Here is a 56,469-nt window from a genome sequence, read left to right on the forward strand (position 1 = left end):
AACTATCTAATCCCAAATAGCTTAGCTTTCCTTGGAGCGTTTTCATCGCATCGCAGACTTCCCCCATGGAGTCGCAACGGCTAAAGATGCCGAACAACATGGTTACCAATTGATCCCACGACGAGTAAGTCTTGTAATACCGATCCGATTTATGTTTTGAAACCAATAAGTCGAACTTATTACGTGGTAAAAAATCCATCATCTGCTTGAAAATCGGCTGACCGACTAAACTCTTTTCAATATCTTTGCCCATAGTTGTATTTTGTTTCGCAACATAAATCTACAACTATAGGGTGAAACCTTCGGGCGGTAACCCTTATTTTATTTTTTGTCGGTCAGTAGTGTTTTATTTCTTTTAAAATAATCCAATACTCCTAAGAAAAATCCGCCAGTACCACATGAAGGATCGGAAACCTTTTCGGTTTCTTTTGGATTAACACATTCTACCATAGCTGCAATTACTGGTCTAGGTGTAAAGTATTGACCGGCTCCGCTACTTTCAGCATTTTTTTGAAGTAGAGATTCATAAATTTCCCCTTTAATATCATATTCGGTGGAAGTCCAGTCTTCTTCCGAGATTAGATTGATTAACTTCTTTAGTTTAAAAGAATCATGTATTTTGTTTTGAGAACTGGCAAATATTTTTTCAAGCATTCCTCCTGATTTAGCCAAAGTTTTCAAAATTGACTCATATTGTGTCATCAATTCCCCTTTTTGCAATTTTTGCAATTCATCCCAATTACAAATTTCAGGCAAATCGAATTTATGTTGATTCTCATCCGCCATTTTTAGAAATAGCAGGTAGGTTAACTGTTCCAGATAATCTGTATATCCTAAACCATCGTCTCTAAGTGTATCACAGAATTTCCAAATTTTATCTACTAATGTATTTGTTGCCATTTTTATACTATTGCTGTTAGTGCGCCCTGAAGCCATTCAAAACCCTCTTCTCCTGATTTATCTTTTATGTAGTTAAAAACTACGATTGAATGAGGCATTTTTATGTTGGCCAAATTCGCTAATTCATTAAAACATTCTTCAATTATTTCTTCCACCTTTTCTTCATCATCTTTGTAAACAAATAGGTCATTTTGGGCATCCTCAACAAGTTCATTACATGTGTTCCAAACTCGAAATCTCCCTCTTACGAGAGGCTGATGTTCTAAACCATAACATTTTATTGAAATAGAGGCTCTAAGATGATTTAAAGCATTATCATCAACATTATAAGTTTCATAAGGCATTCCATCTTTATCAAAAGAGAGTAATTCTATATCCCTTGCATTTATTGGGTCTAAAAGTAGAGGCTTTTCTCCTCTGCATTTTTTATCCTTTTCCTTCGAAACTTTTGTTTTATCCTTTAAAGGAAAATAATTTCCTTTTCCCATAGTCTCACATCCTTCACCAAAACGACCTTTTCTTAATAAATTAGTTAAAGAACCAGATAATCTAAAATTCTGCCAGTCATATGATAGCCACCAATACCCTTCTTTTAAAATTTCTTTTCCATTTTCATCTAAGGATTTGCCTTTAGGTCTAAAGTGGTCAACTTGCCATTCTCCAGAATTTTCTTTGGATTCGGTATACCAGCATTTATCCCCAGATAACTCCGAAAGAGCCGAGTATAAATCTGTCCAGATGTTATGCTTTTGCCAATAATTAGCTCGTTCTTTCTTATCTTTCCCCTCAATATTTAGCAAATGAGCTTTTGCACTTTCTTCCCATTTTGAGAAAGCACCTGTTCCCTTTATTCTATCGAAGGTTTCCTTTAAGTGGTTTATATCAATTCGTCTCATCGTTTTTGGTCATTTTTCGTTGAGCGATTTTTTTTGCAATCTCTTGGCTTTTTCTACTAAGCTCTAGTTTTTCAGCATCTGTAAAATTAACTTTCTGAAATGAATCAATTTTTGACATCTCTTTTAGATATTCTTTGAACCAATAATCCTCAGATTCCTCGTAGAAGCCTAATTTTTCCATTTCCGACTTTAACTTTTTATACTCATCATTTTCAGATTGAGTTAATTCCCCTCTCATCGCTTTACCTTGCAAATATCGCTTCTTATTAAGCTTTATTTGTGTGGTTTTATCCAGAATGCTTGGTAATCCAAACATTTCACTCGTTAAAATTCCAGCAACACCTAAACCCTGAGGGTCAATGTCAGGTTCAATAGCAAAATTCAAAGCTTGCCTTCTTAATTCTTCATATCTATCCTTTGGTTCTTCTGAATTGTTGTATTGATTTTCAATTACTTTTCCAAATAAACGGACTTGTGACCTAACCATACTCCCAATAACCAATGGGTCATGAGTGTTTATAATTACATGCGTTGTTTTATCTTCTTCTAATTCATCAGAATTTCCACCAGTTTCCAGTTTATTTTTCGACTTAACCAGAGATTTCAAATAATAGAGGTAATCATATTTCCAAATAGGATTTAGATGTGTATCAGGTTCATCTAAAAGCACCAACGATTCATCTTCTCGTGTAAAAATTAATAGTCCTATAACTGTTAATAGTTGTTGCTCTCCTTCGCTAAGCTCTTTAAAAGTAACCTTGCCATCTTTTCTCTTTTTTACTTTTACTTTAACTTCTTCAAGCATATCTGAAATATATGTGCTTTCTAAAGCCTTAAATAGGAATGTATTACTCGGTTTTTCATTATTTAAGTTAAAATACTTTTCAGCAAATTCTTTTAATCTCTTTTTATCCTTAATGAATAAATACAACCTTTTTTGAGTTTCCTGCCTCCTAAAATCAATATCAACTGATTTGTCTTCATATATTGGAGCTAAAGAATAATCCCAAAGTGTACTTAGGAATTCTTTTACTAAGCCTTCTGCACCCCAAAACTTCTCATCATCCTTTTTTGCCCAAAATGCTTTTTTAATTACAAATAGAACTGATTCTAAGTCTTCAATCCCTAACACATTAAATAAAAACTGCTTTGACTTTGTTTCTATTTTTGAAAGAGAAAAGAATGCAAGTAATACGAAAAAGCTATGAATGGGCTTTACATAAAACAGCTTCCTTAAATCATCAAGCTCTTCAATATTAAAATCGGCTCTTATTATCTTTTTGTAAAAATTATTCTGATGTTCCCAAAAAACTTCATCAAGTCTATTACTTATTCCTGAATAATAGGTAAATACATATTTTGGGAAATAAAGTTTTTTACCCTCAGAACTGAAAAACTCTTTGAAAGATGGTGCTTTATCTCGACCTTCAATTTCAATAATGTATGAATTGGTAGTATAATCAATAATGATGTTTTTTTCGTAACAGTTATATTTAATCCAGTATTTGAACTCAGGATATTTTCTTGACGACTCACTGCTTAAATCAAGATATTTAAAGATTTTAACCAAAGCTTCAATAAAATTTGACTTGCCTGTAGCATTTTGTCCAAGAAGAACAGTATTCATCTGACTTGCATCCAAATCAATACAGAACTTCTTAAGGTTCTTGAAGTCTTCAATATATACTTTATCAATTCTCATTGTTTTAGGCTTAATAATGACTCTAGTCCTTTTTTCACCTCGTTCACTTTATCCCCTAATTCTTTTAATTCTGCATAAAAATCTTCAATATTATCCTTATGCTTACTTTTTTGCCAAACTTCCTTTGCTGACATTGGTTCAGTTGAATTTTTAAGAACTTCTTCAATACCTAATGCTTTACTCATTTTCTTTATTTTTTTGGGAGCATTCTGTTTAGAGACTATCTGTTTATTTAAAAATGTTTCCTTTTCTGCTTTGATTTGTTTTAATAATTCACTTGCTGGTTTATCTAAAGAATCTTGAGGGACAAGTTTTCCTGCGAATGCATTTTTTAAGATACTTTGACGAAGTGAATTTGACGTTTGAATACATGAGTCAATAGTTTTTTCAAGGTTTTCTTTTAATGACAATTTAGTCTCTAATATTCCGATAATTTTTTCTTGTTCTTCGACAGGACAAAGTGGGATTGGAATTTCTCTGCATGTTGAAACTTTAACATTTCGTTGTCCCGCAGTACCGATTGCTGTATCTGTTAACCATTGAATTGTTGATGAATTCTGCATGTAAAATGATATATACTTCGATAAAACATATTCATTAGGTCGGAATAGTACAATTGCCTGATTAATATTCCATTCACGGTAAGTTTCTGGCACAATAGATACCTTACCTAAAGGTGGCCCCACAATATTAATTAACACATCACCAGGTTGACAAATTGACCTTTTTAATTCTAATTGATGGTTTTCTTTTGGGATAAATGTTGGATTAATAGTAAAATCTAATACACCATTAAAGGTCAAATTATAAACTTTTATAAAGGGAATTTCACCTTGTCCTTCACCTAAAAATTCAGATTTTGGTGTATAGCCATTATTGATTATAGAGATTATTTGACTTGTCTTAACCCATTTCCATTTATTTGGAATATCAGCCAAGTCTTTCAATTCTTTGTTTGATATAAATGGAGCAGAGTAAGGTTCTTTAGGTTTAATTGGTTTCTTATCCTTTTTTCCGTTTTTATTCCAATTATCTATTTCCAATTTCCAAAGGGCAAGCTCATCTTCAAATTGCTGTTTACGCATTTTATAAATGCTGTTCTGTAATTTCTCAATCGATTCCGAGTTGTTTTCTTTACGCCATTGTTCGGTAAGTTTTCCTTCAAAAGCACTTTTGAGTAAAGTCAATCTGAGGATTTTCAATTGCATTTTTGCCTTTTGTAATCCTTTTTCAGCTTGGTCAAGCTCACTAAAAAGGGATTCTATTTTAGAAACAATTCTTTCTTGTTCATTAAGTGGTGGAATCTTAAAAATAGAATGTTCCAATATTGACTTTGAAATGGACTTAAAAGTAGTCCCAGTACCTTTTTCTTGTAGTTCTTCTACTTTTACACGCAATTGATAAAGAAGAAACTTTCCTGACATTCCACCAAATGCCTTTATTCCAGCCAAACCTCTTCCAATGCATGATTTATCTTTGACCAGATTTGTCGGGCCAATAGGAGCTCGAACTGATATTAAAACATCATCAGAATCAACAATCTTGATCGGTTCTGAACAATACTTTTCAACTATTGGGTATATATCACCAAATTCAGATTTTCCCTGATAAAAAGGCAACCCAATTCGATCATAATTATACGAACTTGAAGGAGGCGATTGTCCCATATTTATAAAAGCAATATTGCCTAAATCTTCTAAAATCCACCCTTCAGGTAATTTATATATTTGTTTACCTCTCTCCATTATTCAATATCTGCAATATTTTGAATGAGTTCCATAATAATTTCAGTAGCTTCCTCTTCTGAACCATAAGGCAACGCACTTTCTATACCTTCGGTTAATCCTTCATTTTTTAACAGGTTGGAACATTCTTCTTTTAAATATGCCTTTATACTGTCATTTGCATTTGATATTCTTTCGAGTAGTTCTGAGCAATTATCTAATATATAGATTATGTCTTCAAAATCATGGCTTTGCCTTAAATCGTTACCGCCTCGACTTTTATGGGCTTCAAATTTTGCAGCTAAGTAGTATTCAGGCGAAAATATAAATATCTCACTCCCGTCAGGAAGTGTTTTTACTATTTTATTTTGAATTCCTTCGTCATACCATTTATTGCTAAATCCTAGTACATTCGAATCTGAAGGCATTACATCAACCTTTACATCTTTGTAAATCCATCTGCAAATAGGAGCACCTTGGGTTGTGTCATGTGCAAAGCCTTTTGCCCTTAAATCCTCTTCCAATTTCGCATGAGCAATTTTTGAACGTAATTCAACAACACAATCAACATCAAGAGTTGGCCTGATATCCGATAACTCTGGATTGCTTGCATATAATTCAGCAACAGCCCCACCTACAAATACCATTTCATTTTTCAAATCCCCTAAACCATTTGCTACTGTTTGCAGCATTTTAATATTTGTACTAGACATGCTTTAATCGCTTTTCAAGTTCTTCTTTAGCAATGTTAATTTCTCTGGCTTTTCCAACGCGAATAGTATCAATGATAGCCAACAACTCATAGAATGGTTTGTCTTCATGTACTACCAGAGGTATTGATTTATATAATGGCTCAATAGCTTGTCCTCGATGTGTTCCTTTTGCGCTAGCCCACACATATACATCAGAGCCACTCGAAATATGTTCGTTGATTGGGGCCGCAGAATGAGCCGTTGGAAATCCTTTCACGACAGCACCCGGTTGTGTTGGAAATACGTATCTCAATCCATAAACAAGAAATTCCATGAATGAATTTACGTTAACCTTTCGCTTTTTCGAATCAATCAAACCCGCAATTTTACACCTGTTTAACACCTCAGATATTTCAGATGGGCTGATTTTTAAGGATTGAGCTAAATCGGAATTATACCAATCATCACGCCTCAATGCAATGATTTTCAACAATACGACTATGTCTTGGGGGCGCATCCCATTGTGTTTTTTCATACCTCAATTTTCTATTCGCGATTCGCGAATTGCGAATGATCAAATTTATAAAATTAAATTGAAAATAGTTTCCTAGAATACAACTCTATTGCGGTCAACCTACCATAACCCTCTTTTCCTTTATAAACACAGCCGGTGTCAATGTTTATTACTGATATGTTGTCCTCAAACTGCTTATTACAGAAATCGACTGAGATTGGTCTGTGACCATGAATAATTGTCTTACCCTCAAGTAATGGATGACAATATACACTCTTGCTCTTCCAAACCATTGAATATGAATCTTTAAATGGATTTAGGATACTATCATTAAATCCTGCATGAACAAATAGATGATTTTCAAATAAATAATAGAATGGGAGTGTTGAAAAGAAATCGATATAACATGAAGGAACATCTTTAACCGATTCAATCCCAAAGCTTTTTAATGTGTCTAACCCTCCGTTTTGAATCCATATTGAATAATTGCTCTCAATATTATAGGCGTCAAGAAGTAGCACTTCATGATTTCCAATCAATGGTGTAATATCGAATCCATTTTTTCGCAAGAGGATGATATAGTCAACAACATCTTTACTTCTACCTCCACGATCTATGTAGTCCCCCAGTAATACAATTTTATCTTCTTTCGAAAGCATAATGTGATTCTCAACTAATTCTTTGAATGAATCAAAACAACCATGAATATCTCCAATAGCAAAGAGCCTTTTCATATCTAAAGTATATTGAGCGTTGGGAGTAATTGCAATTTTTTGAAAATTTTGATTTGTTTTTCAGCTTGCGCATTTTTATAATATGTGCAATATATATATAAGCTTCACACTCTGTACTAAAGAGCAGCATAAAGCCATTGAGTTAGTCTGATGTTATAAACAAATCATAATGTAGGGATCACTAGTATGTGAAAAATACAATAAAAGAATCAACTCATAAATGAAAATGAAAACTCAAATCGGAATTAGTGGAATTTAGCAACCTTGTAATCCATTGTAAACCGACTGTAAACCTTTAATGATTTATAATACAAATATATAATCACATTAGTTTACAGATTTACAGGTTTACAATCAAATATCACCAATATCGTTTTAAGTTTCCTTTATCGTTAGGTAATGGCATTGCCATACATGATGGTGTTTATAGTGTTTATGGCAACGCTGGCAAATTTTTTAGGGCTTAAACCCTTTGCTTACATGGCTTTCTGTTGCCACTTTGGCAATCGGACTTGTTGTTATATAAGCTTTAAGGGCTTCGTTTATCACTTCGCCTATCGGCTGGCGATTGTACCATGCGATTGACTTAATGGTCGACAAGGTTTCAGAATTGAAATAATAGGTGGCCTTTTGAAACTCGGGTTTGCTTTTTTCTTTATCAGCCTTTTTTTCTGTTTCGATATTGGTTTTCGACGTTTGGATGAGCATGTCGATGCCTGTTTTAAAGTTCTTTTTTGCCATAAGGGTAGTTTTTAAATGTTAGTGATTTCTTGTGCAAGGCTTAAATAATCCTCGGCTCCATTGCTTTTGGGAGCGTATCTGAACACATCGGTTCCAGAACTTGTGGCTTCGGCCAACGATATGTTCTCGCGGATAAATGTCGAAAACAGTTTTTCCCCAAAGTGCGATTTGATGACCTCCGCAATATCCTTGTGAAGCACCTTGTGGTTGTTATACTGGGTGATGACAATACCACCAAGCTCTAATTTGGAATTGATCCTTCGCTTGACTTTATCTGTCACCTCCATCAACTTTGTCAACCCTTGAATGCTCAAATGGTGAGGCAACAATGGTATGATGTAGAAATCGGCAGCCGACAATGCATTCACAGAGATAAGGCCTAGGTTTGGGGAACAATCCCAAAGGATATAATCGTACCTCGCCAGCACAGGTGTCAGAAGTTCTTTTAGTAAATATTCTTTACCGGGTTCTGTGGCCATTTCGAGTTCAAAGGCACTTAAATCTAACGACGAGGGCAATACATGAAGCTTTGGATAAATCTCGACAGCCTTAAAAGGTTTTTCCCCTTTCATGGTATTGTACGAATTAACCGTCATATCCTCCACTCCAAACGACGTCGTTAAATTGCACTGCCCATCAAGGTCGATGACCAATGTGCGATGCCCCATATTGGCCAAAGCTGCGGCTACCGAAGTGGTGGTTGTGGTTTTGCCAACGCCTCCTTTTTGATTGATGAATGCAATTATCTTTCCCATAAATCTAAGTTTAATTGTATTTTGCTGATATCAAATGCATAAGCACTTCCAAGGCCTTTAATAGTGACTGTATTACTTCGACCATTCATCCACGAGGGAATGTAGGCTGGATCGTTGATTAAGAGTCTGATTAAATCATTGTATGAAGTCGGTTCACCATCCCAGGTTGCCGGAGTCTGCATATAGATTTTATGAAGTAACTGGATGTTTAAACCCAGATATTCAGTTCCATCGCTTTTGCTAGCGTATTTATAATGAATGTCTTTATGGAGTTTCTTCTCAGACTTTAAGAAATCCAAAGCTCTCCAGAATCGATTAACCCTATTGATGCTTTTGATTTCTATATCTTGATCTGTGACCGTGCGTTTTATCCAATCAAAGAGGTTTTGATATGTAAACGGAAAGATCAAATGATCACTTAGAGATTGGAACACCGCTAAAAACAATGCCATGTGTTTGATTGATCTTTCCGAAAGGTGTTCCAACTTCATATTTCTTTCTTTGAGGATGGACAATTGCTCATTGAAACAAGAACTGAAGACTGCTTTAAAGTGCTTGCGGTGAATAATGATTTCAATGAATGTTTTCCCTAGTCCATCTGCTTTGTATTGTTCCAATTGCTTGAATGCAGATACCTGTTCTGACGTAAAATTGTTATTCCTGAAATCTAATACCACCATCCTGCTCAATAGTGCGGATGATGCAGATGGAAGACTGTTTCCGTCGATAATAATGGATGAATTGATAAACGTATCCATGGTTTTGAAATCATTGCTCGATTGCGCTCTCGAATAAGCAATGCCTTCATATCCGGTCTTCAATAATCCGATAATGTTCTTTTCAATCTTGTTGTCATACTCTTTAAGGTAGAGCAATCCATTTCGTATTTTATGAGCTGTTCGGGCAATGGATTTTGGGGTTGAATTGGCTTCTAATGAAATGCCTTTGTAATTGTTATAAAACAAGCTCAACAGGAATTCTGTGTAAGATGTTTTTCCAACGCCCCAATCACCAAAAAGAAACAGATAGGGGAAAAAGCCTAGTTCATCAATGATGATATCCCTGTAGATGGATGCAATCACAAATACAATACCTATAATCCCTTTTTCGTCATAGGCCTGAGCAACCATTTGAGACCATTGAGAAAATGATCCTTTACCCATTCGAAACTGAAACTTCTGATCTTGTAGAAATTCTTGTGAATGCCTATTGATGAATGAAAAGGCTGGTAAATAGTAATAGGTGCTGTGCAATTCTACAACTCCATACTTATCCACTTTATGAAATTTTCCATTCTGTATGATTCCATTGGCGAATGTGTAGTATCCTTTACCCAGATGTTGTCCCAGGGTGGTCAGTTCTTTTGCTTCTTTATCGCGTTGAAGGACTTCTTCCAAAATTCGGTCAAGCTCATCTTTGGTACCTCGAAACGAGAAATTACCTTTTGATCGAATCACTGCTTTAAAATCCTCCAGAGAAAGTGATTTTGCTGTTATAATGGCTAGTTCTGTTTTACCAAACTTATTTTGTAAATAAAATATCCGCTTTGCGTTATCTGTGCCATCAGGGAAAAAATACACGACATCCATTACAAAATTGGAGATACATCGTTCATGTCTGACCCCTTTAATATTTGATTCTATCCAATAGCAATTTTGTCTTTTGAAGTAACCATGCTTTTTTACATCATTTGCTTCATCTATCGAATCGTCAATTAATTGAGGGTAGAGTTGCTGGTAATTCTCTCCATTTGACAAGAAATCTTCTAAAGCACCAGCTCTGAGAAGGTCATTTATATCTTGATCGGATGAAAGTTTAAGCTGAAAAACTGAAATATCTAAGAAGCTATGATCGACGATTAATGACAGAATTTGTGATGCCATTTGTTCGCCTGCTTTGTCATTGTCAAAAGCCAGAATGACTCTTTTCTCTTTGATATATTTTTCAAGCTTGGGATAGTCATTGAAATTATTGCCGGCACTAAAAAAGGCTATTGATGAATGGCTTTGTAGCGATAAAGCATTGATACATCCTTCCACCAAAAACACCCATTCATCTGACGGGCGATACATCTCAACATACAGAGCATTGTTGAGTTTCCCATCATTGTAATATTGTCCTTTCTCAATGGTTAGTTTTCGCGAATTGATAAGCTGTTTTTCACTATCAATAAAAACGATGCGATTGACTGTTTTATCTTCGTTATTTGATTGATAATAGGCACCTTCTGGCAGTTCGTTCACCAAAATACCTCTTGAAACAAGATATTGAGAGGCTAACTGTTTTGAGTTGTTTTGTATTGCGAAAACCTTTTTGTCAAATGATGAATATTCATCTTGATTTCGAAACGATTTCGATTTGGTATCATTTAAAATGTTGGTTAACACAAATGATAGCGCATCAGATGCATTGCAATTCAAATGCTCCTGTACCACATTCAGCCAGTCTTTGGCTTTCTCATTGTTACCGAAATTTTTAAGCCAATATTTACCATTATCCAGCTTTAGGCAACTGGATGGTGTATTTTCCAAGTGCGTTTTAAATTTCTTTCCGGGAACAGCTTCCGGAAAGACGTGCTGGATAATTCTGAGTTGTATGGAAGGGTCGTTTTTTATTCGATCAAATCCATAATCTGGTGGATTATCAATCGTTTTTTGCATACTTTTGTATTGTGTTTTTGTCCAAATTATTGGGCTTGAAAGTGAGGTGGATGGCAGTCCACCTTTTTTTTATATTCCTCTTTCTAAATCCCGATTTCTTTTCTTTTTCTTCTTTCTATTTAAAAAAAGATTGTCATCATCTTTATCCATATTATTGATTACATCAGCAGATGAAAAGTCAAGAATATTATTGCCCCAGTCATTGATCCTGTCAGTATTGCTGTTAGTATCATTTTGATGTCGATTATAGAATTCAACTTCTTGAGAACTTCCATTTTGATGGTAAGCGCATTGATATTCTGATCCAGCAGTTGCGCTGTTTTCATTGATCTGATTTGTTGTTCCTGAATCAATAAGGTTTCCTGTTTTAAATCCTTCAGAAGTTCTTTCAAATTGTTTGCTATCGGGGTTATAGCCTGATTTAAGGCCTCGATATTGTTCAAATTGGTCTTTTGAATTCTCTCTATCTGACCATCGAGAATTTGTTTCCGTTCCTCGATGGATTTCCTGGCTGCTTCTTCGATTTCTTTCATAATTATCAGTTAGTTTTTTATTAATTTGAATCCAGGAGTATCCTTTTCCAAGTGTTGATCCTTTCAGGCAAATCCCTTCTAGTTCAAAACTGACCCCGAATACTTGTTCATTTTGATTCTTATGTAGTTTCATTTCAACTCCTTGTTGATTCAAATCTTGTAATAATTCTGGGATAGAACTGGATGTTGAAATTGCCTCCATCAGAATCATTTGGAGTTGTTTTTTAACAGGTATGGTGTGAGTGCGTCTGAAAAGTTCAACTTGCCCTTTTGACAATCCACTTTCTTGAACTTTAGATGAATCAGGAACCCTTATCAGTCCATGTTTCTGCTCTAACTGTCTTACTATGTTTTCGCTACGTTTGTAATCCCATTTATCACTTACTACTTGTCCATCAAAGTCAATCCTGTTTGCAATGATATGAATGTGAGCATGATCTCTGTCATAGTGTCTGTACATAGCATACTGACTATTCGCGAATCCCATTTCTTTAAGGTATTCTTTCCCAATCTCCACAAATTGTTCATTTGAAAGATGCTCTTGAGGATTTATGCTCAGTGCGGTATGATAGACCACCTTATTTAGATTAGGCTTTAAAGTTCTAATCATTCCAAATTCCTTGGCCAGATTGCGAGCATTTTGGCTTAACATGTTCGAATCTATCAATTCAGCTACTCCACCATTTACTTTTGCTTCCATATAATTCAGCACACCTCTGAAACTTGTTCCTTTAATCTGCTTCGCTATCATCTTTAAGGAATAATTGGTTAATCTTTTTGAGGAGTTCGGTTGCAGCTTGAATCTCGCTATGAATCTTTGTGTATTGCCCTGAATTTAGTTTACGACTGATCTGGTTGAGATTGGTAGACATACCTACCAATTGTCGATAATAAGCTCTGTGCATAGGAGATACTTTAGCTACCAATGCTTTTTTTGAGAAAGCCGCTTTTCGCAACCAATTAGCAACAGACAATCCAGCCAATTCAGACTGCTTTTTAGCGAACTCCATTTCTGAATTCGTCAATCGGATATTGAACTGATAAATTCTCAATTCATCACATTCTTTTTTAGGTCGAGCCACCGAGACACATTTTTATACGAAGTGAGAAAATGGCAAGCGTTTTGGTGAAGGTTTACCGTAGCAAAAACATGGCTTGCTCCTTACCGAATATTAACCTTGTGCCTGTTGCTTTTACTTATTCGTTTAGCAATCTCATGTTCGTGTTTCACAGATGTATCTACGGCACCGTCTAAAAGAAAAGCATCCAATTCTGTGCGTTTAAAGAATACTTTTCGCCCAGACGGTTTGTGATATTGGATTTTATTAAAATGAATCAGCTTATAAAGAAAGCTTATTGAAAAACCAGTATAAACAGATGCCTCGGATACTGTTAAAATACTTTTTTGATGAATCTGAAGTGCTAACATCAGATTGTCTACCTTTTGCTCGATGCGTTTAAGTTCTTCCATGTCAATAAGTTTTGAATTATTGAAAACAAAAGAAGCTCTATCGAATTTCATAAAAAATAGGGGGGTAATTATTCCCCCTTGTTTTTGATGTACTTGTCTGGTAATGTGCTAATTATTTTGAAGAATATTTTATATTTCTTGGGGCAGGGGTTGTTTAATCCTTTTTTAATGAAGCTACTAATATTAAATTCAGTTTCACCTAAATGTGTGTAGTTTTGATATATGAAGTTTTCGATATTTATATTATCCAAAAGTGTTGTATACGATCGAAGAATAGTATGAAATAAAACTAATGACGATCTTCTTTTTAACCAATTTATCTTGCCTTCTCCAAGTTCCCAACACAGAACAAAATCCCGAGATTTTGTATCTATATATCCATATTCAAATAATATTTGATGTAATTCTTTTATGCTTGAAATATCAACATCAAAGTTAAATTTGATCTGAGCGTTCTTTTCAATCTTATTATTAAGATTTTCAATTTCGTCATTAAGAAACATTCTCAGTTGAGGTGATTGAATAAAGTCAATACCACTTCGTCCTGTCTCGTATTTGCATAGTAAGTGAAATTGATTATTAAAAAGATTAAGCTTATTTCTTATTGTTAAGTGCGAATGCGATTTTCTTACAAACTTCAGAACACAAATCAACCAGTTATCATATCTTTTTTGATGATCGGAATAAAAATGTCCATCATAAATCACAGAATCAATAAATGCATCAAGAATTTGAGCGATAAAACCATCATCAACAATGCCTTTTGAAAAAGGTTGATTTAATGTTTTAAGGTATCTATCGCATATGAATAGCATGTTTTTATAAAAGAATGCCAAGTTATATAGGGTTTTATCTTTTAGAGAATCAATATCTCTGAATGGATTATTGTTTTTAAGATTTCTTTGAAAACAGTCCAGTTCAATTTTTTTTATGAGTTTATTAAAATCTACTTGAGGACGTGACATTGCAAAACGAAAGAAATTATTTGAAATCCCATTGACTTTAGGAGGAATCTGATTAAAATCATGGGTATTTACGGCTTCTGTTAAATATTCGATTGTGTTTTTGTGTGTTGAAATGAAGAATTCAGAACCCAGTTCTTCAAGATAAACTTTTTCTCTAAACGATATTTCAGAACATTCTTCAATATTAATTGACAGTGATGTAAATTGATTCAAAGTTTCGAGTCGCATAATTTCTTAAAAGATTAGGATTAAAGTAAATCATCTGTTTTGTCCAATTCATCATCTGAGAATTGGGCTAAGTAAGCATTTGTAGTTACGATATCATTATGACCAAGTCCTTGTCCAATCATACTAAAGCCAACACCTTGACGCAAAAGGGTTGTTGCATATGAATGTCTTGCAACATAGGATGTAACTTTGACTTTAATTTTAAGAATTAGAGCCATTGCTTTGAGGTCAGAATTTAGTGCTCTTAAACGTTTATGGATTCTGTGTTTTTTTTGAGTTTCGGTTTGGTGAAAAGAATTTAGGATAGGAAATACATATTCACTTGTCGGATCATCGAAATAATTGATAATAGCTCTTAATTTCTCATTGTATTTGAGTCGAAAGATTTTCCCTGTTTTTGCTCTTTTGTAAATAAGGCGATCATCATATAGATTGTCCTTTTTTAATTGAGCCATATCAACGAAATTTATTCCCCTTGCATAATAACTAAACATGAATAGATAATATGAATCAGTGAATTGGGGATATTTATTGATGTCAAAGTTCTTGAGAAGCTCGAGATCATTTGCAGAAAGAGCTCTCGGTGTTGCAATCGATTTTAATTTTGAAAGAGAATAACCTTCTTGTCCCGATCCTTTAGAAAATGGATAATAGCTTGAGTCAATATATTTTCGTTTAATTGCTTCATTATAAATAGCTCTAAGAGTTCTCATGTGGTGATGAACACCACCTCCAGTATTTTTTCTTCCGAATAAGTAAGTTTCAAATTGTTTTAAAAATTCATAATTGATATCATAGAATGTCAAATCTTTATTGTTTCGAAACTTTCGGATAATATTAAATGAGCTTTTATATATGTTGGCTGTATTTACTTTTTCGATACTTAGGAGTTCTCCTATTATTTCCTCATAAAAAGGAAAAACAGAAATTGTTTTCCCATCATTAGAAAAGCGAGATTGGAATAATTCAAAAGAAAACAGTTTGTTTTCAATTTTTATTTCATTGATTATTCGCTCTGCTTTAAGCTCTGTCGATTCTAATGCTTGATTTAATACTTTATAATTTTTTACCGACTTAGAAAAGCGTCCTAATTCTTCAATCCATTCTTCTGGAGTAGCTGTATAGCCAAGAGTGATTACCTTTCTCTTCCTATTGTGAATTAATTGTATGATGATAGGATATTTACCATCATTATACTGTTTCCACTTATATAGTATAATCTTAAATTTTGCCATAGTTTTAGTTGCAACAGAGTTGAAACAAATGTATGAATAAATGAAAATTGAAGCATGTTTATTGAAAAGTAAATGTACGTATAAACTTGATATATTGATATATGAAAGTTAGTGAAAACTAAAGAAAATAGAACCATTACGTCTGGGGGGCGTGTGGCCGCTGGTTCGAATCCAGTCATCCCGACAAAATGAATTCCAATTCATTTCATAAGCCTGCAAATCGATTGATTTGCAGGCTTTTTTAATTTTATCTCTTTTAAATTAATTCAAGCAAAGTTATTTAGCTGATGTGTCTATTTTTGTATTTCTATATTTGAAAACAAATAGACATAGTGCTTATTGCTTTTTTTGAGACTTATGATCGTGTTTGAATTATAAAAATGAAAACAGTCATGACGATCACCAAGCGATATATTGGCGCCTGATTATATGTATTGTTGTATATTTTTTTGACAATCAATTATTAATGATTTTTAATCACATGAAAAAATATATCATAGCTTTAATTGGTGCAATATGTTTGTGCTTGTTGTCGTTTCTGTTTTTTGATAAGTCCATTGGGCTTATTTTTATCGTGATTGCTATTGGCGTGGTCAGTGGTGTGCTATCAAAATTATTTACTGGTTATGTAATCCCGAATCAATTTGTTTTTCATTCCAGGTTCATTATTTACGGAATCGGTTCGGGACTTATGATTGGAATGCTGTTGTTTTTAGTTCGGTCGCTTGAATTGAACTTGTTTTCGCTGCATGCTTTGATGTTGAATTTGGTCGTATCGATTCCGATTGGGGTCATCATCACCGGATCATTCTTATATCTAGGTTTTAGAACGCTAAAAAAACGAACCATGAATATTGATGAAGATCAAGACTCTATCAGCGACCAAGCAACTTATACTGATTCGTCATGCAAAACATTTAAGGGGCGACTTGTTTTAGCAAAATGTAAATTGATGTTTTTCGAAATGCCTACTGGAGACTGTATTTTTGAGTATGGACTTGATGAATTAAATCCTGAGATTAAGCGGTCTGGTTTCTTAAATATTCCCAAAGGATTTAACATCGGTGATGAGTTGGCTAAATTGAATGTCGCATTTCCATACTACTGGATTGATTTGATTAAGAATAACAAACATTTCACATCATTGCCGTAATTTTCTCGCTCGGTTGACACGATTTTGGAATTAGTGCCTTTTCCTCCCTCGCTGTGTCGTCTCTGCACCACTTCTTTTTCCCTCCGTGTTGCCATCACCCAACTCGTAGAATACGCTGTGTGACGCATTTTGCTTTTTTTATTTGAACACAGTTTAAATCCTATCTCAAACATACATCATAACTTCAAAAACCTCCGAGCCTCTGTGTTCATTGAAATCTCTATGTGTTTTCTTGTTGATGTGTTTGGCTTGCAATAAGTGACTTGGATTATTTTATGCCGTTTTCTGCTGCAAAACACAGTACATTGTCAATTCATTCTGTTTTTCTTGCTCCTTTTTTTGTTAGTTTTATTGCTTCATTTATTTTTTTTTCAAAACGGATGAAGCACCAATGTGTTGCATTGCTGGTAGTAAAGCACGTTCCGTAAGGTTCGTTTCTCGCATCAATCATATAGTGTTTGATAGGAGATGCGCCAGCAATACGCCTCTGAGCATGTATTTAGTGTTGTGGTGTTTTTTTGATAAATCGCGCAAATGACCAAGATTCAATTTAAAAAAGAGAAAATATCAGTTCAGAATATCAATCGAATGAGATTTTGGATTGGAATTTTGGCAGGACTGGTTTCTGCTATTTCAATTTCCTTGTTTTTCAATCTTTCAAGAGAAACGTTTCGGTTTTTGACTAGTATTTCAGCGGACTTGCTGATTTTAAAAGAAAACGAGCTTCTTTTTTTTAATTTTTTCTTCTCTTTCCTTTCTGCTGTATTAGGACTTTCAATCACAATATGGATTTGGATGCAGAACAAGAAACATAATAGGCCAAAGGATCGCATTTATAAAAATCTTTCTGTCACAAATGCACTGTTGATTTTCTGGGTCATTCTGATGGTATTGTCTCGGTTTGGCTCAATCCTACCCATTGTTTTGTTCGGAGCACCCGGTTACGACAATCATTTAAACCTTTATGAAGAATATTGGATTCTTTTCGTGTTAATGCCAATTGTGGTATTTATGCAAAGTTGGTTTGCTGTCAGGCTTGTGTACCAAGCAGGAAGTTGGATTTTTCTTTCGTTCCTTTGCTGCTTGCTGACAGCATTTATGCTTCAATTAACAACTGCTGTGAATCAAGATGAACTCAATTCGGTATATCACTTAAGATTTCATAAAGACTACAACTATATTGACCATGAATTGACTATTGCCAAGGGGAAATATGGGGTGAGTTTTGATAACCACACCATTGAAGTGTTGAAAAAGCGTGAAACAGAAAGTTCTATTCAGCAGATTGTGAGTGTTAAAAAAGCATTTTCTTATGACATGCCAGTGACGATGGACACAATCATTCTTCAAAAGATAATTATCCGAAACTATAAAAAAGGCAGTTGGTCTTTTTTCCGGAGAAACTCAATCGAAAATTGGCCTTATGCACTTCCTATCGATATTCTAAAACAACTTGACTATTTTGATCCAAACTCAAACCAGGCAATAGAACTTTGTGACATTTTAAAAGAAATGATTGACTTAGTCAATACGCCAGAAATACATTGGGAAGAATGTCAGAATTTCACTGAAACAGAAAGACGAAGAAGTTTTGGCGCAAAATATCATATACCTGATCCACTAATTGAACAGTTGAAAGACGTTCGGGAAAGGCTGTTGGAAGACGACAGGTATGCTGATTTTTCAAATGATTTTAATGCAATTAATGATAGAGAATGAAAGGGGAAAAGTGTCATTGTGGTTCAATAGACGATTTCCCGTATCTGCTCCGCAATTCGCCATACGCCATTGTGGGCAAGTTTGTTACCTATTAATTAAACAATAGAATTACTGAAGATAATTACTTCAATGACGATGGTCCTGATGAAGAATTCAACTGTAATTATTGCGGCATGCATTATATTAATAGGTATAATTTTGAATGGATTAATTGACTGTGTCTTTGACTGTAAAAACTTGAAGGACAGAATAGCATCTGAGTTGGTAATTAAAAAGCTTCAAACTCAATGTCCTTAATTTTAGATGAGAAGATTGCAGCCGATGAGACAGATGATGAGATGAATCAAGACTTTGTGATCTGTTTTCTTAATTTCCCAAAGCTAATCCCTATGAAGTCTAATAATCTTCTTGTCTTTTTCGAATAACCCTGTCTAAACGATATTGGCTTATATATCGTAACTTCGCCACCATCATTATTCAACCCGATTGACATGGAACAACACAACTGCGACACCTGCCCCCTGCGGGCGCGTTATGATCGAAATTCAAAGTCGTTGATGGGGCGTTTTTGGCGATGGCACATTCGTTTTTGCCCCGGTTGGAAAGCCTATTTTCAGAGTTTGGATGCCAATGCACAACAGTTATTGGTGAATCAATATCAACTCAAGCGCTGATGGTGCAAAATGGTCTGGCACCGCAATCCAAGATGTGGAATCCCTGGTACGGCTGCCATAAGCTGAGCGAGGGCTGCCTGAATTGTTACGTCTATCAGGGGGATGCCAGGCGCGGCATCGATAGCACACTGATCAGCAAAACCAAGAGTTTCGACCTGCCCATTCAGAAGAAGCGCAACGGGGAGTACAAAATACCGTCGGGGGCGATGGTTTATACCTGTTTTACTTCTGATTTTCTGCTGCGTGAGGCCGACGAATGGCGCATGGAGGCCTGGCAAATGATTCGGCAGCGAAGTGACCTGCACTTTTTGATGATTACCAAACGCATTGACCGGCTTGCACAGGTACTGCCAGATGACTGGGGTGATGGATATCCGCATGTGACCATTTGCTGCACGGTTGAGAATCAGAGCCGTGCCGATTATCGCCTGCCCATTTATCGGCAGGCTCCCATACAGCATAAAATCATTATTTGTGAGCCGCTGCTCGAGCGCATCGACCTGACACCCTATGACATTGGTGAATGGGTGGAGCAGGTGGTGGTGGGCGGTGAGTCGGGGGCTGAGGCGCGGGAGTGCCACTTCGACTGGGTGATGGCGTTGCAGCAGTTGTGCGTGGAGCAAGGTGTGGCGTTTTGGTTTAAGCAGACTGGGACCCGGTTGGTGAAGGATGGGAAACAGTATGTGATTCCGCGGCGGCTGCAACATGTGCAGGCACGCAAAGCAGGCATCAATTACTTGTCGCGTTAGGGATTGCAGCGGAAAGCCCGCAGCACAGCGAGGACTTGGAGCGGAAAGCCCGACCCGCAGGGGAACGCCCTCATGATGAGGGAAATGTCGTGTGACGTCGCGATGCGATGGAAATAAAAAATCCACTTCCGGATGCGGGAGTGGATTTTTTGTTGTGTTGCGGGGCATTTACAGGATGTTGCTGATTTTGATGCCCACAAAGATGGTGCGGGGTTTCATGGGGCCGTACATGTAGCCGGCGTCGCGCGACTCGCCCTTGTCGAAGTCGGTTTGGTAGCTGTTGAACAGGTTTTGCACGCCGGTTTCGAAGCGAGCCAGCACGCCGTCGGTGATTTTAACGTCGTAGCTGAACTTGAGGTTGAGGTCGACGAACGAAGGGGTGTGCTTGATGACATCCTGATCGATGTATCCGGCATAGTGGGGCACGAGCATCGAGCCGGTGTAGGTTCCCGAGAGGTAAGTTTTGAAGCGGTTCCAGGGGCTGGCGGTGAAGCTCATGTAACCGTATGTTTCGGGTGAGCGAGGCATGGTTTCGAGCAGCTCGGCCGAGGTGTCGTCGCTCCAGGCTTCGGGGCTGAGGTAGCGGCTTTGTTGCAGAGTGAAGCCCATTTGCAACTGGTATTTGGGGCTGAAGATCATGCGGTTTTCGAGGTTGATGCCCATCACTTTGGCGCCGGAGGCGTTGCGGCGTTCCAGAAGTTTGTTGCCCTGGTCGTCGACACCAATTTCTTCGACCTTAAAGACGTCGGTGAGTTTGGTGTAGAAGCCTTCGACCATGAAGTTGTTTTCGATGTTGCCCAGGCTGTAGTAGCTGTCGAACGATGTGCTGTAGCTGTATGAGCGTTCGGTGGAGAGGTCGTCGGCCAGTTGAATGAGCATCACTTCGCCGCCCACGGCCATGATGTGGAGATCTTCGTCGAAGGCTTGCGGGGCACGGAAGCCGGTGGAGAAGGTGTTGCGCCATTGTAGTTTAGGGGTGATGTGGATGAGCAGGTTGGCGCGGGGGCTGATGATGGCGTCGTCGATGAGGTTGTGCTTGTCGAGGCGGGCACCCAGCAGCAGTTGGGCGTGGTTAAAGCGCCACTCGTTTTGGAGAAAGAAGCCGGCAATGTTGACATCTTGTTTGAGGTCGCGCTGGTAGCCGGGCATTTTGTCGTGCAGGTTGTTGAGCTGATATTCGGCACCGGTGGTGAGGGTGGCCGGGGCGAGCCACAGTTTGTCGAACTGGTGGGTGTACTGCGAACCGGCCACCAGGGCCAGGTCGGTGGTGTTGCCGTAGGCGTTGGGGTCGTGACCGGCGCCGTAGTAGCTGTCGCGCAGGGTTTGTTGTGCCGACACATAGGTCGAGAGTTTGTTGGCATACCCGGGGGTGAAGAGGTCGAGCACCAGTTCGCCGCCGTTGATGCGGTGTTCGGTTTGCTCGGTGATGTCGGTTTCGTGGGGTTGCAGGTCAAACTGGTTGCCACCGCGACGAAATTCGTTGAGGTAATGGTAGGTGGCCGTGATTTTGCTGTAGGGCGACATTTTGTAGTACGATCGGAAACCCAGTCCGCTGCCCTCAATCTTGCCCAGCTCCGAGAAGCCGTCGCCGTTGGCATCGTAGGAGCCGCGTTTGCGGTTAGAGGCAAACATGCTGAACCCGGCCTGGCGGTTGTCGCTCACGTACGAGCTGTTGAAGTGGATGGTGTTGTCGTCGGTGGTGCCGTCGATGAGGGCGTAGTTTTCGGTGACGTCGAAGCTGTTGTGGAGGGGTTCTTTGGTGATGATGTTGATGGTTCCGGCGATGGCGTTGGAACCGTACAGCGCCGATCCGCCGCCGCGAATCACCTCCACGCGGTCAATCATGTTGACAGGGATTTGCTCGATGCCGTACACGCCGCTCAGGGCGCTGTAAATGGGGCGGCTGTCGATGAGGATTTGCGAGTAGGGGCCTTCGAGGCCGTTGATGCGCACCTGCTGGAAGCCGCAGTTCTGGCAGTTGTTTTCGACGCGCAGGCCGGGCTGGTAGCTTAAGCCTTCGGAGAGGCAGACGGCATTGGTGGCCTGAAAGAGTTTTGCGTTGAGTACGTTTACAATCACAGCCGCATCCTGACGATTGGTTTCGCCACGGTTGGCTGTCACCACCACCTCGTTGAGACCGATGCGGTCTTCCTGAAGGTCGAACTTGATTTCGGTGGTTTCGTTGGGTTTCAGGTCCACCTCAATTTCCTGAGGCTTGTAACCCACAAAGTGCGCCTTGAGCACCTGCTTGCCGGTGGGGGCATTGGAGAGACTGTAGTGACCGGTTTGGTCGGTGGTGGTACCCACGTTGGTGTTTTTGACCACGATGTTGACAAAGGGGAGGTGCTCGCCGTTGCTGGTGACGTGACCGACCACGTGCGCATCGCTTTTGGGTTTTGAGTCGGGGTTGGCCATAATGCTGATGGTTATCAGGCTGGCCAGTAAAATGGTTAAACAGCGTTTAATCATGATGGTTATTGTTTTAATAGTTGAATAACAAGGTAATTGCCGGCTTCGTCTTTGTTGAGCCGGCTTTGGTTTGAAGGGAAAAGGTGCAGGTGAGGGGAGAAGCGTTCGCCCGGCATTTGCGTGAGGTTGCCGGTGGTGAGGGGGACGATGTCGCCCTTGTTCCCGATGCTGAAATAATGGGTCTCGACGGTTTGCGGCATCATGCGCATGCGATGTCCCCTTCGGCAGTGCTTCCATTGACGGCATTGACGGGCATAGAGGTTGATGTGGCCCGAGCCCAGCAGTCGATAAGGGGCGCCTTGCCACATGCGGTACACCGTGCCGTTGCATTTGCGGATGGCATAAATGCTATCGGCTGGCACCTGTTGTTGCCCTTGCGGGGTGACGATGTGTAACGATTGGGTGTGAATGCTGTTGCAGTGGTGGTGAGCACCGGCATGGGCAAAGGGGAGCAGTTGTTGTTGCTCGTAATCGGTGACCGTGCGGTAAACGCCGCATGCCTGTTGCTGTGCCGATGCACCCAGGCACATCATGCCCATGAGCAAAATGAGGTAACGCATGTTGCAAGTGATTTGTGTGCACAACATGTCGCATGCTTTGAATTAAAGCAGGTCTGTTGACACCTTGTTCTTAAATGGAATGGTGATAAACGGCGTGTGCCCGTTAGATGATTAAACGCTGAGACGCGAAGACGCAGTCATTCTGCCGGGATCGCTATGTCAATCCTTTGCGCCCTTTCTTGGCTATGCCAAGCGACTTCGTCGATTAGCGGTTAATTCTTACCGCCAAGACGCGAAGATTGCGCCAAGTGCGCTAAGCGAAGACTCAGCGTTTAGCGTTTTGTGATCAGCAAGCCGGAGGAGCTCGGAGCGATAAATAACGAAGATGACGGGTTTTGATGCACTCAACCGTGACGGGTTGTTGCGTGCTAATTTCGAGGTAAGCCGGTGCAGGTACCAGCAAGGGGGTGGATGAGGCTTCCCAGGTGGTTTGATTCAAAAGCTGAATCAGTTGCAGGGCATCCTTGGTGTGATGGTGGGTGGTGTTCGACGCATCGTCGTTGGCTCCCTTTTGAAACGGGTGGGAGTGCGTCACGGTCACCCCATCGACCGAGTGGGTGTGGTAAAACATGGATGTGCCACCGTAATAAGTCACAAACAGCACCCCCAGCACGAGGGGCAGCAGCGACTGCAACCATTGGCGATATGTGCGTTTTACCTGATACATCGCTGCAAATGTAAGATGTTTTGTCAAACGGTCATTATGTGGGCTTGTTAAGAATTAATAAAAATAAGAAGCATGGGGGAGCGGGCGTGTGATGATCATATTTTCTAACGGTGCGGGTTGTGACGGAGTAATTCATTATTTTCATGTGTTTAAAATATGTGATTCAATGGCTACATGGCACTCGCCAATCATCATCTTCGTCTGTGTGATGAAAGATGTATTCATGGTTCGTTTCATCGTGCCAAACTATCACCATTGACTGTTGACGATTATTTACATCAAACAATTATAACATGGAAATAACAGTGAAGCACAGTGTGAAGGCTTACCTTCACGACAATGTCCTTTCGGACACTCCCAATGATTACATTGCCCGGGTATCCAGCGAATCGTCGCTGTCGGTGGCTGATGTTTGCAAGTCGGCCGCCATGAGGGGGCACGCCGATATGCCGGCTCAAACCATTCAGCATGGGGTTGAACTATTTCTCAGGGAGATGTCTTATTTGCTGTGCGACGGGTTTAGCATTAATACGGGCTATTTCACGGCAGCGCCACAGGTGAAAGGGGTATTCAACAGCCCTGTAGAGACTTTTGATGCGAATAAACACGCCTTGCTGTTTCAGTTCACTCAGGGCGACTTATTGCGCCAATTGCTGCCCCATGTGAAGGTCGACATTCTGGGGGTGGCCGAATCGGGTGCCGAAATCGTGCAGGTGACTGATGTGAGAACCGGGTCGGTGAACGATGTCATCACTCCCCTGCGAAACATCAAAATTAAAGGGAGCAAAATCAAGCTCGAGGGCACCCATGCCGAGGTGGGCGTTTATTTTGTGCACGAACCCTCGGGCCAGGCAATACCGGTGGATCCCTCAGATGTGGTGATCAATAAACCCTCGGAACTCATTGTGGTGGTTCCCCCGCTGACTGCAGGAACTTACCGCCTGATGGTGAAAACGCAATATGGAAAGAACGTGACATTGAAAGGTTTGCGGATGGCAACCTTCGGTATGGTGTTGAGCGTTATATAGGCATTGATGGTTGTGTGACCCCGGTTGTCACGTCAACAATCGTGTCCCACGTCCATGGGAAAGCGATTCCCACGCCTATGGGAAAGCGATTCCCACGCCCATGGGAAAGCGATTCCCACGTCCATGGGAAAGTGTTTCCCACGCCCGTGGGATGCATCTTGAGGTGGGAAACGCATGGTGTGTCGCTAGTTCGTTGGTAGGATGAAGGACGCCGGTGTCATGTTTGATGCGTCTATGAAAGACCAATTCACGTCGTCTTTCAGCAAGGGGGGCATGAGTGATGCTGATTGTTACATCGGGTGATGTCGAGAGTGCCCTGTGATTCACTGATGAAAAGGTCGCACTGAATGAATCTCAGTGCAACTCGGTGTTTCCCGGGTGCAACTCGGTGACACGATCGTTGATTGCCAGATGTCATGACCCGATGACTCATGCCGAAAACAGGTTTCCCCCAACGACCTTTTGACACCTCCGCAGGCGTTGCCTTCCCTGCCCATGACCTCTCAAAGGGTGATTTCGTGCCCCGTGAAGTTGTAAAACACGCCCTTGCCCAAGCGTTGTTTCATGTCGGCAAACTTCTCCACGCCGGTGCAGTGGCAGGCGCCAATGCGACGAGGGTGATGGCGCTCGAGACAGGTCATGATCACCTCAAACTGCTCGGGGCCGCACTCCTTGATGTGAAATCCGCCCAATATCAAATCCACAGGCAGTTTAAAGTGTGCCACCGCCCCATCAATGATGTTGCTGATGCCACGATGCGAGCAGCTGGTGATGATGCTCATTGCTTGGCCGTCGGTATGACACAGGTACAGCTCGTCATCAAACTCGTCGTTGGCAAAGCCGCCGGGATAGCTGATTTTAAAGTTGCCAAAGTTGGTGTCCTGCGGGTGGCGGATGGCAATGCCGGGCATGATGAACAGTTGCGGTGCCACCTGGGTAATCTCCTTGACGTATTCGATGCGATGCTCCAGCATGGCCTGGTCGAAGGGCACGCCAATGAACCGCTTGGGGCCGTTGTATTTGCGCAAAAAGGCTTCTTCCTTGATGTACACCTTGGCGCGACTGTTGGCCAGCAAAAAGGGGTAGAGCCCCCCGGTGTGGTCGTAATGGCCGTGGCTGATGATGACGGTGTCGATGTCGGTGATGTCAATGCCCAGGGTTTGGGCGTTTTTCATAAACTGGCCGGTTTGTCCGGTGTCGAAAAGGATTTTGCGTCCGTGCGTCTCCATGTAAAATGAGAGGCCGTGTTCGGCGCCCAGTCCTTGTTTGTACACCAGGTTTTCGATGAGGGTCACTATGCGCATGCTTGTCGTGGTTTTGTAAGTTAAAACTCAATGCCTTTGCGGGCTTCTACGCCCTGGCGGTAATAGTGTTTGATGTCCTGCATCTCGGTCACCAGATGCGCCCTGTCCACCAGTTCGCGGGGGGCGTAACGTCCCGTGAGCACCAGCTCGGTGGCTGCGGGCTTGCTGTCGATGAGGTGCAGCACGGCTTCGAGGCTAAAGAGGCGGTAATACAGGGCAATGCATATTTCGTCGAGCACCACCACGTCGTAGGCTCCCGAGCACACAATGGCGGTCATCTCGGCCAGTCCCTTTTGTGCCGCTTCAATGTCGGGCGGGGTGGGGGCGTTGTTGATAAAGCAGTCGCGTCCGTATTGGCGAATGGTGATGTGGGAGGCGAGGGCCTTTAGGGCATCGAGCTCGGCATAGGGCATGCCCTTGACAAACTGCCCGATGAAGACGCGTTTGCCGGCACCAGCAGCTCGCACCGACAGGCCGATGGCCGCCGTGGTTTTTCCCTTGCCGTTGCCGGTGTACAGGTGTATGTAGCCTTGTGTGGGGGTGTGGGGTTGCATGGGCGGGGTTAGTATTGCATTTCGGCCGACAGCGCCATGCAGGGGTTATGACGGTGTGCGCGATCTTTGACAATGAGCGTGGTGACGGGGCTGTGCGAGTGACTCGCAAACACCATGTCGTGCCCCATGCACAACCCTACTGACACGTTGAGTTCGGTTTTGGCTTCGGCCAACAGCGCCGCCTGTGCTGCCGGGTTGCACGAAATGCCTCTGGCATCTGTGTCAAGCAGTTCGGCTGTGGTTAGTTTGGCCACTTTGCAGTCGATGGCCACCACCTCAAACTCCTGTTCGAGGATGCTTTTGAGGGCGTCGGCTTCCTTTTGCAGGCTGATGCAATTGGCAATGCCAATGCGACGGATGCCGGCCAGACGGGCGTAGTTCATCAGTTCCAAAATGCGGTTCTTACCTGGCAGGCGTGCTGCTTCGGCCAAACGCATGATGTGGAGGTCGTGGGCGGTGTATAAGGCTTTTTGCTGTTCGGTGGTCATGATGGTGTGTGTGGTGTGTTATAATGTGATGGGGCAAAGATTTTAACCCTGTAGGGGATGTATGACCAGACAAGGGTTTTCTGATGAATATCACAATTTGTTTATCCAATTGAGATGTGAAGATGTTTTCCTAAACCTAATTCAATCAATTTGTAGTATGTCGAAATCTGAATATCGCTTTGTCCCCGTTCTATTCTTGAGATATAGCTCTTTTTGGTACCTGTTTTTTCGGCAAGTTCTTCTTGCGTGATTTGAGCTTCTTTTCGGGCTTCTTTGAGCATCACCCCAAGCCTGAATGCTAACGATTCGGCATCGTATTTATCTCGGGTCGGAGTCCCTTTTTCTCCATACTTCTCTTTTAACAGGTCTTCAAAATCAGTGACGTTTTTCATTTTTATTTCCCTCCATATTTCTCGTTTAAATACGCTTCCTTTAATCGTTTAGCCAGTTTTATTTCTTTCTGTGGCGTTTTTTGAGTTTTCTTTACAAAGCAATTGGTCAGCACTACAAGGTCGCCCTTGTCTTGAAAGCATAAGATTCGAATGCTCTTGAAGGTTGTGATGACTCTGACTTCCCAAATACCATCCGTGTTTTCAAGTATTTTATAAAACTTATTGGGTACTTGTCTTTCAAATCTTACTAAATCAAGAACGTATTCAATTTTCTCCTGAATCTTTGAATCTTGACTTTTATAGAAGTTTACAAAGTTATCCTTGTATGTGATGACTCTTCTAATCATGGCTCAAAGTTAACTAGTGGGTTTACTTTATCAAAGTCTGTTCATCAAATTTCTGCGGGTGCATCTATTACAACCAATTTTCATGTCTCAAAATATTGATCGGAGTTGACTTCTCGAGTTCTTTGATGGTGCCTTTGGGCACCAAAGCTCGGTAGAAGAAGGTAAGCCAATCATCTTTCGCCCCGATTGGGGCGAGAGGTAACCGATTCCATCCAATGCTACCGATGTTTGACCCCGATGGGGCTTTTTCTTAACTAAACACGATTGAAACAAATCTCCTGATTTCGTTTCCGGTTTTAAAAAACATCGTACGGTGCCACAAAGGGTTGCAAATGAAGGATGCGAGCCTGCCGGGGAATCATCTCGCCGCGAAGGCGGATGCTGTGCTGGTCGCGCTCTAAAACGCAGCCCGTGGTGATGCCTATGCCCGGAGTGGGCGATGACTGCGATGTGTCGACATATACCACGTTGAGGTGCGACAGCTGCTTGGGCGGTATCCAGCTTTGGGTGAATTGCGAGGTGAGCTCAATGATGGTTTCGCTGTTTCGCTCGGCGTCGTGCCCGGCTTCGATGGTTTCTTTCACAATGCCAATGGGGCACAGGTTAATTGCTTGCATGGGTCGATGAGTGTAACAGGTGTTTTTGAATGGCGTTGGTGACGAACGGCGGTACCGCGCAGGGCTTAAAGGTGTCGCTTTTGACAAAGGCCAGTTCGGTGTCGGCTTCGTTAATCAGTTCGCTGTTGGTATTGTAAAGCTTGTACGAGAAGCTGACGCGTGGGCCACGGATGCCTTTCAGACAGGTGCGCACGGTCAGTTGCTCGTCGTAACGGGTGGTTTTGAGAAAGCGCATGTTCATGCTGATGACAGGCATCATGTAACCGGCCGTTTCAATCATCTGGTAGGGAATGCCAATGGCACGAAACAGCTCCCAGCGAGCCGTTTCGTAGTATCGGGCGTAGTTCGAGTGATGCACGGTGCCCATCTTGTCTGTGTCGGGATACATCACTCTGAAATAGGAGACGTGTTCAATCATCTTTCTTTTATTATGATGATGTTATTTGAGCAAGAAGCTTTTGCCGTTGGCTGCCTTCACACTGCCCTTAAACAGCATGCGGGGGTTGAGGATGCCATCCACCAGTTGGTCAAAGGCGGCTTTCACGCCAGGGTGTTCAAACAAGCGTTCCAGCTTGCCCGTGTCGCAGGTCTCGCACATGGTTTCGCTCATGGGTATTTGCGCCAGCAGGGGGATGTTGAACTGAGCGGCCATTTTGGCCCCACCGCCCTGGCCAAACAGCAGGTACTTTTCGTCGGGGTGTGCCGATGGGCTGAACCAGGCCATGTTTTCCACCACGCCCATCACCGGCACGCCCACGTGCGGATCCTGAAACATGGCGATGGCTTTTTGCACATCGGCAATGGCCACGGCCTGCGGGGTGGTGACCATGATCACGCCTTTGGCCGTGAATTGTTGCAGCAGTGTCAGGTGAATGTCGCCGGTGCCGGGAGGGGTGTCCACAATCAAATAGTCGAGCTCACCCCAGGCCGTGTCGGTGAGTATTTGCTTAAGCCCGTTAGAGGCCAGGGGGCCCCGCCACAAAATGGCTTTCTCGGGTTCTACCAAAAAGCCAATGGACATCACCTTGATGCCAAACTTCTCGAAGGGGACGATGCGTGTCTTGCCCTCTTCCTGATGGTAGTCCGGTGTTTGGTTGCCCATGTTGAACAGTGTGGGGATTGACGGCCCGTAAATATCGCCGTCCATGATGCCGGTCTTGAAGCCTTCCATGGCCAGACGCAGCGCCAGGCCTGCCGCAACAGTCGATTTGCCCACGCCTCCTTTGCCCGAGGCCACAATGATGAGGTTTTTGATGCCGGGTAGTGTGATCTTTTCCATGTTGATGATGCTGTTTTTGATGTGATATCAATGTCGTTTTGTGAATGATGTTCGGATGTGAGACACGAAGATGATTAGACGTCAGACAGAAAGATTAGACTAAGAAAATGAATCTAAACATTTTCCCTCATCTCATCCTCTGTCTCATTGTCTGACGTCTTCTTATCTCTCTCATCGATCCATGAGTCGTTTCAGCTTGCCTGCAATGAGCTTCCGTTTCAGGGGGCTGAGTTTGTCGATGAACAGGATGCCGTCCAAATGGTCGTATTCGTGTTGAAAGATGCGTGCCCTGATGCCGTCCAGCTCTTCGTGCACCGTCTCGCCCGTGAGGGTGGTGTAGCGCACCTGCACGCTTTCGGGACGCAGCACGTCTTCGTAAATGTCGGGAATGCTCATGCACCCCTCGGTGTAGTAACTCTGCTTGTCGCTTGTCGACACAATTTGTGGGTTCACGTAGCACTGCTCGTAGGGGGCAATGCCTTCGTCGGCCATGGGGGTGGTGTCGATGACGAAGATGCGTCGCGAGATGCCTACCTGCGGCGCGGCCAACCCAATGCCGCCACATTTCTTGAGCATGGCAAACATCTCGGCCGACAGTGTTTGGGTGTTTGTTTCGGAGCCGATTTCTTCGGCCTGCCTGCGCAGCACGGCTGACCCGTATTTGAATATTCTATTGAGCATGGTGGTTGATTGCTTCTTTTCCTGATACATGAATGAGTTGTTGCAGATGTTGCCATATCTGCATCACCGCCTTGGTGGTTGATCCATTGGGTTGCCACTCCACAATGCTTTTACAGTTGAGCATGGCTTGCACCACTTGGGCATCAAAGGGTAAATTGCCGGCCAATGATATGTGGTGATCGCGGCACCATTGTTCAATCTCTTCAGTCATGTGTATGTTCAGGTCATATTTGTTGATGACCACGCAACATTGAATGTTGAAGTTTTGTGCCACTTCGATGATGCGTTTCATGTCGTGAAAGCCCGAGCGGCTCGGCTCGGTCACAATCACCGCCACCTGTGCGCCCGTCATGGACGAAATTACCGGGCATCCGATACCCGGAGGGCCATCAATAATAATGGTCTGATGATGGGCCGCTTCGGCTGCCTTGCGCGCCTGATCGCGCACCACCGCCACCAGCTTGCCCGAATTTTCTTCGCCGGGTGCCAGTCGGGCATGCACCATCAGTCCGTTGCGATAGGTGCCGCTGAACCAATGGCTTTTGTCGCTTGGTATCATGGTGATGGCTTCGTTGGGGCATAACCGTGAGCATAGTTTGCATCCGTCGCAATAGGTCTCGTTGATGACCACTTGATCGTCTTTCCAGCCAATGGCGTTGAATCGGCAAAAGTCAACACACAAGCCGCATTGGGTGCATTTGTCCGCATCCAGTATCGCTTTGTAGCCGGTGGTGAACGACTCGTCGGTGGTGTTCACCGGGTTGAGCACAATGTGCAGGTTGGCCGCATCCACGTCGCAATCGGCCACCGTGATGTTGTGTTGCAGGGTGGCAAATGCTGCACTCAGGCTGGTCTTGCCGGTGCCGCCTTTGCCGCTAAGGATCGATATTTCAATCATTGGCATATAATGGAGTGGGGGTGTGAAGAAGATTTCTTTATTAGTTTATGCCTTGTTGAGCCTGCCGGAACTATGAAATGGGAATGTAGGCGTTGATGTTCGTGATCAATTGTTCAAACTGTTTCAGGTAGTCTTCATTGCAGTTCACTAATATTTGTCCTTCGGAGTAGATGCGTGCAATTTCGCGGTCAAAGGGGATTTCGAGCAGCAAGGGAATTTGCTCTGCTTGCAGCCATTGGTACAGAGTGTTGTCTCCAAGTCCTGCCCGGTTAATGACCACCCCGAATGGTTTCTTTAATTCGCGAAGTGTTTCCACCGTCAGTTTCAGGTCATTGAGTCCAAAGGGGGTTGGCTCGGTGACCAAAACCAAAAAGTCGGCCTGATCGGCGGTGGCAATAAATGGGCACGAAATACCCGGAGGTGAATCCAGCAGGTTGAGCGTGTCATCGGTGATTTGGCTCAGTGCTTTTTTGAGAATGGGCACGGGTGTGTACACGCCTATGTCGGCTCGCAATTCGGTCATCGTACCCTGCCCGGTGACATCGATGTGGGTAATGGTGCCCAGTCGACGCGGTATTTCTGTAATGGCACCCGTTTCGCACATCAGGCTGCAGGCGCCGCAGTCGTGACACAGCTCGCCAATGGCTTGTATGAAGGGACCCATCGGGAGATAAACAATGGCATTGTAACTGCAATATTCATAGCACTTGCCACAGTAGATGCATTGTGTTGCATCAATGACCGGGATGTTTTGAAACACTTCCTGCGTTTGGGTGATGTGGCCGCTGATGAATTCTCCCACGTTGGGTTCCTCCGAGTCGCAATCCACAATGTGTACCTTTTTGCCTTGTTTGAGCAGGGTGTAATAGAGGTTGTTGGTGACGAAGGTTTTTCCGGTTCCGCCTTTTCCGCTGGCAATGGCTATTTTCATCTGTTTATCATTTAACCCCTCATGCTCTTAAGGGTGAGTTGTGGTTTTCGTGTTTAAATAGGGTGTGTCAACCGGACTAACGCTTTGTCATCCTTTGCAATTCTCACCATTGTCCTCCTTTTGTGTGCAGAATTTATAGTCAGATGTTTTAGAATGTTGTTCGGTCTTGCTTTAGCTGGTGACGTGTGTTGTCAGCTTTGTATCATCCATCGACATCGGGTCTTGATGTCTGTCGCCATGTATCGTGTGATTGTCAATCACCACAAAGTCACCTTTTTTCAGGTTGAGCACCTCGGCGATGACATCGCATTTAATCATCAATAAAAAGAAGACGCGCTTGTCGGTTTTGCCCCATAATCCTTCAAAATTTCCTTGTCCTTTTGAAATAATCACGTCTGCTGACGCAAAGGCATGCTTGAATTCATCGGAGCAGGACGGTAAGATGGTGGATGGCGCATCGTAACTATTGCTGATGACGTCGGCCACATGGTGCATTCCAATGTACTCGGTGTCCTCAAGGGTGGCGTCATTAATCACGGCTGATCCTCGCACGGCATACGTTAAATGAGGATGCATCAGGTGTTCTATAAAAAGTTTGTCGGTCACTATCTCACCGCAGTTATCTCCCAGATATAAGATGGATTCTGCATTGGAAATTGCTGTTTTGAGTTGACTCGAATGGTCAATGGCAAAATCACTGGTGAGCACCCGCTCAATGGTGGCGCGGATATCATGACTGTTGCCCACGGCAAAGTCAATGATGTTACCGGCGATGGCCAGCCGCAATGCAGTGGAGAACGGATTGTCTGAGTCGATGATTTGCTTTTTGAGCTTGGGGTATAAGCTCATCACCAAATCGTTGCTCTCCTTCTTGACCTTTTGATAGGGGTCGGGATCTTTTGTGTAACTTTTTAATAACGCATGCAAGTCACGGGCGTAAGCCGGAGCCGAGAATTGGTCGCTTAACTGTGCTGTCAGCTTGGCCGTCTCAATGGTAAAGCGTGTCTTGTCGTTGCTGGTCAGCTGACTTTCGTTCAGGAGGCGTTCAAAGGCACGCATCATGCAAAAGTGACACCGGTAGTCTGATATCATGGATGTTGACGTGTTAATGGTCACATGAATTGGCACCCACGGTGAGACGGTTGTTCATCCAGTCGAGTACCAGTTCTTTAGGCGATTTGGGTTGAACGCCTACGTTAACCTTAATGTTTTGTGCATTAAAAAGTTGAATGGCACGTTGCCCCATGCCTCCGGCAATGACATCGGTAACGCCCTTGTTGGCCAGCCATGCCGGTAATAAACCCGGTTCGTGGGGAGGAGGGGTGATTAATGCTTCGTTGGTAATCTCATGGTTGTCGATGTTGATGATGGCAAATTGTTGGCAGTGGCCAAAATGCGAACATAGTTGTCCGTTTGCTAAGGGGATGGCAATGCTTCGTTTCATGATGTGTGGTGTTGTTTAGTAGTAGTTTGTTCTTTGTTGTTTTGTTTACGATGTTCCAAAAAATGGGAGTGATTGAAATGCTGTGAATACGGTTTGTTTTGCATCACGATGACTCGTTATCACCCACACTGTCACACTCCCTTTTTTTATTGCACGAACATTATCTCATGCCATGTCCGTGTCCATTGCCTTTACCCATGCTGCGTCCACGGCCTAATCCGGCTCCGGTGCCACGGCCTAAATGGAGTCGCAAGGGCGTTTCACTTGAGCGTTTGCTCATGATTTCGTCATTGCTGAGTCCCTTGTTGTCGGGATTGCAACGCCCCATTCGTCTGCCGGTCATGGCGCCTTCGCCTTGAGGGCCTCTTCTGTTTAATCCGGGCATAATGACCTCCTTTTTTTAAAGTGAATATTTCGATGTTCTCCTGCCTCGGCAGGATGTTAGTTTAATCGTTCGGCTCCTTTGTAAACCTCTTCAATGTGAAGAGCCACAGCTGCATGCCCCGGATGTTGGGGTGGGTTGATGCGCTTCATTTCCTCATATAGAGGGCCTTGATGATGATAGCTAAAGGTTCCTTTGAGTTGGTACGATTTTCGCTCCTTGGTGAGGAAAAGAATGGATCCTTTGCTGCCGTTCTCAATGTTTTGTTTGGTTTTATTGAAATAGTTGTCGGCTACTACAATTTGTTTGTTCTCGTGCAGATACACACAGCCTGCATATATCGCATTGGGAATCCCTTCGGGCGAAATGGTTGTCAATACAATGGCCCCCTCTCTGTTTTCCCAGGCTTCAATGACTTCCTGATTGAGTGCTTGCATGGCCTTATGATTGTTTTAGCAGGTCGATGATTTCCTGGATGGTTTTCTCCTGATCGTTGATCATCACCAGTTGAATTTGAAGGCTGTCGGTCAGGTTTTTGACTTTGTTGCCAAATTCTCCGGAAACCAATTTTTTTGCCCCTTTGGATGCTACCAGTTGTACGGCTGCCGGTCCGGCACCTTCTACCGCATCTTTGTTGGGGTTGGGGATGAATTCTATTCCCTGACTTTCGGTATCGTAAATGGCAAAAAATGAACAACGTCCAAAACGACTGTCTAATTTAGCAGTCAGGCTGTTGTCGGTCGATGTAATGGCTACTTTCATATGTTTATAATTTAGCCCCCTAATCCCCCAAAGGGGGACTTGAGGGTGTTGTTCTTCTTAATGATCTGGTGGAACTTGCCAATAATCATCCCTCTGTGTGAGAAAGGTTCGTTTATGGCTCGTTACATGTCTATGTGTTTTTGTTAATTATTTAATTTGCTGCGATTGTATTTGTTCATGAGACTCCCCATTTCACCCCACACAACCCTAAACTCCTCCACTCCTAAACTTCTCCACTCTTCCCCTCTTCCCCTCTCTTCCAGCCTTCATGCTTTGTGATTTCGATGCTGTTGGCATCGTTTCATGTGGTTTCCTTTTAACTGTTTGTCATGGTGGGTCATTTGTCCGCAATCGGGGCAATAACGTGTGTGACCCGGCATGCCTTGTTCGCGTTCAAGCTGCTTGTGGCATTCCGGGCAGGTGTCTGTTGCTGATGTGTCTTGTTCATTGTATTGCATGATATCCTTTGAGTGGCAAAGGGCGCAGTGCGTTACCGGGATATCCTTTTCGGGATGATTGAACCAACAACCACATCGGTTGCATCCATACCATTCACTGTCAAAAAAGACTTTTCCTCCCTCAAACAAGATGGGCTTTCCGGTGATAAAGGCCTCTGCGATTTTGCGGCGGGCAGTTTCATAAATGCGGGCATAAGTTGGGCGTGAGACTTGCATGATTGCGGCAGCCTCCACTTGACCCAATTGGTCAAAATCACTGAGTCGAATCGATTCGTATTCTTCATAGTTCAGGGTCACCGGGCTTTCATCTGATAAGCCAATTGGCTTGAATCCTTTGAAGTGTGGCGGATTGGTGACCTTGCGGATGCGTTTGGGACGTGGCATTTTAAATGAGCATATGTTCAAAACAAAAGTAATGGTCATTTGTTCTTTTTTTGAATCGTTTTGCCCTTTTTTTGATGAATGAATGTGTTAATAAATGTCAATCAGCAATCATTGAGTTGTTTAGTGTTTCTCGTTTTTGCGTGCAGCTCTCTTTACTTTATCCATTTATCCCCATATCTTGCCATTTCCTCCTCCGAAAAAGCCATTGGTTTAGGTTTCTTTGAGGATATAATCATGAATAATCAATTGTTTTAAAACCATTTTGTTATGAAGATGATTCCAAAATTATCAGTTGCAATGTTGTGGATGTCCTTGTTGGTTTTTGCAACAGGCTGCGAAACCCCTCACAGCGGAAACCCCCTCTTTTCTGATCTCCTCACTGCCGACCCCTGTGCGCTGGTGCACAACGATACGCTTTACCTTTTTACCGGAAGCGATGAAATTCCTCAAGGGCAAGATGGATTCTTGATGAAGAAATGGTATGTGTTTTCAACCACCGATATGGTCAATTGGACGCGTCACGGTAGCAAACTTGCTGTCGAAGATTTTAAGTGGGCTGCGGCCAATGCTTTTGCCGGTCATGTGGTGGAGAATCACGGCAAATTTTGGTGGTATGCGCCATTGGTTCATAAGTCGGTGAAAGTGCACGAGGGATTTGCCATTGGGGTTGCCGTGGCCGATCATCCTGCCGGTCCCTATCACGACGCCATTGGTGAGCCCATCATCACCGATACCACCGCGAATTCAATCCCTCTCAATATCGACCCCGCGGTGTATGTCGATGACGACAAGCAGGTCTATTTCTTCTGGGGGTCGTGGGGACAGGTGCGAATGGCCAAAATGAAGGACAACATGATGGAATTGGATGGCCCTGTGGTGGATGTGCCCGGCTTGACCAATTTCTTTGAGGCTCCCTTTATTCACAAACGCAACGGCATTTATTATTTTACCTATTCAGCCGGTTATCCATCGCGCATTGAGTATGCCATTAGCAAAAGTATCCTGGGACCCTGGGAGTACAAGGGGGTGATTAACGACACCATCCCCAATTCGCCCACCAATCATCAGGCCATTGTGACCTTTAAGGGCAACGATTATTTTATTTATCACACAGCCGGTTTGCCCGATGGTGGTCCTTTTCGGCGCAGTGTTTGCATCGATAAGCTCGAGTATGACGAAAATGGCTTGATTAAGCCCGTGGTGCGCACCACCAAAGGTGTGCCCATGATTCGATAATTGGGTTTTTCTCAATTTATCCCTGAGGGATGATGGTCGGTCGCTGTCATCCCTTTTTTTGTGTCTTCGTCTCCCGAAAGGGTATTTGAAATGAGGCTTTTATATCGTGCATTTTTTCAATATTTAGAAGTTCAATGATGAACGTGTTAGGGGCTTCTGTTCCCGTTCATCTTTTCTTTCGTCATCATTCTCACATCTTTTTCTTCTCACACTCCGGTATCCTTCTTTTATTGATGAATCTTTATTTAAACTTTGCGAGATGTTGTGTGTTGGTACAGAATTTGCATTTGTTGTATTAGGAGTTTCTTAATTTGTTTCAGGAGGACATGTCATGAAAAACATCATTTTTACATCACTGGTCGTTGCTGCACTGGTTGCGGCAGGCTGTGGCTCTTCCCGCCCGGGTGGAGATTACAGTTATGTGGACGACATTTATTATAATCCCCGTACCGATCAGGTGGCCGGTGCCTCACGGTTTAATGAACCCGCCGTGCTGGATCGTGATGCCCAAAAGACGAGCGATCGGGAGTTGGCTCAACTGAAACGTGATCAGATCCCTCAAACTCCGAATCAAAACGCCGATTTTAATGCCATTCAGGAGCGTTATGCCAATATTCTGGCCAACGATTCCATCTCCGAGGTCGATACCTTGGTCTATGCCAATGATGAAACCGGCTATTGGGTCGATGGATTTGATGGGTCGGATATGGATCGTGACTATGCCGAACGTATTGTTCGGTTTCATGGCTCTTTGGCCGGGGTGCCTTATTGGTCTCCTCTTTATAGCGAAATCGTGTACGGTAGCAACTGGAATTGGAACGTGTATGTAGACGGGAGTTATGCCTGGGCTTTCCCCACGTGGTCTAATCCCTGGTATTATAATTATTATACCTCTCCACGCTGGTCGTTGTCGTTTGGTTTTGGATGGCCCTATTATCGCAATTGGGGGTATTGGGGCGGTTATTCTGCCTGGTATGATCCTTGGTATGGATATGGTTATCCTTATCATGGATATTATGGTGGTTACTATGGCCATCATCATCACCCGATTGGCGGTGGAGGTAGCGGACGGACCTATACCAACGAGGTTCCCCGTCGTGGCAATGCGACCAATCATTCGTATGCTCCTTCTACCACAAGGGACAGTTATAGTCGACCCGGTACCGCCGGGACTACAACTCGCCGGGTAGATGAACAAGGCAATACCGTGATCAGCAATGGTCAACAAACCTATACTCGTCCATCGCGCGATTCGTATCAGCAAAATGGTGGAACTGTCAAGTCTGCCGGCACTCCCTCATCAAGTGAGTCGAGAACCAACGACAGAGCGGTACGTCGCAGTTATACCCCGACATACTCTCAACCGCAATCTACGTCGCGACCCTCATACAACCGTACTGAAGCGCCTGCCCGTAGTTCTGCGCCAACACGTTCGTCCGGCTCTGGCAATGTGACAACGCCATCCCGGTCGTCATCTCCCGGGGTGCGCTATCAGTCATCGGGAAGCACCACTCCTCCGGCTTCGTCAGGAAGTAGTGGATCTCGTACTTACACCCGTCCTTCGCGTAGCGAGTCCTCTTCTTCTCCATCCTATTCAGCTCCTTCACGCAGCTCGGGCAGCTATGGCGGTGGTGGTAGCAGCAGTGGCGGTGGCTCTATGAATTCCGGATCTTCTTCGGGTGGCGGTAGCAGTTCTGGTAGCAGTAATCCTCGCTCTTCGCGTCGTTGATAAGTTGGGGTGATGCAGCTGTTTGTGTTTGATAATTACTTCTGTTGTGTTAAGAAATCCATACTAAACACCTTAAATCACCCTTTGGGGGATGATGGGGTTAAACGTTAAGAATCATGAAACGAATCATATTTTCCGCAACTGCTCTCCTGATGTGCTCGGGTCTGTTGATGGCTCAGGGCGAGAGTGATATTTTATTGATGTCCCGCACGCAGATGAATGGGACGGCTCGTTCGGTGGCGCTCGGGGGTGCCATGGGTGCGCTCGGGGGCGACATGTCGTCTATTGCCATTAACCCGGCAGGAATTGGTGTGTATCGCTCTTCGGAGTTCGCCTTCACCACGGGTGTCAACTACAATGGCACTTATACCGATTATCACGGCACCAAGATGAATGATGAGCATTTTAACCTGCCCATCAATCAAATTGGTTACGTGGGCACCTGGATGCCCATGCGCGAAGTGAACAACGGGGTGGTGAGCACTCATTTCGGAATCGGATACAACCGCATCAATGGATTTGATCAGAATTTTATCATGGGAGGAAATTCTCTCAAGAGTTCTATGCTGAGTCGTTTTGTGATTGATGCAACCGGCAAGGCCACCAATCAACTGGGGAGTTTTGGTGCCGAATTGGCTTATGATGCTTATTTGCTTGACTTGCTCCCCGGGATGGAGTCGGAATATTATCAAGCTCATGAATACATCAGCGATCAAAACCAAATTGTGATGCCCAATACCATCAATCAACGTCAAAAGATTGAGAAGAATGGTTATGGCGGCGAATATGCCTTCACCTTTGGGATGAACGTGAGTAACTTGATCCAATTGGGGGCTTCTCTTAACTTTCAGTCGTTGGTGTATGATGAAAACAATGCCTATCGTGAGCAAAATAATTATGATGTGATTGCTGTGGGGCCCCTTGATGTTGATTATTTTGAATATTACAGAAATACCAATTTAAGGGGAACTTCAATCAATGCAAAGTTGGGGGTGATTGTTCGACCCATTCAACAACTTCGTGTTGGTTTGGCATACCATACTCCCAATTGGTATCAGGTGACTCAGGAGTACAACGAACGAATGGTGTCGCATTTTCATGCTGCTGAAAACAATCATGCCATTGTTGATTCGCCTTATTCTGATATGGAGTATAAGTTTCGAACTCCCGGTAAATTTGTGGCCAGCATTGCCGGTGTGATGGAACGTGGTCTGGTGAGTGTCGATTATGAATACACTGATTATTCGCAAGCCAAGTTTACCCCTGCCGGTGGTAATTTCGACATTGATAATGTGACCGATCCGCTTAATCAGTCAATCTCTATCTATTACCAGCCCGCTCATACTATCCGCGTGGGTGCTGAAATGAAACTGACAGACCAGTTGTTAGGTCGTTTGGGGGCCGGTTATTATGGTAGTCCCATAAAAAGCGAATACACCATCAGCGATATGGCTCGTACCACCTACTCGGCCGGATTAGGCTATCGCACCAATTTCTTCTTTTGCGATGTGGCTTACATGATGGCCACTCAAAAGGAAGATCATTACGCATTTAATTACGATGCTTCGGTTTATGATTATCTCGAGCCGGTGTCACCGGTCGCTGTGTCGCAATACAATCACCAGGTGTCGGTGACCTTTGGATGGAAGTTTTAATAGATGAGTTTATTTAATATTGAATGGCTTCAGGGTGTTGTCGAAAGGCAGCACCCTTTATTTTTGTGGCGGTGATTGTGATTGGGAGGATCGCGTTATGACATCGGGCGTTGCCCAATGTCAGGGGTGGAGCCACATTGTCGCCCAAAGGGGCATTTGTGGATGATGCATGGTTTTGTTACATTGTGTTTGATGGATTGCTGTGCCTATTGATGTTGTGCTGAATCATCGAAAAAACCTTTCCATCAACCACAAACACCCCATGGAGATATGGAAAAAACCATTAGTTTTGCGGCTCAAATTCATAATAATTTATTGACAGATGAAGAACGGAAATCCTGCTGTTGTGGGCCTGGCCGGTTTTGGCCTGACCACTTTGTTATTGCAATTTCACAACCTGGGATGGCTTGGGTTAGGCCCTGTGTTGGCCATGGGGATCATTTTTGGAGGCTTGGCTCAGATGATTGCCGGTTTTATGGAGCAAAAAATGGGCAACAACTTTGGCTTTAGTGCCTTTGTGGCTTATGGTGCTTTCTGGATTGGTTTGGGCATTATCTGGATCCTTAACCATTTCAAAATTTACGAATCCAATCATCACGATGTGGGATTTTTCCTGGGTGCCTGGATGTTGTATACGGCCATTATGTTGGTGGCTTCTATGCGCATTCACATGGCCATGTTCATCACCTTTTTGACGCTCGAAATCGGATTCATCGGTCTGGTAATCGGTCACTTTGGCGATTCGGTTTTCAACACCATTGCGGCTGTTGATTTGATTGTGTGTGCACTGGCTGCCTGGTACATGATGGCCGGTATCATCATCAACGACCTGGCCGGAAAAACGGTGTTGCCCATGGGTAAAAAGCTGATTGCTTAATTCCATTTTGTAAGATATTGAAGGGCTGTCGCTAACCATCGACAGCCTTTTTCATTTCAAGTAGCCGATGTGCGTTTGGTGTTTGAAATTGGCTACTTTTGTGCGTTTTCTTAATTTTCTATTTTTACAATTCGTTTCTAAAGTGTTTTCCCCATAGAAACGATTTTTCTTTTGTTATTATAACTGTTTATGCCATACACGAAAGTTACGGTGACGTTGCGTCCCTATTCCGAAGCGGTTTCCGACATCTTTGTTGCTCAATTGGGTGAGATTGATTACGAGAGTTTTGTTGAAACCGAATCCGGCTTTGAAGCCTATGTGCAAAGCCCTTTGTTCTCGCGCGAGCGCCTCGAGCAGCAAATCATTCCCGTTGATGGGGTCTCTTTTACTTATGATGTGGAAGAGATACCTGACCAGAATTGGAATGAGGAGTGGGAGAAGAATTATTTTCAGCCCATCGTGATTGATGACTTGTGTGTGGTGCGCGGTCCTTTTCATCCCGAGTTCCCGCACATTCCGCATCGTATTGTCATTGAGCCTAAAATGGCTTTCGGAACCGGCCATCACGAAACCACCGGCATGATGCTCAAGCACATTTTGGCCAACGACATGACCGGGCTCCGGGTGCTCGATATGGGCTGTGGTACCGGCATCCTGGGCATCCTGGCCTCTATGCGTGGCGCAAGAGAAGTGGTGGGCATTGACATCGACCAGTGGTCGGTTGACAATACCCTCGAAAACTGTTCGCTCAACCATATTCACAACATGAGTGTTCAACTGGGTGATGCTGCGTCTCTATCCGGCATGCTTCCTTATGATGTCATTTTGGCTAACATTAACCGCAACATCCTGCTCGAGGATATGGTCAAATATGTAGCGGTGCTGAAGCCCGGTGGTATGTTGATTATGAGTGGTTTTTATGCCGAAGACTTGCCCTTGATTCAGCAAGAGGCTCAGCGCAACGGGCTCACTTATGTCGATCATCGCGAACAAAACCGTTGGGTGGCGCCTGCTTTTCTTTTGAAACTATAATCCCAGCGATTTTTTTATATCTTTCCATCACATTGCTTTGTAACTTACAGGGCGATGTGATTTTTTTTTAAACCCCTTGCAGATTATCTTGAAATGAAGCGATTTATTTTAATGTTTGGGCTGTTGTGCCTCTGTCTTTATCATGCCGATGCTCAGCAGGTTTATCAGTTTAGTGCCAAATACGATGAGTTTCTGGTGCAGTTAAAGGATCGATTTGAATTGACTTCCGAAAAAAAGGAGGTGAAAACTTATATGGATGCCTTTTTGCAATTCTGGTCTTCGCCCGAACTGCCCGATGCGGCTCGCGATCAGATTATTGCCACGCTCAATTTGCTCAATGTTAAAAAGGCTCAGCCCTATCCGGATTATGACACTTATTTGTCCACCTATCGGGTTTTTGTGGAAACCAAGCATGATGCCCAAAGTTTTAATGCCTGGCATCAGGCTGTCTCTGATATGATTAAAAAGCCCAGGGTGGCTTTGCGTACTGTCAATCGGTTGATGGACGTGGCTCGTAATCAGCTGCAAAAGGGGATTATCTATGCGACGCCATCGGTCAGCTGGTCTGCAACACCCGCTTTTTTCTCTTATCAATACGATGGGGAGCAGCTCAAGGCCGTTTATCCCGGCCCCTTTGAAATGACTTGCAAGGCTTTTAACGACAGCATTACCATCTTTAATACGTCCGGATCTTTTGCGTTGAACGACCTGGTGTGGAAAGCTGACAAAGGTAGTTTGACTTGGGAACGGGCCGGATTTGCCGCCTCGGATGTGTATGCCACTCTCGATACATTTCAAATTAAACTGGAGAAACCTTATTTTGAAGCCTCTAATGTGGTGTTTTACAATCGTCAGTTTTTTAGTTTCCCGTTAAAAGGGTCAATCGAGCATAAGGTGGCCGGGATTAAGACGCCCGAGGATGCTGTTTATCCCAAATTCCGTTCGTCGGGTGAACGCTTCCGCATCGACAACATCCATCCCAATATGGTTTACGAGGGCGGTTTTTCTCAGCATGGCGCTAAATTTTTGGGATCTGGAACCGATGGTGAACCGGCTCGCATCAATATCGTGCGCAACGACACGGTGTTTGTGGAGGCGCGATCTCGTTTTTTTGCCTTGCGTAAAGATTACATCACTTCTACCGATGCCGAGGTCTACATCCGTCTCGACTCGGCATTTATCTATCATCCGGGATTGTTGTTTAAGTTTGTGATGAACGACAATGAGTTGCATCTCATTCGTAACGGTGAGGGGTTGGCTCAAAGTCCTTATTTCGATACTTATCACAACATCAGTCTTGATGTGGAACTCATTCGTTGGCAATTGCATACCAATACCATCAACTTTCAAATGGTGAGCGGTGCTGCTCAGAATTATGCTTTCTTTGAATCACTCAGTTATTACCGTGAAAATTTTTATAACCAATTGCAGGGAATGGATGCCATTCACCCGCTGCAGGGATTGAAAAACTGCTCTCGTTACTTTCATGGTCACCCCTTTACCGCTGCCGATTATGCCAAGTTTTTGGGCATGCCACAACATCAGGTGCGTCAACAGGTGATGAATCTCTCGTTTTTTGGGTTTATCGGTTACAACGTCGATACCGACATGATTGAGATTCGCGATCGGTTAGAGGATTATTTGCAGTTCCGACTTGGAAAGAAGGATTATGATGTGATCCGATTCAACTCTACCACCGAAGCGCGTGTGCCCAATGCTCAGCTCGACCTGCAGAACTACGACTTGCGTTTGAACGGCGTTTCGAACATCTCCATTTGTGACCATCAAAACGTTGTTTTCTTTCCTCGCGAAGAAAAAATCCTACTCAAGCAAAATCGTAATTTTTCATTTGATGGCAGCATCAATGCCGGGATGCTCAACTTTTTTGGGGATGGATTTAAGTTTTCGTACGACAACTTTCGCATCGACATGGAGGTCATCGATTCTATGCGAATGCAAGTGCAAACCGGCGATCTCGATTATTTTGGACAACCCCAACTGGCATTTGTTCGCAGCACCATTGCCGATCTCTCCGGGTATTTGCAAATTGATAAGCCAAATAACAAGTCGGGGCGCGAGAAGAATCCGCAATTCCCGATTCTGAAAAGCGACAAGACTTCGAAGGTGTATTATGAGAAACCTGAGATTTATGACAACGCCTATAAGCACGAGCATTTTTATTTTGCACTCGATACATTTACACTTACCAATGTCAATACGCTCAATCGGCAGAATATCAATTTTGCCGGGCAGTTCACGTCGGGCATCTTCCCCGAGTTTAGGGAGATGCTGACTGTGCGCAACGATTATTCGCTCGGGTTTAAACGCAAGACTCCCGATGATGGCTTCCCTGCCTATGGTGGTAAAGCCAATTATTATCAGGATATTGATTTGTCAAACAAAGGTTTGCATGGGAATGGAAAACTGACCTATTTGACCTCGACTGCTTATTCCGAGGATTTTCTCTTCTTACCCGATCAGGTGTTGGCTCAGGTGCATCAGTTTACCATGGAAAAACAGGCCTCGGGCGTGCAGTTTCCCGATGTGTCGGCCAAATATGTCGATATGGATTTTCATCCCTATTCGGATGACATGAGCGTCAAATCCCTCGAAGAGAACTTTACCATGTACAACAGTGAAGCGCAGTTGAAGGGATCTATTCAGGTGAAACCCACCGGTCTGGAGGGGAAAGGAACCTTCTATATGCTTCATGGTAGTTTGGTGTCTCCTGCCTATCAGTTTGGGCATCATACCGTATTGGCCGATTCGTCCGACTTCAACCTCTCTACCGGAGGGGTTGAGGGGGTGGCCTTTAATACCACCAACTTGATTTCGAACATTGATTTCGAGACCCGGATGGGGACTTTTACGGCCAAAAATGCCGGCAATAAAGTCGATTTTACCGAGAACCGTTACATCTCTTACATCGACCGTTTTTCGTGGGACATGGATCGGAACTACATCTATCTGGGTGAAAAAGGCTCTAAGGGTAACCGTTTTGTTTCGACTCACCGCCGTCAGGATTCTCTCGACTTTTATGCTCCCCTGGCTCGCTACGATGTGGGGCTGAAGATGATTGAGGCCGAAGAGGTCAAGAATATCCATGTGGCTGATGTGAATGTGTTCCTCACAAACGGCATCGTGCGCATTCGTCCCGATGCGGTCATGGATCCCCTGGATAGTACCACCATTGAGTTGAATAACGGTTTGCACAAAATGTACAATGCCAATGTGACCATCGAAGGTAAAAAATCATATAAAGGGCGCGGGTGGTACGATTTTGTCAATGGGAATGGCAAGGTGTTGCCGATTCGTTTTGATCAAATTAAGGTGGATGATGACGTTCACACAACGGCATCGGGTGTCATCACGCCCAGTAACTTTTTTACGTTTGATAAACATTTTGCCTACAAAGGGAAGGTGGCTTTGAATGCCCTCGATACCTTGTTGTCGTTTAACGGGGGCGTGCAGCTGTTGCATCCTTGTCCCTCCGGCCCCCAGGCATACTTACAGTTCGAAGGTCTCGTTGACCCCCAAAAGATCATGATTCCCGTGGGTGATAAGTTGATGGACGCTGATCGAAATGATATTTTTGCTGATTTCTTTTTAACCAAGGATTCGGTGCATCTTTATTCTTCGTTCCTCGAGTCGCAAAAGGATTACAGCGATATGTCGGTGCTCAAAGGGGTTGGCTTTTTGCGTTACAATGCGTCCAACGCCTCGTTTGACATTGCTCCCAAACATCGTCACGAACGTGCGGATACCACCGGAACCATTTTGCAGTTCCTCGAGTCGGGCTGTAACGTGTATGGTGAGGGGCGTCTGAACATGGCCATCGACCTCGATCAGGTCATGCATCGTGCCGCCGGTACCGTGTTGCATCAGCGTGACAAAAATCAAATAACGGTATCATCCTGTTATGGCATCGACTTCTTCTTTAACGAAGAGGTGGTGGAAGCCATCAAGTCGATGTTCTTGAACTCAAAAGCTAAAAATTCGTCGCTTTCGGCCGAGACTTTCGAAAAGCGAATGGCCGAAATCATTGGCAGACCTGCTGCGAAGGCCTTGCAGGCCGAGCGTGCATCGGTTGGCGAAAGCAAGTCTTTGCCCGATTCTGTTGCCGGAATCTTCTCCTTTGCAAATGTGGATTGGACATGGCGAACGGCTTCCAGCTCTTATGTTGCCAATGGGGTTGCCGACTTGACCTTGATTCGCAAGCAAATGCTCAATCGTCAGGTGACTGTGAAGGCTGAGTTGATGCGCAAACGCAGTGGCAACTCCATCGATTTGTACGTGGCTGCTGATGACGAAAAGTGGGTCTATTTCTCTTACAAGGCCGGAATTATGCAGGTGTTAACATCCGACCAGGATTTAAACCTGAAGATACAAACCATCAAGAGTGAAGAGCGCAAGATGAAAACCCGTATGGGCGAAAAGCAATTCTCCTACATCTTGGCACCCAATAGCAAGGTTGCCCGTTTCTTGCAGCGCATCGAAAATTTGAACAATGCTCCTGAAGATGAAGATGTGATGGATGCGGTGGACGAAGAGGCTGTCCCTGTGGAATAGTTTGCATCCAAATTTTTACAACCCCCTTCGTTCTTGTTTTGTCTGCCGGAGGGGGTTTGTTTTTTGTTTTGTATGGAATGATATCATTGTTTTGTGATGTATTTTCCGCATAATTAACCATTTTTGGCGTTTATTGTCCTATGCATCATTTTTGGTGCGTTTTTTATTGAACGAATGGAGAAATTAACGGTTGTTGTTCCTGCTTATAACGAAGCGGCTACCATACATCTGATTCTTGACAGGGTCAGATCGGTTGAGTTAATCAATGGGATTTAAAAAGAAGTGATTGTTGTAAATGATTGTTCTTCCGACCAAACTGAACAGGTCATGAAGGCGTATATGCAGCAATATCCAGATGCCGGCATCAAGCATTTTACCCATGAACGGAATATGGGCAAGGGCGCTGCCATTCATACTGGCATTGCGAATGCCACAGGTGACTATCTGATTGTTCAGGATGCTGATTTGGAATACGATCCCGAGGAATTCAATGATTTACTCAGGCCGGTGCTCAAAGGCGTGGCCGATGTGGTATATGGTTCACGGATTATGGGGAGTAACCCCCACCGCATTCTTTTCTTTTGGCACACCATTGGCAATCGTTTCCTGACATTCATTTCAAACATGTTCACCAATTTGAATCTCACCGACATGGAGACCTGCTATAAGTTGTTTAAAACGTCTATGGTGCAATCGCTTCATTTGAAGGAGAAACGATTCGGTTTTGAGCCCGAGGTGACCGCTAAAATCTCTCGCATTCCCGGTGTTCGTATTTATGAAGTGGGCATTTCATATTATGGTCGTACTTTTGATGAAGGTAAAAAAATCAATTGGAAGGATGGCGTGCGTGCCATTTATTGCATCCTCAAGTACAATCTGTTTTGTAGATGAGGTGTGTATGACATTTCTATGGTCAGATGTTGGTAAAAGAAAAGACGATGTTTTGCCAAAATGATCATTGGTAGCTGTTGTTTTAACTGTGAAATATATTGGCTTTATGTCGAATACTATGGGTAAACAAAACATGGAAGCACGAAATCAAACAAGGTAACTGAGCCGCCTTCGGAAAATGGCGTTAAGAAAATCATAGGCCTGAGCGTTAAAAAAGATGCGCTGTTTGAGCTTGCGAGTTCGCAGATTTTAGTGAAGGCCTATGATTTTTAGCAATTTTACGTTAGCGGCGGCCTTTTTTGCTTACTTTTTGGGGCTGTAGCCAAAAAGTAAGAGCCCGCCCGGCTCGAGGGCACGAAATATTGGTGTGAGTAAATACATACCTATGATTACCCACACAAATCAGAATAGAACCAATATGTTCAAATCCTCCTTTGGTGGATGAGGAGACTTTTTTATGAACCAATGAAGAAAACCGAATTATTCGTTTGGATATTGTTGATCGTTATTGCGATGTGCGTGCTTGGTCTCCGCATCAGCTGTCAATCCAACGCCATTGACGAATTAGAAAAAGTATCCTCGGGAATCCAACCTCGCATCACTCCTGCGTCATATTTGTATTATGTTTCAAATAACGCATCGCCCGAATTGTATTACAAAACACAGTTCTCATTGATTCCTGCGCGTGTGGTCAAAAAAAAGAATTGGATGGAGATTCCTGCCGATAGTTCCATTTTGCTGGTCATCGATCGCAAAATGGCTTTGCCCGATACCTTGTCCGATTTCTTGTTCGCCCAACGACGTGTTTTTTGTGCCGATAGTGTGCCGAATTATTCAATGACTTTAATGGTTTCAAGATGATCATTCTGGTTGCTTTGTTCTTGTGGTGGATGGTGGCTTTTGGCGGCTTCTGTCGTTATTCATCGTTTAAAAATGTGATTTTAAACGGGGTGCTCTCGTTATGGATGACTGGTGCCTTGGCTTCATTTCTTTTCTTCTTCTCACTGATTGGGCATGTCAATTTTATGGTGTTTCAGTGGTCTCTGTTGCTTTTGGGTGGCGGATGCCTGGCATTTTTGTGGCGGCGACATTGGTTTTCGTTAAAGGAAATTCCACTCGGAATGGGATTGACCGCGCTTCAGACGCGTCTGCTCATGGCCATGCTTCTTGTGTTTACCATCTTGTTCTCGGTGGGAGCCGATCGTTGGGGGGAATGGGATGCCTGGGCTATATGGATGTTACATGCTAAATTCCTGTTGTTTGAGAACCATTTCACCAATCTCTTCACCAATGATATATTTTTCACCCACCCCGATTACCCGCTGATGCTTTCATCGCTCATTGCCTTTGTTTGGAAATCATTGGGTCACTCGTCGCCTGTGGTGCCTTTGGTGGTGGCTTATGTGACTGGGCTGTCATTGTTGTTGGGCATGGCGGCCTCTCTGTTTGAGTTGACATATCGCAAGCTTGGTTTGGCGATTGTTTTTGTTTTTACGTTTTCCAACCTCTTGTTTTCGTTTAGTCATTCTCAGTATGCCGATACGCTGTTGAGCCTTTTTATCGTGTGCTCATTTGTCTTTTACCATCACCGAAATACAGGTAATGCTGCATTGTTGCCGTTGATGGCCGGTTTTTTTGCCGCCTCTGCTGGGTGGGTGAAAAATGAAGGGTTGTTGTTTTTTGGCTTGTTTTCCTGCTTTTATCTGGTTTATAACGTGAAGCATTTCAGGCGTATTCTTCTTTATGGTGTTGGTGCTTTACTGCCCTTGGTGGTCATATTCATTTTCAAAATGGGGTATGCTCCGGCCAATGATATTGTGGCATCGGATGCGGATGGATATGTCGCAAAACTCACAGATGTGTCCCGTTATTTGGTGGTGGGGGAGTATTATTATAAGAATTTACTTTCAGGCTCTCAATTGCTGTTGTTGCTCGTGGTGGGTGCGGTGTTTGCTTTCCGGTGGTATCGTGAAATGCCGTTGTGGGTCGGGGGTGCCATGTTGGCCGGGTATTTTGGCATTTACATCCTGAGTCCTTATGGGCTCGATTGGCATTTGGGGACTTCATTCAATCGCTTAATGCACCATCTAACGCCATTTTTAATCTATTCTGCTTTTGTGTGCATCGGACAGCACACCAATTTTGAAACACTCTGCGTTCGTCTCGACTCAAAGCAATAAGTCGGTTAATGGAAGTGCCTGTGTGAGGTCTTTGCAGTTCCCTATTTTTTTAACCACCAAGTCGCAAAGACCACCCAAAGAGCACTAAGAATAAAAACTTCGCGCCCTTTGCGGTTCACTTCTTCTTTTTTTTACCGCCAAGTCGCAAAGATCACGCAAAGAGCGCTAAGAATAAAAAGCTTCGCGTTCCTTACATTACATTCCTCTTTTCAGTTATCTCCTATCTTGTTTATAAGCAAAACGTTGCAGGTTAACTCAGCGCCTTAGAGCCTCAGCGTTTTATCCTACTCAGTGTCCTTTGCGTTTTTTCCTTCGCGCCCTTTGCGGTTCCCTATTTTTTTTACCGCCAAGTCGCAAAGACCACGCAAAGAACGCTAAGAATAAAAAGCTTCGCATTCCTTACATTACATTACATTTCTCTTTTTAGTTGTCTGCTATCTTGCTTATAAGCAAAACGTTGCAGGTTAACTCAGCGCCTTCGCGCCTCAGCGTTTAATCCTACTCAGTGTCCTTTGCGTTTTTTCCTTCGCGCCCTTTGCGGTTCCCTATTTTTTTAACCGCCAAGTCGCAAAGATCACGCAAAGAGCGCTAAGAATAAAAAGCTTCGCATTCCTTACATTACATTTCTCTTTTTAGTTGTCTGCTATCTTGCTTATAAACAAAACGTTGCAGGTTAACTCAGCGCCTTCGCGCCTCAGCGTTTAATCCTACTCAGTGTCCTTTGCGTTTTTTCCTTCGCGCCCTTTGCGGTTCCCTATTTTTTTTTACCGCCAAGTCGCAAAGACCACGCAAAGAACGCCAAGAATAAAAACTTTGTGCTCTTCGTGTTCCTGCCTTCGCGCTTTCTTCGGTAGATTTTTCTCCGTGCCTCCGTGTTTTGATGATATACCCAAAATTTAATGTATCACCCCCGAGCCTATCAGTTCCTCCCCATCGTACCAGGCCGCGAATTGTCCCGAGGTGATGCCTCGCTGCATCTCGTCGAACACAATGTACATGCCGGCCTGCCGACGATGCAGAGTGGCCTGTTGAAGCGGTTGGCGGTAGCGGATGCGCACGCTGTAGGTTCGGCTCTCGCCCTCTTGCATGTTCAGATCGGGGCGAACCCAGTGTATCTCATCGTTGGCAATAAACAGCACCTTGCGAAACAGTCCCGGGTGGTTTTGTCCCATGCCCACATATATCTGGTTGAAGGCCACATCCACGCCAATGATGAACAGCGGCTCCGGGAAGCCGCCAATGCTCAGTCCCTTGCGCTGACCGATGGTGTAGAAGTGAGCCCCGTTGTGTTCGCCAATTTTTTTGCCGTAACGAGGGTGAAAGGGGTAGGGCTTCGACAGTGCTGCCAGCGCTTCGTCGGTGGGTGTGCCCAGGCAATCATCCCACGGGTAGTTGAATAACTCGCTGTCGGGTTCCACCACAAACACTTTGCCCTGTTTGGGCGAGAGTTTCTGTTGCAGGAAAACAGGCAAATCCACCTTGCCGATGAAACAGATGCCCTGCGAGTCTTTTTTGTGCGCCGTAATGAGTTTCAGCTCTCCGGCAATGCGCCTCACCTCGGGTTTGAGCACGTCACCAACGGGAAACAAGGCCTTCGACAACTGTTGTTGCGACAGTTGACAAAGGAAATAGCTTTGATCCTTGTTGGGATCCACCCCCGCCAGCAGGCGGTGCACTTCCTCGCCATCTTTCACAATGGTCTCTTTGCGACAATAGTGACCCGTGGCCACAAAGTCGGCACCCAGCTCTAAGGCCTTGGCCATGAAGGCGTCGAACTTGATTTCGCGGTTGCACAGCACGTCGGGGTTGGGCGTGCGCCCTTTTTCGTACTCGGCAAACATATAGTCGGCCACACGCGCCATGTATTCCTTGCTCAAATCAACAAAATGAAAAGGAATGCCCAGCTTGCGAGCCACTGCCTCGGCGTCAAATTTGTCCTCGAGCCACGGGCAGTCGGCCTCCAGCACTCCCGTCTGGTCGTGCCAATTCTTCATAAACAGGCCAATCACCTCGTGCCCCTGCTGCTTGAGCACATACGCCGCAACGCTCGAATCCACGCCGCCCGACAGTCCTACCACTACTTTTGCCATATCTCTGTTGATTTCACCGCAAAGATAATCTCTTCACCCGGATTTTGATTGAGGGTGGAGAGGGAATAAAAAAAGCTGCCCAGGGGCAGCTCTTGTTTGTTATTTAGTCTTTTGAGAAAGAATTTTCGTTAAAGGGGTTGGATGATGCAGCTTGCGATGATGCACCACTACCAGAACCTGGAGGATCATCACCCATAGGTGGTGGTTCATCTGGGTTAGTCCAACTCATCATGATCAATGAAATTTCTTGATCTAATGCAACCGAGGTTATTGTTGGTTTGGAATATTTTCTCAAGTGTTTCTTCATTTTCAATTATGCCTTGCAAATATAGGCATTTTTTATTTGCTAATTAACACTTTTTCTTGATAATTTTCTTCCAAAGAATTGATTTTTACAATGTATATGCCATTTTCTTTCAAATCAAATATGTTGATTGTCCCTGTCGTTAGCTGTGATTGATTGATGATTTGCCCCTTGGTGTTTAATATTTGAATGGTTGGATTAGTGAGTTCTGGTGTTGATACATAGAGTTTTGATTGCTGTGAATGAAGTTTTATTTGTGTTTTCTTTGGTTCACTTACATTATTCGATTGATTTGGCGTTTCAAGAACGAGTAAAAAACGGTTGTCGTTGGTTGTTGCCTCATTTAGCACAAATGAATAACTACCAACTGATTTTAAGTCTGTTCTAATTTCATTGTTTGAGTCTCCTATATCGTAGAGTTCAATTTTTGTGTCCTCTGGAATGTTCACAATTTCATCGAGGTTGATTTTAAATGTCCCTTTAGAACCGGCTTTGAAGCCCACTGGAATTATTTTGCATCCATCTAGATTTTCATAACCACTGATGGTAAGTTTTTTATCGTTTGTAATTGTATAGAGTTCTAAAAGTTCTGTGTTTTTGGTGGCAAACCATTTTTCGGTGTCAGTGTCGTCAAAATTGTCACTGGAATTGTTAAAAATACCAACAACCATTTCGTCTTTATTATCCCCTTTTATGCCACTTAGGCGTAAATACTGTAATTCATTGGTTGATGTTGTTTTTAAATATGTGCTATTGCTTTGTACCCTGGCTGTTTTGGGGATGGTTAATGTGCCGCTGTTGCCAACGGTTGAGATGTCATATACACGTACCCAAAATGCATGGTTTGAAGGAATGTAGTTCGGGTTTTTTGAGTTTAAGTTGGTGCCAATAGTGCCGTTATAAGAACCGTATTTTTTTTCAAAATTTAACCAAATGTGAAATTGATTTTTAATGTTCATGGTCGTGTCTAGTGCATTCCAATTTATTGCACAAGGATAAGGGTTGCCTGCTAACCCCCAGCCGGCATTTTTAGAATTATAGTTAGCAGTGAATGTATAGGAAGGATCATTGTTTATCGCCCCACTAAAGACATAATCAGTGTAGCTGTATGATCTGTAACCTTGTCCTTGAGTTAATGTTGCCGTGTTTGAAATGGTTTGCCATGTTCCATCCGTGTCTCTCCAATATTGGAATCCCCCTGTGCTGTTAATGTTTGATGGGGTAGCTCCAGATACTGGACTTGATACAGTATACCAGTAGGTATTATTTGAAATGCTTTGATAAATCTTGTTTTTCCCAGCTGAGATCATTCCAGTGCCATCTAAATACAGATAGGCATTGCCTATTTGGGGGTCGTTAGATGATTGAAGTTGAAATTCTTGACTGGCATTAACCGTAACACCATTGGGAATATTTAATCCTGCTCCAGGCTTTACTACAACATTGGCGCAATCATAGTTTGTATTTATTACTGGGTTAAATTCTCCTTTTTCTATAATAATACTCTTTCCTGCTGAATACGTTCCATTCCAGTTTGAAGCTGTGTTCCAATCGCTGCTTGTATTTCCATTCCAAACATTGCATTCAGCCGTTTTAAACACTAAATCATCTGTTGCTTTGAGGTTATTGTATTTATCTTCTATGTTAGTTACTGTAATTGTATAAGTTGTATTGGGTTCCAACGCTATTTTTGGGGTGATCGTTATTGTTTTCTTAGTTCCATCAATCGATGCTGTAAATCCAAAAGTGGGTGAGGTGGAAATAGAATTATGTAGTGTTGTGGATGTGATTTCACTATCATTTGCATTCCGGATGGCCTCATTGTAATTTAATATAATATTCGCTGTGATTGAATTTGAAACAGAATTATTAGTTGGAGTTGTAGTTAACCAAAAGGGGGCAGATGTGTCATTTGTCTCGAAAATGATTGTGGTTAATTCGGTTGCGTTATTACTGTAGTCTTCAATGGGTTGAAGTGTTAGTTGGTATTCTTTCCCTTCTGTTAGGAGCGAGGATGGTGTTATAGTAATGGTATTTCCGCTGATTTCTACTGAACTTGCAACAATGTTTCCATCCATTTTTAATGCTACCAATGAGGTTACATTCGAGTTGTCAATTGGCGTATTGTCTATGTTTCGGATTGGTTCGTTAAACGCAATGGTGATGATTTGGTTTATTGGAACATCTTTTACCCCGTTTATGGGCGTAAAAGTGATAGTGGGTTTTGTTTGGTCGATTGTCGTAAAAGTAACAATGGTTGGTGTTGACGACTCTAAAAAGTTACCGGCTTGGTCTTTCGATGCGAAATAGACATTGTAGCTAGTATTTTCTGTCAAATTATCAAAAAAAGCCGAGTTTGTTGAATTTGCTAAATCAATGATAATTGTGCCTTTTCTGGACGTAGAGACAGCGTTGCCAGAAGCGTCTAATCCAGACCAAACCTGTTCTAAGCTCGGTGCAGCTTCTGTGGTGGTAAGCACTACAAAGCGAGTACTGCTGTTATCATAGTTTAGTGAAGAGTATGCCGTCGCAGAAATATCTAAAATATCTTGGATGTTTGGATATGTTGCTAAGTAATTAAAAGGAATGTTTTGTGTGGTAAATGTTTTACTTCTTGGCGTTGTTGTTTCTATAGTATTACCTTCTGTGTCATAGGTAACAAAGTATGCTGTGTATGATGTATTAGGTGTTAGTCCTGTTATACCAGCTGTATAAGTCGTTTTGGCATTAATAATATTAATATCACCGCAGAGATTGCTAGGAACTGCATTGTCGTTCGCATCTAAATGATTAAACACCTGTTCCAGTGATGGAGCAGGTGAATTACTTAGTAGAACGACATAAGCGCTTGTTTGATTTCCGGCATCGGTTTTGACAGAAACAACTGCTGTTGTTTGAGTTATTGTGTTAACTTGAGGAAATCCTATAATGTATAAAGCTCCCCACCCCACCACCGTCACCATCATCAGTGCCAGTGTCATTCCGATTTGTTGTAAATATGTTTTCATATCGGTACGTATTAGTTCGTTCTATGTAAATAAATTCTTACGTGATTTCTTCAAAAAAATTGTGTCAAAGATAAACCAACCATTCATATAAGCCAGCGGATTAACAATAATTTGACGAGCGATTAAAAAATGTTGACAGGCGTTTTTTATGATCTGTCATTTGAGGGCGCTTGGGAAGGGGTCAGTCGAGCCAGGTATTCCCCATTCTCCCCCTGATGGATGATGTCGCAGTCCCAGCCGTTCTCTTCGGCCGTGTGAGCCAGCATAAACGGGTCGATGAAGAGCCAGTGGAAGCGGGTGCCTTTGGCCTGTTTGTAGCTCATTTGGTATTGGATCTCGCCATAGTAGTGGTCGAAGGTTTCGGGCAGATCCTGCGTCTCCTCATCGTCAAATAGGTAGGCGATGTCGGAGCTGTCGAGCAGCAGTTGTCCGCCTGGGGCGAGCAGTTGTTTGGCGCGGTGGTAAAACTCCGGCAGACGATCGAGTTTGCCCACCAGCCCGATGCCGTTCATGAGCATCAGCAGGGTGTCGTAAAGAGCCTCGGGTTGCCAGGCAAAGAAGTCGGCCTCCACGGGGCGGGCAACGCCGCGTTGGCGCATCACGTTGCACAGACCGGGACTCATCTCCAATGCAGTGGTGTCGAAGCCCTGTTGTTGCAGCCACAAGGCGTGCGAGCCGGTGCCGGCACCCACGTCGAGCACCCTGCCGTGACACATCTGTAACGCCTGTTGCTCAATGGGTGGCATCTGATCGAAGGTGCGGAACAGGTATGGTACCGGAATCACATCGTCCTCCACGATGTTCGATTTGACCTTGATTTTGCCGTTGGGCACGCCGTTGAGATAATCGGCACACGCCAGTCCCATGACGTCGGTGATGTGTTGCATGATGATTTTTTTGCAAAAATAGGGTTTTTATTGGTTAGGCGATGCCCCGGTGATGATGGTGGCATGTGGATGAATCGGGGTATTGGGGGAACACAGATTATGATTAAACGCAGAGTCGCAAAGGCACTGAGTTTTTTCGTGTTATGATGTAGGTTGGAGAAACCATAAAATTTGTGTCAAATATAAATGATGATTAATCAGCGTTAACTCATCTTCCTCAGCGTAACCCACGAAGAACTAACGCTGAGTTGCAGTGAGATCAGATGAGTGCCAGTGAGGTGAAGAAAACTCAGTGGAACTCAGTGTTGACTCATCTTCCTC

54 protein-coding genes are annotated in these 56,469 nt (G+C 43.4%); 14 read left to right on the top strand and 40 right to left on the bottom strand.

Annotated features, from left to right (window positions below; genetic code table 11):
* From LX69_RS02150 to LX69_RS02225, 16 genes are all read right to left on the bottom strand, one after another.
* Positions 1-253: DUF4372 domain-containing protein (locus LX69_RS02150; RefSeq protein ID WP_146260609.1), on the bottom strand; the 253-nt coding region annotated here is incomplete at its 3' end.
* 68 nt (positions 254-321) lie between these two features.
* Positions 322-900: a type I restriction-modification system subunit M gene (locus LX69_RS02155; RefSeq protein WP_170124199.1), complete on the bottom strand. Its 579-nt coding sequence runs from the start codon at positions 898-900 to the stop codon at positions 322-324.
* 2 nt (positions 901-902) lie between these two features.
* Positions 903-1,796, bottom strand: a complete 894-nt coding sequence (locus LX69_RS02160; RefSeq protein WP_111444181.1) for an HNH endonuclease family protein — start codon at positions 1,794-1,796, stop codon at positions 903-905.
* Complete coding sequence (locus LX69_RS02165) at positions 1,783-3,498, bottom strand: AAA family ATPase (protein WP_111444182.1); 1,716 nt, start codon at positions 3,496-3,498, stop codon at positions 1,783-1,785. The genes LX69_RS02160 and LX69_RS02165 overlap by 14 nt, the downstream gene beginning before the upstream one ends.
* Complete coding sequence (locus tag LX69_RS02170) at positions 3,495-5,243, bottom strand: restriction endonuclease subunit S (RefSeq protein WP_111444183.1); 1,749 nt, start codon at positions 5,241-5,243, stop codon at positions 3,495-3,497. Before LX69_RS02170 ends, LX69_RS02165 begins: the two co-directional genes overlap by 4 nt.
* Positions 5,243-5,935 (bottom strand): hypothetical protein, encoded by a 693-nt coding sequence (locus LX69_RS02175; RefSeq protein ID WP_111444184.1) that lies wholly within the window; start codon positions 5,933-5,935, stop codon positions 5,243-5,245. The genes LX69_RS02170 and LX69_RS02175 overlap by 1 nt, the downstream gene beginning before the upstream one ends.
* Complete coding sequence (locus LX69_RS02180; RefSeq protein WP_221621253.1) at positions 5,928-6,449, bottom strand: helix-turn-helix domain-containing protein; 522 nt, start codon at positions 6,447-6,449, stop codon at positions 5,928-5,930. The genes LX69_RS02175 and LX69_RS02180 overlap by 8 nt, the downstream gene beginning before the upstream one ends.
* Positions 6,450-6,502: 53 nt before the next feature.
* Entirely contained in the window at positions 6,503-7,162 is a 660-nt protein-coding gene (locus LX69_RS02185; RefSeq protein ID WP_111444186.1) for a metallophosphoesterase, read from the bottom strand.
* A gap of 456 nt (positions 7,163-7,618) precedes the next feature.
* Entirely contained in the window at positions 7,619-7,903 is a 285-nt protein-coding gene (locus tag LX69_RS02190; protein ID WP_185741694.1) for a hypothetical protein, read from the bottom strand.
* An 11-nt stretch (positions 7,904-7,914) separates the two neighbouring features.
* Positions 7,915-8,658, bottom strand: a complete 744-nt coding sequence (locus LX69_RS02195) for a ParA family protein (RefSeq protein WP_111444187.1) — start codon at positions 8,656-8,658, stop codon at positions 7,915-7,917.
* Complete coding sequence (locus LX69_RS02200) at positions 8,646-11,318, bottom strand: toprim domain-containing protein (protein WP_111444188.1); 2,673 nt, start codon at positions 11,316-11,318, stop codon at positions 8,646-8,648. The genes LX69_RS02195 and LX69_RS02200 overlap by 13 nt, the downstream gene beginning before the upstream one ends.
* A 69-nt stretch (positions 11,319-11,387) precedes the next feature.
* Positions 11,388-12,551: a relaxase/mobilization nuclease domain-containing protein gene (locus tag LX69_RS02205; protein ID WP_245934918.1), complete on the bottom strand. Its 1,164-nt coding sequence runs from the start codon at positions 12,549-12,551 to the stop codon at positions 11,388-11,390.
* A 31-nt stretch (positions 12,552-12,582) separates the two neighbouring features.
* The gene (locus LX69_RS02210) at positions 12,583-12,933 is read right to left on the bottom strand and encodes a MobC family plasmid mobilization relaxosome protein (protein ID WP_111444190.1); all 351 of its coding nucleotides are present in this window, start codon (positions 12,931-12,933) and stop codon (positions 12,583-12,585) included.
* An 80-nt stretch (positions 12,934-13,013) separates the two neighbouring features.
* Positions 13,014-13,322: an excisionase family DNA-binding protein gene (locus LX69_RS02215; protein ID WP_170124200.1), complete on the bottom strand. Its 309-nt coding sequence runs from the start codon at positions 13,320-13,322 to the stop codon at positions 13,014-13,016.
* Between the two features lie 68 nt (positions 13,323-13,390).
* Positions 13,391-14,515 carry a hypothetical protein gene (locus LX69_RS02220; RefSeq protein WP_111444192.1) on the bottom strand — a complete coding sequence of 375 codons (1,125 nt, stop codon included), beginning with the start codon at positions 14,513-14,515 and terminating at the stop codon, positions 13,391-13,393.
* A 20-nt stretch (positions 14,516-14,535) separates the two neighbouring features.
* The gene (locus LX69_RS02225) at positions 14,536-15,750 is read right to left on the bottom strand and encodes a site-specific integrase (RefSeq protein ID WP_111444193.1); all 1,215 of its coding nucleotides are present in this window, start codon (positions 15,748-15,750) and stop codon (positions 14,536-14,538) included.
* A gap of 481 nt (positions 15,751-16,231) precedes the next feature.
* On the opposite strand from LX69_RS02225, the gene LX69_RS02230 reads away from it, so the two are divergent.
* From LX69_RS02230 to LX69_RS02245, 4 genes are all read left to right on the top strand, one after another.
* The gene (locus LX69_RS02230) at positions 16,232-16,903 is read left to right on the top strand and encodes a hypothetical protein (protein WP_146260610.1); all 672 of its coding nucleotides are present in this window, start codon (positions 16,232-16,234) and stop codon (positions 16,901-16,903) included.
* Between the two features lie 534 nt (positions 16,904-17,437).
* Positions 17,438-18,622, top strand: a complete 1,185-nt coding sequence (locus tag LX69_RS02235) for an MFS transporter (protein WP_111444195.1) — start codon at positions 17,438-17,440, stop codon at positions 18,620-18,622.
* 491 nt (positions 18,623-19,113) lie between these two features.
* Entirely contained in the window at positions 19,114-19,296 is a 183-nt protein-coding gene (locus tag LX69_RS02240; protein WP_111444196.1) for a hypothetical protein, read from the top strand.
* A complete protein-coding gene (locus LX69_RS02245) occupies positions 19,296-20,045 on the top strand; it encodes a DUF5131 family protein (protein WP_221621254.1) in 750 nt (249 codons plus the stop codon). The genes LX69_RS02240 and LX69_RS02245 overlap by 1 nt, the downstream gene beginning before the upstream one ends.
* 168 nt (positions 20,046-20,213) lie before the next feature.
* Here LX69_RS02245 and LX69_RS02250 read toward each other — a convergent pair whose 3' ends face one another.
* The 3 genes from LX69_RS02250 to LX69_RS02260 all read right to left on the bottom strand — a co-directional run bounded on the left by LX69_RS02250 (position 20,214) and on the right by LX69_RS02260 (position 23,741).
* Positions 20,214-22,514, bottom strand: coding sequence for a TonB-dependent receptor (locus tag LX69_RS02250; protein ID WP_111444197.1), 2,301 nt, complete (start codon positions 22,512-22,514; stop codon positions 20,214-20,216).
* 5 nt (positions 22,515-22,519) lie between these two features.
* Complete coding sequence (locus tag LX69_RS02255; protein WP_146260611.1) at positions 22,520-23,074, bottom strand: hypothetical protein; 555 nt, start codon at positions 23,072-23,074, stop codon at positions 22,520-22,522.
* A gap of 286 nt (positions 23,075-23,360) precedes the next feature.
* Positions 23,361-23,741, bottom strand: a complete 381-nt coding sequence (locus tag LX69_RS02260; RefSeq protein ID WP_111444199.1) for a hypothetical protein — start codon at positions 23,739-23,741, stop codon at positions 23,361-23,363.
* Between the two features lie 293 nt (positions 23,742-24,034).
* Here LX69_RS02260 and LX69_RS02265 point away from each other — a divergent pair, with 293 nt between their 5' ends.
* On the top strand, positions 24,035-24,769 hold the full coding sequence (locus tag LX69_RS02265) for a DNA-binding domain-containing protein (RefSeq protein WP_245934919.1): 735 nt from the start codon (positions 24,035-24,037) through the stop codon (positions 24,767-24,769).
* A gap of 503 nt (positions 24,770-25,272) precedes the next feature.
* Here the strand turns inward: LX69_RS02265 and LX69_RS02270 are convergent.
* From LX69_RS02270 to LX69_RS02350, 17 genes are all read right to left on the bottom strand, one after another.
* Entirely contained in the window at positions 25,273-26,073 is an 801-nt protein-coding gene (locus tag LX69_RS02270) for an MBL fold metallo-hydrolase (protein WP_111444200.1), read from the bottom strand.
* A 20-nt stretch (positions 26,074-26,093) separates the two neighbouring features.
* Positions 26,094-26,627: a cob(I)yrinic acid a,c-diamide adenosyltransferase gene (locus LX69_RS02275; protein WP_111444201.1), complete on the bottom strand. Its 534-nt coding sequence runs from the start codon at positions 26,625-26,627 to the stop codon at positions 26,094-26,096.
* A gap of 8 nt (positions 26,628-26,635) precedes the next feature.
* Positions 26,636-27,115 carry a DUF1847 domain-containing protein gene (locus LX69_RS02280; protein WP_111444202.1) on the bottom strand — a complete coding sequence of 160 codons (480 nt, stop codon included), beginning with the start codon at positions 27,113-27,115 and terminating at the stop codon, positions 26,636-26,638.
* 101 nt (positions 27,116-27,216) lie between these two features.
* On the bottom strand, positions 27,217-27,507 hold the full coding sequence (locus LX69_RS02285) for a helix-turn-helix domain-containing protein (RefSeq protein WP_111444203.1): 291 nt from the start codon (positions 27,505-27,507) through the stop codon (positions 27,217-27,219).
* 2 nt (positions 27,508-27,509) lie between these two features.
* Positions 27,510-27,854 (bottom strand): type II toxin-antitoxin system RelE/ParE family toxin, encoded by a 345-nt coding sequence (locus LX69_RS02290; RefSeq protein WP_111444204.1) that lies wholly within the window; start codon positions 27,852-27,854, stop codon positions 27,510-27,512.
* 296 nt (positions 27,855-28,150) lie between these two features.
* Positions 28,151-28,471, bottom strand: coding sequence for a hypothetical protein (locus LX69_RS02295; RefSeq protein ID WP_111444205.1), 321 nt, complete (start codon positions 28,469-28,471; stop codon positions 28,151-28,153).
* A complete protein-coding gene (locus LX69_RS02300) occupies positions 28,458-28,889 on the bottom strand; it encodes an acyl-CoA thioesterase (RefSeq protein ID WP_111444206.1) in 432 nt (143 codons plus the stop codon). Before LX69_RS02300 ends, LX69_RS02295 begins: the two co-directional genes overlap by 14 nt.
* Before the next feature lie 21 nt (positions 28,890-28,910).
* Positions 28,911-29,750, bottom strand: coding sequence for an Mrp/NBP35 family ATP-binding protein (locus tag LX69_RS02305; protein ID WP_111444207.1), 840 nt, complete (start codon positions 29,748-29,750; stop codon positions 28,911-28,913).
* A 171-nt stretch (positions 29,751-29,921) separates the two neighbouring features.
* Positions 29,922-30,431: a peptide deformylase gene (gene def, locus LX69_RS02310; RefSeq protein WP_170124201.1), complete on the bottom strand. Its 510-nt coding sequence runs from the start codon at positions 30,429-30,431 to the stop codon at positions 29,922-29,924.
* The gene (locus tag LX69_RS02315; protein ID WP_170124202.1) at positions 30,421-31,329 is read right to left on the bottom strand and encodes an ATP-binding protein; all 909 of its coding nucleotides are present in this window, start codon (positions 31,327-31,329) and stop codon (positions 30,421-30,423) included. Before LX69_RS02315 ends, def begins: the two co-directional genes overlap by 11 nt.
* Before the next feature lie 70 nt (positions 31,330-31,399).
* Complete coding sequence (locus LX69_RS02320; RefSeq protein WP_111444210.1) at positions 31,400-32,260, bottom strand: nucleotide-binding protein; 861 nt, start codon at positions 32,258-32,260, stop codon at positions 31,400-31,402.
* 171 nt (positions 32,261-32,431) lie between these two features.
* Positions 32,432-33,352 carry a damage-control phosphatase ARMT1 family protein gene (locus LX69_RS02325; RefSeq protein ID WP_111444211.1) on the bottom strand — a complete coding sequence of 307 codons (921 nt, stop codon included), beginning with the start codon at positions 33,350-33,352 and terminating at the stop codon, positions 32,432-32,434.
* Positions 33,353-33,365: 13 nt separating this feature from the next.
* Positions 33,366-33,704, bottom strand: coding sequence for a NifB/NifX family molybdenum-iron cluster-binding protein (locus LX69_RS02330; RefSeq protein WP_111444212.1), 339 nt, complete (start codon positions 33,702-33,704; stop codon positions 33,366-33,368).
* Positions 33,705-33,864: 160 nt separating this feature from the next.
* A complete protein-coding gene (locus tag LX69_RS17490; RefSeq protein ID WP_146260613.1) occupies positions 33,865-34,089 on the bottom strand; it encodes a DUF5320 domain-containing protein in 225 nt (74 codons plus the stop codon).
* Positions 34,090-34,145: 56 nt separating this feature from the next.
* Complete coding sequence (locus tag LX69_RS02340; protein WP_111444214.1) at positions 34,146-34,523, bottom strand: pyridoxamine 5'-phosphate oxidase family protein; 378 nt, start codon at positions 34,521-34,523, stop codon at positions 34,146-34,148.
* A 4-nt stretch (positions 34,524-34,527) separates the two neighbouring features.
* Positions 34,528-34,848, bottom strand: a complete 321-nt coding sequence (locus LX69_RS02345; protein WP_111444215.1) for a NifB/NifX family molybdenum-iron cluster-binding protein — start codon at positions 34,846-34,848, stop codon at positions 34,528-34,530.
* 266 nt (positions 34,849-35,114) lie between these two features.
* Positions 35,115-35,729, bottom strand: a complete 615-nt coding sequence (locus tag LX69_RS02350) for a DUF134 domain-containing protein (protein WP_111444216.1) — start codon at positions 35,727-35,729, stop codon at positions 35,115-35,117.
* A 228-nt stretch (positions 35,730-35,957) separates the two neighbouring features.
* Between LX69_RS02350 and LX69_RS02355 the strand changes: the two genes are divergently transcribed.
* The 9 genes from LX69_RS02355 to LX69_RS02395 all read left to right on the top strand — a co-directional run bounded on the left by LX69_RS02355 (position 35,958) and on the right by LX69_RS02395 (position 49,859).
* Positions 35,958-36,926 carry a glycoside hydrolase family 43 protein gene (locus LX69_RS02355; RefSeq protein WP_111444217.1) on the top strand — a complete coding sequence of 323 codons (969 nt, stop codon included), beginning with the start codon at positions 35,958-35,960 and terminating at the stop codon, positions 36,924-36,926.
* 331 nt (positions 36,927-37,257) lie between these two features.
* Positions 37,258-38,655 (top strand): glycoside hydrolase family 71/99 protein, encoded by a 1,398-nt coding sequence (locus tag LX69_RS02360; RefSeq protein ID WP_111444218.1) that lies wholly within the window; start codon positions 37,258-37,260, stop codon positions 38,653-38,655.
* A 116-nt stretch (positions 38,656-38,771) separates the two neighbouring features.
* Positions 38,772-40,310, top strand: coding sequence for an OmpP1/FadL family transporter (locus LX69_RS02365; RefSeq protein WP_111444219.1), 1,539 nt, complete (start codon positions 38,772-38,774; stop codon positions 40,308-40,310).
* A gap of 322 nt (positions 40,311-40,632) precedes the next feature.
* On the top strand, positions 40,633-41,187 hold the full coding sequence (locus LX69_RS02370) for an acetate uptake transporter (RefSeq protein ID WP_111444220.1): 555 nt from the start codon (positions 40,633-40,635) through the stop codon (positions 41,185-41,187).
* Positions 41,188-41,376: 189 nt separating this feature from the next.
* The gene (gene prmA, locus LX69_RS02375) at positions 41,377-42,219 is read left to right on the top strand and encodes a 50S ribosomal protein L11 methyltransferase (protein ID WP_111444221.1); all 843 of its coding nucleotides are present in this window, start codon (positions 41,377-41,379) and stop codon (positions 42,217-42,219) included.
* A 93-nt stretch (positions 42,220-42,312) separates the two neighbouring features.
* Entirely contained in the window at positions 42,313-46,788 is a 4,476-nt protein-coding gene (locus tag LX69_RS02380; RefSeq protein WP_111444222.1) for a hypothetical protein, read from the top strand.
* Between the two features lie 282 nt (positions 46,789-47,070).
* Positions 47,071-47,679: a glycosyltransferase family 2 protein gene (locus LX69_RS02385; RefSeq protein WP_221621255.1), complete on the top strand. Its 609-nt coding sequence runs from the start codon at positions 47,071-47,073 to the stop codon at positions 47,677-47,679.
* A gap of 465 nt (positions 47,680-48,144) precedes the next feature.
* Positions 48,145-48,540: a hypothetical protein gene (locus LX69_RS02390; protein WP_111444223.1), complete on the top strand. Its 396-nt coding sequence runs from the start codon at positions 48,145-48,147 to the stop codon at positions 48,538-48,540.
* Positions 48,537-49,859 carry a hypothetical protein gene (locus tag LX69_RS02395; RefSeq protein WP_111444224.1) on the top strand — a complete coding sequence of 441 codons (1,323 nt, stop codon included), beginning with the start codon at positions 48,537-48,539 and terminating at the stop codon, positions 49,857-49,859. The genes LX69_RS02390 and LX69_RS02395 overlap by 4 nt, the downstream gene beginning before the upstream one ends.
* 896 nt (positions 49,860-50,755) lie before the next feature.
* Here the strand turns inward: LX69_RS02395 and mnmA are convergent.
* The 4 genes from mnmA to LX69_RS02410 form a co-directional block, all read right to left on the bottom strand.
* Positions 50,756-51,949, bottom strand: coding sequence for a tRNA 2-thiouridine(34) synthase MnmA (mnmA, locus tag LX69_RS02400; protein ID WP_111444225.1), 1,194 nt, complete (start codon positions 51,947-51,949; stop codon positions 50,756-50,758).
* A gap of 103 nt (positions 51,950-52,052) precedes the next feature.
* Complete coding sequence (locus LX69_RS17495; protein ID WP_146260614.1) at positions 52,053-52,256, bottom strand: hypothetical protein; 204 nt, start codon at positions 52,254-52,256, stop codon at positions 52,053-52,055.
* A 32-nt stretch (positions 52,257-52,288) separates the two neighbouring features.
* A complete protein-coding gene (locus tag LX69_RS02405) occupies positions 52,289-55,261 on the bottom strand; it encodes an Ig-like domain-containing protein (RefSeq protein WP_111444226.1) in 2,973 nt (990 codons plus the stop codon).
* Positions 55,262-55,407: 146 nt separating this feature from the next.
* A complete protein-coding gene (locus LX69_RS02410) occupies positions 55,408-56,148 on the bottom strand; it encodes a class I SAM-dependent methyltransferase (protein WP_245934921.1) in 741 nt (246 codons plus the stop codon).
* Between the last annotated feature and the right edge of the window lie 321 nt (positions 56,149-56,469).

The organism is Breznakibacter xylanolyticus (assembly GCF_003254275.1).
GTDB classification, from domain to species: Bacteria; Bacteroidota; Bacteroidia; order Bacteroidales; family Marinilabiliaceae; genus Breznakibacter; species Breznakibacter xylanolyticus.

What these genes read in the sequence shown, in the direction of transcription:
- LX69_RS02155 (WP_170124199.1), bottom strand. Translation starts at nt 900, where the DNA reads ATGGCAACAAATACATTAGTAGATAAAATTTGGAAATTCTGTGATACA.
- LX69_RS02160 (WP_111444181.1), bottom strand. Translation starts at nt 1,796, where the DNA reads ATGAGACGAATTGATATAAACCACTTAAAGGAAACCTTCGATAGAATA.
- LX69_RS02165 (WP_111444182.1), bottom strand. Translation starts at nt 3,498, where the DNA reads ATGAGAATTGATAAAGTATATATTGAAGACTTCAAGAACCTTAAGAAG.
- LX69_RS02170 (WP_111444183.1), bottom strand. Translation starts at nt 5,243, where the DNA reads ATGGAGAGAGGTAAACAAATATATAAATTACCTGAAGGGTGGATTTTA.
- LX69_RS02175 (WP_111444184.1), bottom strand. Translation starts at nt 5,935, where the DNA reads ATGTCTAGTACAAATATTAAAATGCTGCAAACAGTAGCAAATGGTTTA.
- LX69_RS02180 (WP_221621253.1), bottom strand. Translation starts at nt 6,449, where the DNA reads ATGAAAAAACACAATGGGATGCGCCCCCAAGACATAGTCGTATTGTTG.
- LX69_RS02185 (WP_111444186.1), bottom strand. Translation starts at nt 7,162, where the DNA reads ATGAAAAGGCTCTTTGCTATTGGAGATATTCATGGTTGTTTTGATTCA.
- LX69_RS02190 (WP_185741694.1), bottom strand. Translation starts at nt 7,903, where the DNA reads ATGGCAAAAAAGAACTTTAAAACAGGCATCGACATGCTCATCCAAACG.
- LX69_RS02195 (WP_111444187.1), bottom strand. Translation starts at nt 8,658, where the DNA reads ATGGGAAAGATAATTGCATTCATCAATCAAAAAGGAGGCGTTGGCAAA.
- LX69_RS02200 (WP_111444188.1), bottom strand. Translation starts at nt 11,318, where the DNA reads ATGCAAAAAACGATTGATAATCCACCAGATTATGGATTTGATCGAATA.
- LX69_RS02205 (WP_245934918.1), bottom strand. Translation starts at nt 12,551, where the DNA reads ATGGAAGCAAAAGTAAATGGTGGAGTAGCTGAATTGATAGATTCGAAC.
- LX69_RS02215 (WP_170124200.1), bottom strand. Translation starts at nt 13,322, where the DNA reads ATGGAAGAACTTAAACGCATCGAGCAAAAGGTAGACAATCTGATGTTA.
- LX69_RS02220 (WP_111444192.1), bottom strand. Translation starts at nt 14,515, where the DNA reads ATGCGACTCGAAACTTTGAATCAATTTACATCACTGTCAATTAATATT.
- LX69_RS02225 (WP_111444193.1), bottom strand. Translation starts at nt 15,750, where the DNA reads ATGGCAAAATTTAAGATTATACTATATAAGTGGAAACAGTATAATGAT.
- LX69_RS02230 (WP_146260610.1), top strand. Translation starts at nt 16,232, where the DNA reads ATGAAAAAATATATCATAGCTTTAATTGGTGCAATATGTTTGTGCTTG.
- LX69_RS02235 (WP_111444195.1), top strand. Translation starts at nt 17,438, where the DNA reads ATGACCAAGATTCAATTTAAAAAAGAGAAAATATCAGTTCAGAATATC.
- LX69_RS02240 (WP_111444196.1), top strand. Translation starts at nt 19,114, where the DNA reads ATGGAACAACACAACTGCGACACCTGCCCCCTGCGGGCGCGTTATGAT.
- LX69_RS02245 (WP_221621254.1), top strand. Translation starts at nt 19,296, where the DNA reads ATGGTGCAAAATGGTCTGGCACCGCAATCCAAGATGTGGAATCCCTGG.
- LX69_RS02250 (WP_111444197.1), bottom strand. Translation starts at nt 22,514, where the DNA reads ATGATTAAACGCTGTTTAACCATTTTACTGGCCAGCCTGATAACCATC.
- LX69_RS02255 (WP_146260611.1), bottom strand. Translation starts at nt 23,074, where the DNA reads ATGCGTTACCTCATTTTGCTCATGGGCATGATGTGCCTGGGTGCATCG.
- LX69_RS02260 (WP_111444199.1), bottom strand. Translation starts at nt 23,741, where the DNA reads ATGTATCAGGTAAAACGCACATATCGCCAATGGTTGCAGTCGCTGCTG.
- LX69_RS02265 (WP_245934919.1), top strand. Translation starts at nt 24,035, where the DNA reads ATGGAAATAACAGTGAAGCACAGTGTGAAGGCTTACCTTCACGACAAT.
- LX69_RS02270 (WP_111444200.1), bottom strand. Translation starts at nt 26,073, where the DNA reads ATGCGCATAGTGACCCTCATCGAAAACCTGGTGTACAAACAAGGACTG.
- LX69_RS02275 (WP_111444201.1), bottom strand. Translation starts at nt 26,627, where the DNA reads ATGCAACCCCACACCCCCACACAAGGCTACATACACCTGTACACCGGC.
- LX69_RS02280 (WP_111444202.1), bottom strand. Translation starts at nt 27,115, where the DNA reads ATGACCACCGAACAGCAAAAAGCCTTATACACCGCCCACGACCTCCAC.
- LX69_RS02285 (WP_111444203.1), bottom strand. Translation starts at nt 27,507, where the DNA reads ATGAAAAACGTCACTGATTTTGAAGACCTGTTAAAAGAGAAGTATGGA.
- LX69_RS02290 (WP_111444204.1), bottom strand. Translation starts at nt 27,854, where the DNA reads ATGATTAGAAGAGTCATCACATACAAGGATAACTTTGTAAACTTCTAT.
- LX69_RS02295 (WP_111444205.1), bottom strand. Translation starts at nt 28,471, where the DNA reads ATGCAAGCAATTAACCTGTGCCCCATTGGCATTGTGAAAGAAACCATC.
- LX69_RS02300 (WP_111444206.1), bottom strand. Translation starts at nt 28,889, where the DNA reads ATGATTGAACACGTCTCCTATTTCAGAGTGATGTATCCCGACACAGAC.
- LX69_RS02305 (WP_111444207.1), bottom strand. Translation starts at nt 29,750, where the DNA reads ATGGAAAAGATCACACTACCCGGCATCAAAAACCTCATCATTGTGGCC.
- def (WP_170124201.1), bottom strand. Translation starts at nt 30,431, where the DNA reads ATGCTCAATAGAATATTCAAATACGGGTCAGCCGTGCTGCGCAGGCAG.
- LX69_RS02315 (WP_170124202.1), bottom strand. Translation starts at nt 31,329, where the DNA reads ATGATTGAAATATCGATCCTTAGCGGCAAAGGCGGCACCGGCAAGACC.
- LX69_RS02320 (WP_111444210.1), bottom strand. Translation starts at nt 32,260, where the DNA reads ATGAAAATAGCCATTGCCAGCGGAAAAGGCGGAACCGGAAAAACCTTC.
- LX69_RS02325 (WP_111444211.1), bottom strand. Translation starts at nt 33,352, where the DNA reads ATGATATCAGACTACCGGTGTCACTTTTGCATGATGCGTGCCTTTGAA.
- LX69_RS02330 (WP_111444212.1), bottom strand. Translation starts at nt 33,704, where the DNA reads ATGAAACGAAGCATTGCCATCCCCTTAGCAAACGGACAACTATGTTCG.
- LX69_RS17490 (WP_146260613.1), bottom strand. Translation starts at nt 34,089, where the DNA reads ATGCCCGGATTAAACAGAAGAGGCCCTCAAGGCGAAGGCGCCATGACC.
- LX69_RS02340 (WP_111444214.1), bottom strand. Translation starts at nt 34,523, where the DNA reads ATGCAAGCACTCAATCAGGAAGTCATTGAAGCCTGGGAAAACAGAGAG.
- LX69_RS02345 (WP_111444215.1), bottom strand. Translation starts at nt 34,848, where the DNA reads ATGAAAGTAGCCATTACATCGACCGACAACAGCCTGACTGCTAAATTA.
- LX69_RS02350 (WP_111444216.1), bottom strand. Translation starts at nt 35,729, where the DNA reads ATGACCATTACTTTTGTTTTGAACATATGCTCATTTAAAATGCCACGT.
- LX69_RS02355 (WP_111444217.1), top strand. Translation starts at nt 35,958, where the DNA reads ATGAAGATGATTCCAAAATTATCAGTTGCAATGTTGTGGATGTCCTTG.
- LX69_RS02360 (WP_111444218.1), top strand. Translation starts at nt 37,258, where the DNA reads ATGAAAAACATCATTTTTACATCACTGGTCGTTGCTGCACTGGTTGCG.
- LX69_RS02365 (WP_111444219.1), top strand. Translation starts at nt 38,772, where the DNA reads ATGAAACGAATCATATTTTCCGCAACTGCTCTCCTGATGTGCTCGGGT.
- LX69_RS02370 (WP_111444220.1), top strand. Translation starts at nt 40,633, where the DNA reads ATGAAGAACGGAAATCCTGCTGTTGTGGGCCTGGCCGGTTTTGGCCTG.
- prmA (WP_111444221.1), top strand. Translation starts at nt 41,377, where the DNA reads ATGCCATACACGAAAGTTACGGTGACGTTGCGTCCCTATTCCGAAGCG.
- LX69_RS02380 (WP_111444222.1), top strand. Translation starts at nt 42,313, where the DNA reads ATGAAGCGATTTATTTTAATGTTTGGGCTGTTGTGCCTCTGTCTTTAT.
- LX69_RS02390 (WP_111444223.1), top strand. Translation starts at nt 48,145, where the DNA reads ATGAAGAAAACCGAATTATTCGTTTGGATATTGTTGATCGTTATTGCG.
- LX69_RS02395 (WP_111444224.1), top strand. Translation starts at nt 48,537, where the DNA reads ATGATCATTCTGGTTGCTTTGTTCTTGTGGTGGATGGTGGCTTTTGGC.
- mnmA (WP_111444225.1), bottom strand. Translation starts at nt 51,949, where the DNA reads ATGGCAAAAGTAGTGGTAGGACTGTCGGGCGGCGTGGATTCGAGCGTT.
- LX69_RS17495 (WP_146260614.1), bottom strand. Translation starts at nt 52,256, where the DNA reads ATGAAGAAACACTTGAGAAAATATTCCAAACCAACAATAACCTCGGTT.
- LX69_RS02405 (WP_111444226.1), bottom strand. Translation starts at nt 55,261, where the DNA reads ATGAAAACATATTTACAACAAATCGGAATGACACTGGCACTGATGATG.
- LX69_RS02410 (WP_245934921.1), bottom strand. Translation starts at nt 56,148, where the DNA reads ATGCAACACATCACCGACGTCATGGGACTGGCGTGTGCCGATTATCTC.